Genomic DNA, 56,837 nt, shown 5'->3' with positions numbered 1-56,837 from the left:
CCGTTGGCGGTGGAGACTGTGGCGTTGTATTCGCCGCGCGAGGGACGGAGGCCAAAGCGGGCGGCCGAGGTCTCGTTCAGCGCGACGACGGAGGCGCCGGTGTCGATCATGAAGCCGATGCGCTGGCCGTCGATCCGGCCTTCGGTCTGGAAGTGTCCGCGACCGTCGCGGGAAATGGCGAGGCTGCGGCTCCCGGCTGGCGCTGCGGCGGCAACAGCAACCGTCGTGCGCGGCGCTGACGTGGCGGAGGCGGAGCTCACCCTGTCGGCCATCTGCGCCATGAAAGTGCCGAGGCCGATCATGATGGCCGCGAAGATCATAATGTTACGCATCACACCACTTCCGAGCCGGAACGCTCGATTTCACCACGCAACCCGTTCGCCCGCGAGCGGAGCCGCGGCCAGAACCTCGCCATTTTGGCGAAAAGGATGAGCGGACGGTTAATGCGGCGACTTAAACCTCTCCCCGCCTGCGGGGAGAGGTCGGATCGCCCCGGCGATGCGAAGCATCGTCCGGCGCGATCCGGGTGAGGGGGTACAGGTCCATCGATAGAGATCAGTTCGCGGAGACAGCCCCTCACCCCGGCCCTCTCCCCGCAAGCGCGGGGCGAGGGAGAAGACACATCACGTCCCGCGCGGCTTTGCCCGGCGGGTCGGCAGCGCGCTCGCGGGATCGTCCGGCCAAGGGTGGCGCGGATAGCGGCCGCGCAGATCGGAGCGCACGGCGGCGTAGCTGCCGCGCCAAAAGCCGGGAAGGTCGCGCGTCACCTGCACCGGGCGCTGTGCCGGCGACAGCAATTCCAGCACCAGCGGCACCTTGCCGGCCGCGATCGACGGATGGGTGTTGAGACCGAACAATTCCTGCAGACGCACCGCGATGGTCGGCCCCTGCTCGGCCTCGTAGTCGATCGCGAGCACGCTGCCCGTCGGCGCCTCGAAATGGGTCGGCGCCTCGCGGTCGAGCCGCGCGCGCATTTCCCACGGCAGCAGCGCCATCAGCGCATCGGAGAGATCGCCGGCGGAAATGTCCTTGAGCGCGATCTTGTCGTAGAGCGCCGGCACCAGCCAATCGTCGCGCCGCGCGATCAGGCCGTCGTCGGACAGATCCGGCCAGCTGTCGCCCTCGGCCTTGCGCAGGAACATGACGCGGTCGCGCCATTGTTTGGCGGCTTTCGACCAGGGCAGCCGATCGAGGCCCGCAGCGATCAGCCCGTCGGCGAAGATGCGCGCGGTGTCCTCCGAGGGCGACACGGCGAGCGTGGCCTCGGACAGCGTGATCGCATGCAGCGCACGCTTGCGCCGTGCGCGTAGCGCCATCGCGCCGCGGTCGAAGGAGATCTCGTCGACGCCCTCGATATGCTCGGCGAAGTGACGCTCGATCTCGTCCTGCGAGATCTGCGCCGCGAGCAGAATGCGGCCGCTTGCTGCCGTTCCCGTCATCTCGCCGATCGCGATATAGGGCGCGCGGGCGAGCGAGGAGGTCTGTTCCACGGCCGCGCCGCGGCCGTTGGCGAGCACAAAACTGCCATTGCCGCGATTGCGCGCGACACGGTCCGGGAAGGCATAGGCCAGCATCAGGCCGGTCGAGAGATCGTCCTGCTGCCCCGCCTTCTCCGACGCTGCCACCTGCGAGGCCCAGCGTCGTGCCAGATCGCGTGCGCTCGCGGCACGCGGGGAGCGGTCGCGGCGGAACTGGTCGCGCCGGTGCTCGAGGTCGACACTGTCGCCGCCTAACCCGCGCTCGGTGATGATCGCCGCGATCTCGGCCGCGTCTTCGCCCGCACCTGCGCGATGCGAATCCACGATCATGCGTGCCAGGCGCGGCGGCAGCGCCAGCGCGCGCAGGCTCTTGCCCTCGGCGGTGATACGGCCGTCGGCGTCAAGCGCGTTGAGCTCGGAGAGCAGGCTTTTTGCCTCCTTCCAGGCCGGCTGCGGCGGCGGATCGAGGAACGACAGCGCGGCGGGATCAGTGACGCCCCATTGCGCGAGATCGAGCACCAGCGACGACAGGTCGGCGCTTAAAATTTCCGGCTGAGTGTAGGGCGCGAGCGAGGCCGTCTGCGGCTCGTCCCAGAGCCGGTAGCAGACGCCGGGCTCGGTGCGGCCGGCACGGCCGCGGCGCTGGTCCACCGCCGCGCGCGCGGCGCGCACAGTCTCAAGCCGCGTCAGGCCGATATCGGGCTCATAGCGTGGCACGCGGGCAAGCCCGGAATCGACCACGATGCGCACGCCCTCGATGGTCAGCGAGGTCTCCGCGATCGAGGTCGCCAGCACCACCTTTCGCGTGCCCTTCGGCGCGGGCGCAATAGCGCGATCCTGCACGGCGGCGTCGAGCGCGCCGAACAGCGGCACGATCTCGATGGAGGCATCCTGCACGCGCTCGGCCAGGAAATTCTGGGTGCGGCGGATCTCGGCGGCGCCTGGCAGGAACGCCAGCACCGAGCCGCTATCGGCACGGAGCGCGGAGGCGATGGCATCGGCCATCTGCCGTTCGATCGGCGCATCCGCCTTGCGGCCGAGATAACGCGTCTCGACCGGAAAGGCACGGCCCTCGCTCTCGACGACAGGGGCATCGCCGAGCAGTTTTGCCACGCGCGCACCGTCGAGCGTGGCCGACATCACGAGGATGCGCAGGTCCTCGCGCAGGCCGGTTTGAGCATCGCGCGCCAGCGCGAGGCCCATGTCGGCATCGAGCGAGCGCTCGTGGAATTCGTCAAACAGGATCGCGGCAACGCCTGACAGCTCGGGATCGTCGAGGATCTGGCGGGTGAAGATGCCTTCGGTCACGACCTCGATGCGGGTCGCGCGCGAGATCTTCGAGCCGAAGCGGACGCGGTAGCCGACGGTCTCCCCGGCGCGCTCGCCCAGCGATTTGGCCATGCGGTCGGCGCTGGCGCGCGCGGCGATGCGGCGCGGCTCCAGCACGATGATCTTCTTGCCTTTGGCCCAGGGCGCATCGAGCAACGCCAGCGGCACCCGCGTGGTCTTGCCGGCACCGGGAGGCGCTACCAGCACGGCGGCATTGTGCTGATCCAGCGTGCGCGACAAGTCGTCGAGCACGGCATCGATCGGGAGGGGCGTGTCGAAGCTACGGGGCAAAGGTCTCGATCCGTCATCGTCCGCGCCTTGTGCGCAACTGCGCACTGGGTGGACGATCCAGTCAATTAGATCCCGGCCATTCCAAAGATCTGTGTGTACTGGATACCCCGCCTTCGCGGGGTATGACAATCGTGTGTAACGATCAGCCCTGCGCCGACGGGCGTCCGACGCTCTCATAGGTGAAGCCGGCCGCGCGCATGTCCTCGGGGCTGTAGATGTTGCGGAGGTCGACGACGACGGGCTGTGCCATCACGCTCTTCAGCCGGTCGAGATCGAGGCCGCGGAACTGGACCCATTCGGTGACGACGACCAGCGCATCGGCGCCTTGCGCGCAGGAATAGGCGTCCTCGCAATAGGTGATGTTGGGCAGCTCACCCTTCGCCTGCTCCATGCCGACGGGATCGAACGCCTTCACCTTCGCGCCCATGTCGATCAGGCCGGTGACCAGCGGGATCGACGGCGCATCGCGCATGTCGTCGGTGTCGGGCTTGAAGGTCAGGCCGAGCACGGCGATGGTCTTGCCGCGCAAGGAGCCGCCGAGCGCCTGGCTTACTTTCCGCGCCATCGCGCGCTTGCGGTTCTCGTTGACCGCCAGCACGGACTCGACGATGCGCAAGGATACGTCATAGTCCTGCGCGATCTTGATCAGCGCCTTGGTGTCCTTCGGGAAGCAGGAGCCGCCGAAGCCGGGGCCGGCATGCAGGAACTTGGTGCCGATGCGGTTGTCGAGGCCAATGCCGCGCGCGACCTCCTGCACGTTGGCGCCGACCTTCTCCGAGAGGTCCGCGATCTCGTTGATGAAGGTGATCTTGGTCGCCAGGAACGCGTTCGCGGCGTATTTGATCATCTCCGCGGTGCGGCGCGCGGTGAACATCAGCGGCGCCTGGTTCAGCGACAGCGGGCGATAGATATCGCCCATCACCTTGCGGCCACGCTCGTCGGAGGTGCCGACGACGACGCGATCGGGGAACTTGAAGTCGCGGATCGCCGCGCCCTCGCGCAGGAATTCGGGGTTGGAGGCGACCACGACGTCCGCCTTCGGGTTGGTCTCGCGGATGATGCGTTCGACCTCGTCGCCGGTGCCGACAGGCACGGTCGACTTGGTCACGACCACGGTGAAGCCTTGAAGCGACTGCGCAATCTCCTTCGCGGCGGCGTAGACATAGGACAGATCGGCGTGACCGTCGCCGCGGCGCGACGGCGTGCCGACCGCGATGAACACGGCGTCGGCATCCGCGACCGGCTTCGACAGGTCAGTGGTGAAGTCGAGCCGCTTGGCCTTGACGTTAGTTGCGACCAGCTCGTCGAGGCCGGGCTCGTAGATCGGGATCTCGCCGCGGTGCAGGGCCGCAATCTTCTTCTCGTCCTTGTCGACGCAGGTGACGTCGTGACCGAAATCCGCAAAGCAGGCTCCGGACACCAGTCCCACATAGCCCGTTCCGATCATCGCGATTCGCATGGAAAACCCTGTTTTGGCTTGGTTAACGAAACCCCAATGCGGAGCGGTTTAGCATTTTCCCGGTGGAAGGGAACGGTCAGCGACGCAAAAACCGGCACGCGACTTGAACCGGTAAAGAAGTCTGAAACCGCGGGGCTTCAAACTGCCCCACGCCCATACAGGGCCGGGCGGAATACGGCTCGAAAAGGGACACCATGGCTTCATCAGGCACAATCGTAGCACACGGGCCGTCCAAGGCCCCTGCTGCCGCGCGTGTCGACTGGGTCGACTATGCCAAGGGCATCTGCATCGTCATGGTCGTGATGATGCATTCGGTGCTGGGGGTCGAGCTCGCCGCCGGCGAGACCGGGTTCATGCATGTCGTCGTGGCCTTCGCAAAGCCGTTCCGGATGCCGGATTTCTTCCTGATTTCGGGCCTGTTCCTGCCGCTCGTGATCGACCGCGACTGGCGAACCTATCTCGACCGCAAGGTGATGCATTTCGCCTATTTTTATGTCGTCTGGGTGACAATCCAGTTCGGCTTCAAGGCGCCCGCGTTTGCCGCGGAGACGAGCTGGCGCGAGGTCGGCCTCCTGTACCTCGAATCCTTCATCGAGCCGTTCGGCACGCTCTGGTTCATCTATCTATTGCCGGTCTTCTTCGTCGTCACAAAATTGACACGCAAACTTCCGCCGCTCGCGATCTGGCTCATTGCCGCAGCGCTGGAGACGGCGCGCATCACGACCGGCTGGACCGCGATCGACGAGTTCTGCGCGCGCTTCGTCTATTTCTATTCGGGCTATCTGTTCGCCCCTTACGTGTTCGCGCTGTCGGATCGCGCGCGCAGCCATCCTGCATGGGCGATCGCAGCGCTCGCGGCCTGGGCGCTGGTCAATGCCGGCCTCGTCGCGATTGGTGTCAGCGAATGGAAGATCGTGTCGCTCGTGCTCGGCTTCGCCGGCGCCTGCGCCATCATCACGACCGGCACGCTGCTCGCGCGCGCACACTGGCTGAATTTCTTCCGCTTCTGCGGCGAGCATTCGATCGTGATCTATCTCGCCTTCTTCCTGCCGATGGCGGCGACGCGCACGCTGCTGCTCCGCACCGGCATCATTCCCGATATCGGCACGGTGTCGCTGGTCGTCACCATCGCCGGCGTGATCGGATCGCTTGTGATCTGGCAGGTTGCCTTGCGGCTCAACGCACACTTCCTGTTCGAGCGACCGGATGCATTCTGGATCGCGCCGAAGAAGGCCGGGCCGGTGTTGCAGGCGGCGGAGTAGCTGCACTCTCGGTGTCGTCCCGGCGAAAGCCGGGACCCATAACCCCAGGAAGCGGTTATGGCGGGAGATGGCAACCACGAGTCTTCGCAAAACTACATCCTGTGGCTATGGGTCCCGGACCTTCGCTCCGATTCGCTGCGCTCGTCCGGGACGACGAGAGGTGTGGGAATCCGGCCAAAAATCCCCCTCCCAAGGCTGTCAAAGCCCGCAAAAATTCATACATTGCGGCCATGCCCAAAACATCCCCGAAGACCACCGCCAAAGCTGACACCAAGGCCGCGCCAAAGGCTGCCGCCGACACCAAGCCCGCGGCTGCGACAGCTGCTGCCAAACCGGTTGCGGCGAAGGCCGCCGGCAAGGGCGATCATGTGTTCCTGGTCGACGGTTCCTCCTACATCTTCCGCGCCTATCACGCGCTGCCGCCGCTGAACCGCAAGTCCGACGGCCTGCAAGTCAATGCCGTGCTCGGCTTCTGCAACATGCTATGGAAGCTGCTGCGCGACATGCCCGAGGCCGACCGGCCGACGCATCTGGCGATCATCTTCGACAAGTCGGAGATCACCTTCCGCAACAAGCTCTATCCCGACTACAAGGCACACCGGCCGCCGGCACCCGATGATCTGATCCCGCAGTTCGGGCTGATCCGCGAAGCCGTGCGTGCCTTCGACCTGCCCTGCCTGGAACAGGTGGGCTTCGAAGCCGACGATCTCATTGCGACCTACGCGCGACAGGCGTCCGCGCGCGGCGCCACCACGACCATCGTGTCCTCCGACAAGGATTTGATGCAGCTCGTGAACGACAAGATCATGATGTACGACACCATGAAGGATCGCCGCATCGGCATCCCCGAAGTGATCGAGAAGTTCGGCGTGCCGCCGGAGAAGGTGGTCGAAGTGCAGGCGCTCGCCGGCGATTCCACCGACAACGTGCCCGGCGTCCCCGGCATCGGCATCAAGACCGCGGCGCAGCTGATCACCGAATATGGCGACCTCGAACAGCTCCTGTTCCGTGCCACCGAGATCAAGCAACCGAAGCGGCGCGAGGCACTGCTCGAGAACGCCGAGAAGGCGCGCATCTCGCGGCAGCTCGTGCTGCTCGACGACAAGGTCGATCTGGAGGTACCGCTCGACGACCTCGCGGTCCACGAGCCGGATGCGCGCAAGCTGATCGCGTTCCTGAAGGCGATGGAGTTCACCACGCTGACGCGTCGCGTCGCGGAGTATTCGCAGATCGATCCGTCCAACGTGGACGCCGATCCCGGCTATGCGAGTGGCGCCAGCGTCTTCTCGCCACTGCCGCCCTCGGACGTCGTGCCCGCGCCGGGCAGCGGCACGGCGCCACAGGCCCGGCCGAACGAGCCCAACAAATCAGCGGGCAAGGAGGACAAGGCCGCGAGCCCGAAGGGCGGGCCGATCTCGCTCGCCGCGGCGCGCGAGGAGGCCCTGCGCAAGCTGCCGGTCGACCGGGCCAAATATCAGGCGATCAAGTCGCTGAAGGAGCTCAACGCCTTCATTGCGCGCATCCATGACACCGGTCATGTCGCGATCGAGATCAAGGCAAACTCGATCGATCCGATGCAGGCCGATCTCTGCGGCATCGCGCTGGCGCTGGCGCCGAACGAGGCCTGCTATGTGCCGCTGGCGCACAAGCAATCCGGCGGCGGCGGCGGCCTGTTCGACGCGGGCCTTGCGCCCGATCAGGTCAAGCATGCCGATGCGATCGAAGCGCTGCGGCCGGTGCTGGAATCGGCAGGCATTCTCAAGATCGGCTTCGACGTCAAATTCACCGCGGTGATGCTGGCGCAGCACGGCATCACCCTGCGCAACATCGACGATGCGCTCCTGATCTCCTACGTGCTCGACGCCGGACGCGGCTCGCATGCGCTGGAGCAGCTGTCCGAGCGCTGGTTCGGCCACGCCATGCTCAAGGAGGGCGAGCTGCTCGGCAGCGGCAAGGGCAAGATCACCTTCGACCAGGTGCCGATCGACAAGGCCGCGCCGCTGTCGGCGGAAGGCGCCGACATCGCGCTACGGGTCTGGCGCGTGCTGAAGCCGCGGCTCATCGCCGAGCACATGACCACGGTCTACGAGACGCTGGAGCGGCCGCTGGTCTCCGTGCTCGCGCGCATGGAGCGGCGCGGCATCTCGATCGACCGCCAAGTGCTGTCGCGGCTTTCCGGCGACTTCGCCCAGACCGCAGCGCGGGTCGAAGCCGAGATCCAGGAGATCGCGGGCGAGCCCGTCAATGTCGGCAGTCCCAAGCAGATCGGCGACATCCTGTTCGGCAAGATGGGATTGCCCGGCGGCACCAAGACCAAGACCGGCGCGTGGTCCACCACCGCGCAGGTGCTCGACGACCTCGCCGAGCAGGGCCACGATTTTCCGCGGAAGATTTTGGAGTGGCGGCAGGTTTCAAAATTGAAATCGACCTATACCGACGCGCTGCCGACCTATGTCAATCCGCAGACGCATCGCGTGCACACGACCTATGCGCTGGCGGCGACCACGACGGGCCGGCTCTCGTCGAACGAGCCCAACTTGCAGAACATCCCGGTGCGCACCGAGGACGGCCGCAAGATTCGGCGCGCCTTCATCGCGACATCAGGACACAAGCTGGTGTCCGCCGACTATTCGCAGATCGAGCTGCGCCTACTCGCCGAAATCGCCGACATTCCCGTGCTGAAACAGGCGTTCCGCGACGGGCTCGACATTCACGCCATGACGGCCTCCGAGATGTTCGGTGTGCCGATCAAGGGCATGCCGAGCGAGATCCGCCGCCGCGCCAAGGCTATTAATTTCGGTATCGTCTACGGCATCTCGGCGTTCGGCCTGGCCAACCAGCTCGGCATCGCGCGCGAAGAAGCTTCCGCCTATATCAAGAAATACTTCGAGCGCTTCCCCGGCATCCGCGCCTACATGGACGAGACGCGCGATTTCTGCCGGAGCCACGGCTATGTCACCACGCTGTTCGGCCGCAAGTGCCACTACCCCGACATCAAGGCCTCGAATGCCTCGGTGCGCGCCTTCAATGAGCGCGCCGCGATCAACGCCCGTCTCCAGGGCACCGCCGCCGACATCATCCGCCGCGCCATGACGCGGGTGGAGGATGCGCTCGCCGAGAAGAAGCTCTCGGCGCAGATGCTGCTCCAGGTGCATGACGAATTGATCTTCGAGGTGCCGGAGGCAGAGGTCGAAGCGACGCTCCCCGTCGTGCAGAAGGTGATGCAGGACGCGCCATTCCCCGCCGTGCTGCTCTCGGTGCCGCTGCACGTCGACGCGCGCGCGGCAAACAATTGGGACGAGGCGCATTAGTCTCGCTCGGTGTCGTCCCGGCGAAGGCCGGGACCCATACCCCCAGGGAGAAGTTGTGACACGAGATGGCAGTTGGCAATCTTCGCCCAACTCGATTTCGTGGTTATGGGTCCCGGCCTTCGCCGGGACGACCGTGGGGTGAGCACGAGCGCCTAATTGTCCTCCGAGCAATTGCGTGATGGCTCCGCCGCTCCTCGCATACTAGAACCTTTGCATCTCCCGCACCGGTTCGCCCATGCCCCACACCTCCGCTTTGCTCGGCTTCGCCCTCGTCTGCCTCGGTCTCGTGCTCACGCCCGGGCCGAACATGATCTATCTGATCTCGCGCTCGATCACGCAGGGGCCGGCGGCCGGCATCGTCTCGCTCGGCGGCGTGGCACTGGGCTTCGTGTTCTACATGCTGTGCGCGGCGTTCGGCATCACGGCGCTGCTGCTCGCCATTCCCTTCGCCTATGACGCGCTGCGCTTTGCCGGCGCCGGTTATCTCTTGTGGCTCGCCTGGCAGGCGGTGAAGCCGGGCGGCCGGTCGCCGTTCCAGGTGAAGAAGCTCGCCATCGACAGCCCGCGCAAATTGTTCGCGATGGGCTTCGTCACCAACCTGCTCAATCCCAAGATCGCGATGCTGTATCTGGCGCTGCTGCCGCAGTTCATCGATCCCACCGCCGGCAGCGTGCTGACGCAGTCGGTGGTGCTGGGCGCGATCCAGATCGCGATCAGCGTCAGCGTCAATGCGATGATCGCGCTCGCCGCCGGATCGATCGCGCTGTTCCTTTCGAGCCGGCCGAGCTGGATGCTGGTGCAGCGCTGGCTGATGGGCACGGTGCTCGCCGGGCTCGCGGTCAGGATGGCGGTGGAAGCGAAGAAGGTGTAGCCGACGTCGCAAGCCGCATCGTGTCCCGGACGCGCTGCAGCGCTCTTGCGCTGCTGCGCAGAGCCGGGACCCAGAAGGCTAAGGATAGAATTCGCAGAGGCATGGGCCCCGGCTCTGCAGCGCACCGCTCGCGCGCTGCGCTGCTGGCAGGCTAATCCAGCTTCGCGTCCATCCCCCGCTTCACTCCCGGGCGGGCCATCAGGGCCTCGTACCAGCGCTTGACGTTGGGGAAGTCGGCCAGCTCAACCTTGTGGCGAGGGTGGCGCCAGGCCCAGCCCAAAATGGCAAAATCGGCAACCGAGAGGTCGCCGGCGACGAAGTCGCGCCCCTCAAGCCGGCGGTCGAGCACGCCGTAGAGCCGGCGGGTCTCGGCCATGTAGCGCTTCAGGCCATAGGCACGGTCCTGCTCGTTCTCGAGCGCGATGAAATGATGCACCTGGCCGGGCATCGGGCCGAAGCCGCCCATCTGCCACATCAGCCATTCATAGACCGGGATGCGCTGGCTGAGCGATTTCGGCAGGAATTTGCCGGTCTTTTCACCGAGATAGAGCAGGATCGCGCCTGACTCGAAGATGCCGACGGGCTTGCCGTCGGGCCCCTCGGGGTCGACGATGGCGGGAATCTTGTTGTTGGGCGAGAGCTTGAGGAACTCCGGCGCCATCTGCTCGCCCTTGCTGATGTTCACCGGGATCACCCTGTAGGGCAGCCCCATCTCCTCCAGCGCGACCGAGATTTTCCGGCCGTTCGGCGTATTCCAGGTGTGGAGCTCGATGGTCATTTGGCTGTTCCTTCCCGCATTGCTGGCATCCCACTAGCCCAGGACATCTCGGTCTTTCAACCAGCGGTCGGGCATGGTGGCTGTCCGATCGCCGCGGGCGATGCCCTGTTGACGGTGGTCTTGCGGGGCCTGCCCCCTCTGGCATGTCGCGGCCGTCGCGGATAAATTCCGCCTCCTCCAAAAACGCTGTTCGAGGGACCGCCGTGTCGAAATCCGCTTCCCGCGCCCGCCTGTTCGAGATCATCCGCCGGCGCTCATTCGGCCGTGGCGAGGTGACGCTCGCGTCGGGCCGCAAGAGCGATTTCTACTTCAACCTCAAGCCGACCATGCTCGACCCCGAGGGCGCGACGTTGCTGGCCGAGCTGACCTATGAGGCACTGAAGGACGACCAGCTCGATTTCATCGGCGGGCTCGAGATGGGTGCGGTGCCGCTCGCCGGCGCGCTGGCGCAGATCTCCTGGATCAAGGGCCATCCGATCGCCGCCTTCTTCGTGCGCAAGAAGCCGAAGGAGCACGGCGCCAAGCTCGCGATCGAGGGCCTGCCCAAGGGCGAGACGCTGGCCGGCAAGCGCGTCGTGATCGTCGAGGACGTCACCACGACAGGCGGCTCGGCGATGAAAGCGGTGGAATCGGTGCGCGAGACCGGCGCCGAAGTGGTGCTGGTGCTGACCATGGTCGACCGCGAGGAAGGCGCCACCGACACGTTCGGTGCGGCCGGCCTGCCGTTCCGCTCGCTGTACAAGGCGTCGGAATTCTTGAAGGCTTGACGCGGCGAAACATCTTTCGCCGTCATGCCTCAGTGTGCCCCGGAAGCAACCATCCGTCCAAAGCTGCGCCCGGCCTTAAAGAGGCCACCGCCTCGTCTTGAAACCGCCTCCGCTCAACTGCTCATTTACCATCGCGCCTTATGGTGAATCATGTGCTGAGACCTCTCGGTCTCGGCCCGGTTCAGTAGCGTCGGGTGGAGTAGGCATTGCGTACAGTCATGTCCCATGCGCGCCGGCGGCGTCGCGCGATGCTTGTGGCCGCCATGCTTGCAGCTCCGACGCTCGCGGCTCCCGCCCCGGTTTCGGCCGAGGGCCTGTTCGACTTCCTCTTCGGCGGAATGCAGCAGCAGCGACCGCAGCGTGAGGTGCCGCAGCAGGCGAACACGTACACCGATCCCTTCACCGGCCAGCAGAATGCCGCAACCTCGCAATATGTGCCGCCGACACGCTCGGCCGCGGCCGGCGGCTCGGGACCTGCCTTCTGCGTGCGCAGCTGTGACGGCAAATATTTTCCGCTGATGCGTGGCCTCGCCTCGCCCGCACAGATGTGTCAGGCGTTCTGTCCCGCTAGCGCGACCAAGGTCTATTTCGGCTCCTCGATCGACGGCGCCTATTCCCAGACCGGCGAGCGCTACGCCGACAGCGAGAATGCGTTCGCCTATCGCAAGGCGCTGCGGTCGGATTGCACCTGCAACGGCCGCGAGCCGGCCGGCCTTGCCCCGGTCGATCTCGCGCTCGACTCCTCGCTGAAAGCCGGCGACGTCATCGCGACCAGCGACGGCCTCGTTGCTTATACCGGCATCCGCGTCGGCAACGACCAGGCTGCCGACTTCACCCCGGTCGCCTCCTATCCCGGCCTCACCGCGCAGGTCCGCGCCCGTCTCGGCGAGATGAAGGTGGCGCCGGTGCGCGCGGAGACGGTGTCGGCCGATGCGCCGGCCCCGGCCGAGATCGTGCGCGAGGCGCTGCCTGACGTGACGGTGCCGAAGACGACGGCGCAGAAGCCGGCGAAGCGCGCGGGACTGGAGTAGTCCCAACTCTCTCCAAGCCGCTATTGCGAGGAGCCCTTGCGACGAAGCAATCCAGGGTCCCTCCGCGGAAAGATTCTGGATTGCTTCGCTACGCAATGACGGAGGTCGTCGCGTCACCTCCCGATGATCACCCCGATCACGTTCGGCGCCGTCAGATATTTCTCCTCGATCGCCGCGCGCGCGGCTGCGCGGTTCTCGGCCGTGAGCAAACCGCGCTTCTCAGCCAGGATCATCCAGCAGAATCCCCACCAGTCGGTGAGCATGCCCGCCTCGCCGATGAGGTCATACCCCTGCTCGGCCGCGAAGATGCGCGCATGCGCTTCGTCCAGCGTGTCGAGAAACAGATGATCCTCGACCGAGAACAGATCGTCGCTGATGTCGTCGATGGTGTAGCCCCAGATCGACTGGCACACCGCGTTGAACTCGCGATCGAACTGGTCGTCATCGATTCTCTGCCGCCGCGCCGCCTGATGCAGCCGCGACAGCGAACGCGCGAAATCGGCGATCCGGGTGAGGGCAAACTGATCGAAGGCAATGGTGGACATGTAGTCCTCGCAAGGTCGGGCAAACGCTAGATATTGTGTCGGCAACGCGCCGAATCACAATGATATATCAAAGACTTGCTAAAGTGTTCTTAATTTGTTCCGATGTTGAAAGATCGATTGTTGAGATCGTCGTCCTGGCGAAAGCCAGGACCCATTACCCCGGTCAGCTTTGCTTTTGCGGGCTCGAGCCATGTGGACAGGCAGCTACTACGTCTACATTCTGGCGACACGGCACGATCTATATCGGCATCACCAATAACATCCGCATGCGGCTCGAGCAGCACCGAAGAGGCCGCGGCTCCAAGTTCGTGCAGAAGTACAAGATCCTCCGCCTCGTTTACATCGAAGCGTTCGCGACACCGCAGGAAGCCATCGCGCGTGAGAAGCAGCTGAAGTTCTGGAAACGCGACTGGAAGATCAAACTGATCGAGCAAGAGGACCCGGACTGGAATGACCGGTCGGGCCTCATCTGACAGTCGGGGTAATGGGTCCTGGCTTTCGCCAGGACGACGACATGGCGAGCACCTTCGCCGGGACGACACCAACCTTATTGCATCGCCCCTCAATTCGCCGCCGACACCAACCTGTCCCCGCACGCGTTCGCGTAGAACTTGCCGCCGCATTGGCGCTTGATGGCGGCGCAACGGGTGGCGGGTGAGGCGTTTTGCGGGACGGCAAAGCCGCAACTGAGGCCGTCGGCGCTGCGACCGGTCTTGCCGGCGGCGAATGCCGCGCTGGAGGCGGTGATGCAGACGACGAGGAACGTGGCGGCAGCGATTTCGATCAACAGTCGCATGGCGTCTCCTCCACACTGCTGGCTGAATTGGCCGCCATTCTAGCAGGAAATCCGCGTCTTTCCGTGCTCGTCCGGGTTCCCAAACGGCCCATTCCTTGCATAAATTTACGCCAGCGCAGTGCACGGCCGCGCCAGCGATGGTTCCGGTGCAGGGGCAGGACGCTTAGGGTTACAAGACGCGTAGGTTTAGTGGTGTTGTTTCGACCAGGAAGTGACGGCCTTGCAAGATCAATCGTTCCAGCCAAATTTTCCCGCTCCCGGCCAGCCCATCGACGAGCTCGCGCTGGCTGAGATCAAGGGCGCGATCCTGGCGAAGCTGCGCCTTGCCATCGGCAAGGACGCAGGCATGGCGACGAAGCATGACTGGTACCAGGCCGCCGCGCTCGCGCTGCGCGACCGCATCGTGCATCGCTGGCTCAGCGCGGAGAAGCGGAGCTACGACGCCGGGCGCAAGCGAGTCTATTACCTTTCGCTCGAATTCCTGATCGGTCGTCTGTTCACCGACGCGCTGAACAATATGGGCCTCCTGAATATCTTCGAGGTCGCACTCGGCGATCTCGGCGTCTCGCTGCCCGAGCTGCGCAAATGCGAGCCGGATGCGGCGCTCGGCAATGGCGGTCTCGGGCGGCTCGCCGCCTGCTTCATGGAGAGCATGGCGACGCTGTCGATCCCCGCGATCGGCTACGGCATCCGCTACGATTACGGCCTGTTCCGCCAGATCATCAATCAGGGCTGGCAGCAGGAATATCCCGACGAATGGCTGAGCTTCGGCAATCCCTGGGAATTGCAGCGGCCCGAGGTGATCTACGACATCAATTTCGGCGGCGGCGTCGAGCATGTCGACGACAAGGGCCGCGACCGCGCGATCTGGCACCCGGCTGAGACCGTGCAGGCGATCGCCTACGACACGCCGATCGTCGGCTGGCGCGGCCAGCACGTCAACGCACTCCGCCTGTGGTCGGCGCGCTCGCCCGATCCGCTGAAGCTCGATGCCTTCAACAAGGGCGACTATGTCAGCGCCAGCGCCGAGCAGGCGCGCGCGGAAGCGATCTGCAAATTCCTCTATCCCAACGACGAGAGCCCGGCGGGCCGCGAGCTGCGGCTGCGCCAGGAATATTTCTTCGTCTCGGCCTCGCTCCAGGATCTGGTCAAGCGGCACCTGTCGTCGGACGGCCAGCTGCGCAGCCTGTCGAACAAGGTCGCGGTGCAGCTCAACGACACCCATCCGAGCCTTGCCGTCACCGAGCTGATGCGCATCCTCGTCGACCTGCACAATTTCCGCTGGGACGAGGCCTGGAAGATCACGGTCGCCACCCTCTCCTACACCAACCATACGCTGCTGCCGGAAGCGCTGGAGACCTGGCCGGTCGAGCTGTTCGAGCGGCTGCTGCCGCGGCATCTCGAGATCATCTACCGCATCAACGTCCAGCATCTGGCGCTCGCCGAAGCGCGCGCACCCGGCGACATCGACTTCCGCGCCTCGGTCTCGCTGATCGACGAGAAGAGCGGCCGCCGCGTCCGCATGGGCCAGCTCGCCTTCGTCGGCTCGCATCGCATCAACGGCGTCTCGGCGATGCATTCGGACCTGATGCGCGAGACCGTGTTCCACGATCTCAATCATCTCTATCCCGGCCGCATCACCAACAAGACCAACGGCATCACCTTCCGCCGCTGGCTGATGCTGGCGAACCCGAAGCTGACCGACCTGTTGCGCGAGACCTGCGGCGACGCCGTGCTCGACGATCCGACCCAGCTCTCCCTGATCGAGGCCCGCGCCAGCGACGTCGAATTCCAGAAGAAATTCCGTGCCGTCAAGCACGCCAACAAGGCGGCGCTGGCGCGCCTGATCGGCGAGCGGCTCGGCATCAAGGTCGACCCCGGCGCACTGTTCGACGTGCAGATCAAGCGCATCCACGAGTACAAGCGCCAGCTGCTCAACGTCATCGAGACGGTCGCGCTGTACCAGACGATCAAGGACGATCCCAACGGCAATTGGGTGCCGCGCGTCAAGATCTTCGCCGGCAAGGCGGCGGCGAGCTATCGCTACGCAAAGCTGATCATCAAGCTGATCAACGACGTCGCGGAAGTCGTCAACAACGATCCCGCGATCGGCGGCAAGCTGAAGGTCGCGTTCCTGCCCGACTACAATGTCAGCCTCGCCGAAGTCATCATTCCCGCGGCCGATCTCTCCGAGCAGATCTCCACCGCCGGCATGGAAGCGTCCGGCACCGGCAACATGAAGCTGGCGCTGAACGGCGCCATCACCATCGGCACGCTCGACGGCGCCAATATCGAGATTCGCGACCATGTCGGGGCCGAGAACATCGCGATCTTCGGCATGGAAGCCGGCGACGTGATGATCCGCCGCAAGCAGGGGCTGGATGCCTCCGACGTGGTCCGCAAGTCGCCGAAGCTGCAGCGCGCCATCAATGCGATCGCCGCCGGCGAGTTCTCGCCCGGCGATCCCGGCCGCTTCGAATCCATCGCGCATGCGCTGCGCTATCTCGACCATTACATGGTCAGCGCCGATTTCGACTCCTACTACGAGGCGCAGCGCGCGGTCGACGCACGCTGGCAGGTGGCGCCGGCCTGGACGCGCGCCTCCATCCTCAACGTCGCGCGCATGGCGTGGTTCTCCTCCGACCGCACCATCCGCGAATATGCCGAGGAGATCTGGAACGTTCCGGTCAACCCGACCACGCCGCTGCTGCCGAACCTGCGCGACGTCGCGGGCTGATTTTCCGCGGCGTGAAATCGGCGTTACCTGCGAGGTTATTGCATCTCGGCAAGCGGATGATGATATGATCGTCATCATCCCCCGGAACGGTGCCTGTAAGGCAGACGCCGTCACCTCAGACACCGTCATTGCGAGCGCAGCGAAGCAATCCAGACTGTCTCCGCGGAAAGACTCTGGATTGCTTCGCTGCGCTCGCAATGACGGCTGGGGAGGCATCGAGGACCAACAATGCACGCCAAGCTCCCTCACCCATTCGACGACGCCACGCGCATCACCGCGGGTGACAGCAGCTGGCAGGGGCACACCAGCGACGATTACTGGGCCTTTGTCGGCCCATTCGGCGGCGCCACGGCCGCAACCATTTTGCGTGCGCTGATCGAGCATCCGCAACGCGCCGGCGATCCGCTGGCGCTGACCGTCAATTACTGCGCGCCGATCGCCAAGGGCCCGTTCGATCTCGACGTGCGGCTGGTGAAGGCCAACCGCTCCAGCCAGCACTGGAGCGTCGAACTGTCGCAAGGCGGCGGCGAGGTCGCAACGCTCGCCACCGCCGTGTTCGCCGAGCGGCGGCCGTCCTGGGAGCACCGGGTGGCGAAGGCCCCGGACGCCAAGCCGTTCGAACAGACGCTGCCGTTCCCGAAAATCCAGGCATCCTGGGCCAACCAGTATGAATTCCGCTTCGTCGAGGGCGAGATGCGCATCGGCCCGCCGCAGGCCGAGCTCGCCGGCACCTACTCGAAGATCTGGATCAGCGACCGCACGCCGCGTCAGCTCGACATGCTGTCGCTGATGTCGATGTCGGACGCCTTCTTCGGCCGCATCTTCCACGCGCGGCGCGAGCTGGTGCCGTTCGGCACGGTATCGCTGACGACCTATTTCCACACCGACAGCGAAGAGCTGGCAGCCGAAGACATCACGCGCGTGCTGGCGACCGCCGATTCGAAGATCATGCACAAGAGCTACGCCGACCAGAACGCCGAGCTGTGGTCGCCGAACGGCCGGCTGCTCGCGACCACGACGCAGATCGCGTATTTCAAGGCCTGAGCTGCTTCCACGTCATTGCGAGGAGCGTAGCGACGAAGCAATCCAGAATCCCTCCGCAGAGGCAGTCTGGATTGCTTCGCTGCGCTCGCAATGACGAGTGGAGAGATCATGCCACAAACAAAAAGGGCGGCCTCACGGCCGCCCTTTCGTGTTTCAAGCTCCGCGACCTTACTCCGCCGCCATCTTCACATCCGGCGCCGCCGCACGCACCTCGGCGTCGACCTGGGCCTCGAACTTGGCGAAGTTCTTCTGGAACATGCCGACCAGCGCGCGGGCGGTCTTGTCGAACTCGTCCTTGTCCTTCCAGGTGTTGACCGGGTTGAGGATCTCGGCCGGCACGCCCGGCAGCGCGGTCGGGACCGCGAAGCCGAAATATTTGTCGGTGCGGAATTCGACATTGCGGAGCGAACCATCGAGCGCCGCGGTGAGCAGCGCGCGCGTCACCTTGATCGGCATACGCGAGCCGACGCCGTACTTGCCGCCGGTCCACCCGGTGTTGACCAGCCAGCAATCGACATTGTGCTGGGCGATGAGGTCGCGCAGCATGTTGCCGTAGACGCTGGGGTCGAGCGGCAGGAAGGGCGAGCCGAAGCAGGTCGAGAATTCCGGCTGCGGCTCGTTGCCGAGGCCGCGCTCGGTGCCGGCGACCTTGGCGGTGTAGCCGGACAGGAAGTGATACATCGCCTGCGCCGGCGACAGCTTTGCGATCGGCGGCAGCACGCCGAAGGCGTCGGCGGCGAGCATCACCACGTTCTTCGGCTGCGGCGCGCGACCGGTGCGCGAGGCGTTCGGGATGAAGTCGAGCGGATAGGCCGAACGCGTGTTCTCGGTCTTGGAGCCGTCGTCGAAATCGACGACACGGGTGTCCTCGTCGAGCACGCAGTTCTCGAGCACCGCGCCGAAGCGGGTCGAAGCCGCATAGATCTCCGGCTCGGCTTCCTGCGACAGCTTGATGCACTTGGCGTAGCAACCGCCTTCGAAATTGAAGACGCCGTTCGGGCCCCAGCCGTGCTCGTCGTCGCCGATCAGCGTGCGGTTCGGATCGGCCGACAGCGTGGTCTTGCCGGTGCCTGACAGTCCGAAGAAGACCGCGGTGTCGCCGCCTGCGCCGACATTGGCCGAGCAGTGCATCGGCATCACGCCGCGCTCGGGCAGGTAATAGTTCAGGGTGGTGAAGACCGACTTCTTCATCTCGCCGGCATAGTAGGAGCCGCCGATCAGCACGATCTTGCGGGCGAAGTCGATCGCGACGACGTTCTCGGACTTGCAGCCGTGGCGCTTCGGATCGGCGCGGAAGCTCGGCATGTCGATGATGGTGAGCTCCGGCGTGAAGCTCGACAGCTCGACCGCCTCGGGGCGGATCAGGAGCGTGCGGATGAACAGCGAGTGCCAGGCGAGCTCGGTGAAGACACGCGTCTTGATCCGGTAGGCCGGATCGGCGCCGCCATAGAGGTCCTGCGCGAACAGGGTCTTGCCTTCGGCGTGCTTGAGGAAGTCCTGGTACAGCGCCTCGAACTGCTCAGCGGTGATCGACTGGTTGCCGGCCCACCACATCTTCTTGTCGGTGGTGGCGTCGCGCACCGTAAACTTGTCCTTGGGGCTGCGGCCGGTGAACTCGCCGGTGTCGGCGCAGAGCGCGCCGTCAGCAGACAGCACGGCCTCGCCCGCGGAGAGCGAGTATTGATAGAGTTGCGGCGCACCCAGATTCCAGTGAACCTGCTTGAGCTTCTTTAAGCCGAATTTGTCGGCGCCGAAGGCACCGTTGCGCACGCCCGTCTCTTGCACGAAAAAATCCTCCTAGAACCCGCGACACTCAGCGCGACCAAGCTTTGGCACCATCGCGGTCACCGTGAATAGTAGGCCATCCGGCCTCGGCTGGACGACCTAATACTGATGAACGCTGGCGTTGCCAAGCTGATCCCGCAGGATTTGGTTTATTCAAGGACCGCGCCAAACGTCGCGCATGTCTGCTCTGAGCAGGCGCATCAAAAAAATCACGAATGATCGCGCAACCAAATGCTTGTTTTGGCGTTGCCTGGGGTTATTGCGACGCACAATCCCTTGCGGCGTTTTATCTTACCTCACCCTCGCCGATCAGCGCGAAGGGTCCCCACATCGCAGGATAGGCATTACGCGGCGACGAGGCGTCATCAACGTACGTCAACATGGCGCGGCGCAAAGCTTCGGCACGACCGATTTTTGGTTCGTTTTTGAGCAGGGCGAAAGTCGACGTGGTCAAGCGGGTGGCAGCTTCCGAATCGACTGCCCAATGCGAGACCAGCAGCGCACGAGCGCCGGCGTAGAAGAACGAGCGTGCCAATCCGGACAGTGCCTCCGCACCCGGCTTATCGCCGGCAATGGTGTTGCAGGCCGACAGCACAACCCAATCCGCATTGAGCTTGAGCTGCGCGACTTCGCTCGCGGTCAACAGACCGTCGTCGATCTCGGAGGGCTGATCGGGAATGGAGAGCGCAAGCGATGGCTCGCCCAATCCCTTGACGTCGCCCGCAACGAGGCCGTGGGTGGCGAAGTAGATGATGCTGTATTGAGCAAGCGGTGCACGCTTGAGCGTCGTTTCGCTGGCGTCGCGACCGAGATGGATGTCGACCTCGCCGGCGCCCACATCCTTCGCCACCGCATTCAGCTCGTCGGCGGTGTCAGGCAGTTGCGGCAGCGCTTTCGCAAGCTGCGCGCGATCGACGCCAGCACCGCGCCAGAAATCGGTATAGGCCATTGTCGCGATGCTGCGCGCGGCAACCTTGCCGCCCGCGGCGCGCCGGTCGGCCGGCCCTTCGGCTGCAGGGTTGAACACGGGATCGCCGAAGCCGGTCATTGGCTTGACGCCTTGATCCCGCCGCGCAAAGGCGCGCAGCGATTTCAGGCTGATCACCGACGGCAGCACCGAGACGGCCTGACGCCGCAACAGCCAAGCGGCGTTGCGATAGCCCTCGAGCTTGTCCGGGATCGCAGCTTGCGGCGTCTCCGTGACGAGCAGATGAAACGGCAATGCAGTCAGCGCCGCCGACGGCACCACCAGAAGGCTGCGCTTGTCTTTCGTCAGCGCCTCGACCGGCCCGAGCAGCGCGGCATAGAGCTCATGGGCGAGCGCGAGGTCGAACAGGCCCGATTTGCCGGAGGCATCGCGCGCCTTGCCGACGTCGAGCCCCTTGCGGAACGCGGACACCTTCTGCGTCAGCGCGTCCGCACCGAGCGGAACCTGCTTCCAGTCCACGCCCTCGCGCGTGATCGCGATGACGTAGCTCTGCTTGTCGACGACGGAATAGATCGTCATCGCTTCATCGGCCGACAGCAGCGGCTGGATGTCCTTCACTGCGAGCGGCAGCGGGTTGGAGAGCGAGGCATAGTCGGGAAACTCTACGGCGAGCGTCTTCTGCAGGCCTGCGCGCTCGCTCGCGATCGCCGCGATCCGCGCGCGGCTGCGCTGCTCGGCCGCGGCATCGCGCTGCCCGGCCTGCTTGGATACCGCCGTGATGATCGCCTTGTCGAGCGCCTCGGCCTCGGCGCTGAGATCCTGATCCTTGCGCACGAGCTCGGCGAGCCGGTCGCTGCCGGCAGCAAGCCTCACCGCAAGCTTGTTCACGGCCGATGCCGCAGAGGATTGCGTGCCGCGCTGGATCGCGGCGAGCGCTTCGTCCAGCGCCTTGTCGTTGGGCAGGAGATGCTGCTGGCGCGCGGAGAACAGGATCGGCAGCACGATACGCAATTGCGCGCGACCGCTGGCAAGCGTCTTTTCCGCCAGCGGCAGCGCATCGGCAGTACGACCGGAGACGTAGAGGAAATAAGCGAGATTGCCGGTCGAAGTCAGAGTGTCCGGATGCTCCGGCCCAAGCGCACGCTCGCGGATCGCCAGCGCCCGGCGATACAGCGGCTCGGCATCGACATAGCGCTGCTGGTGCTCGTAGAGCCCGGCGAGATTGTTCAGCGAGCGCGCGACATCGGGATGATCGGGCCCCAGCACTTTTTCGCGGATCGCGAGCGAGCGCTTGATCGGCGCCTCGGCGTCCGCATCGCGGTTGAGGTCACGGTCGACCTGGCCGATGTTGTTCAGGACGGTGGCGACCGCGGGATGCTCGGGACCTGCGGCCTTCTGATAGATCGCGAGCGCACGCTGGAACAGCGGCTCGGCGTCGGCAAAATGCTCCTGCTTCACATAGAGCGTGGCGAGATTGTTGAGGGCCCGGCCGACATCGGGATGCTCGCGCGACAGGCTCCTTTCGCTGACGGCCAAAGCGCGCTTGAACAGCGGCTCGGCTTCAGTGAAGCGGCCCTGCCGCTGATACAGCGCGGCGAGATTGCTCAGCTCGGGCGCGATCAGGGCGGTGTCGAGGCCGAGCGCCTTCTCCATCAGCGCGATGGCGCGCTTGTAGACCGGCTCGGCCAGATCGTCGCGGCCCTGGCCGGCATAGACCTGGCCAAGATTGTTGAGTGCGGCGGAGAGTTCGCGGCCGTTGTCGCTCTCCAGGCGCGCGACCATCGCCTGCGCGAGCGGCAGAGCCTCCGGATACTTGCCGGCACTGATGAGCGCGTTGATCCGCGCGCTCTCCGCTGCAAGACCTTTCTGGGCAAGGCTGGGCGTGGCAAGCGATGTGGCGATCGCGAGCGCCATCCCCGCAACCAGCGTCAAACGACGGCGTGTCATGAACCCTCTCGCGGCCGACCTCGAACCATTACGGTGTTGGGTCGCCGCGGTGGGGCACAGCGTTCAAAGGCTTGCGCTTCAGTCCACCTTCGTGCGCGCTTCGCCAGCGAGGCGGACCAGCATCTTGCGCAGCGCCGTGCCGTCGGTCACGCGTTCCGGGAAATCCAGCCGTAGCGCGGTCTGCCCGTCCTGCATGTCGAGGCCTTCGGGGTCGCAGCCGGTGCAGCGCCAGTCGCCGGCCGGCGCGCCGAGCAGCCTGGTCGCATAGAGGTTCATGGCGTCGCGATGATCGGCATTCATGTGCTCGACGGCGCCCTCCTCGGCCGCCAGCAGGTCCTCGGCACCGCTGAGGTCGGTGAGGAATTGCTCGGGCTTGAGATCGACGATCCGGCCGAACCCGGCGACCAAATGGGTGCCGGTGGGACGGATCCGGAAGAAGGAGAAATCCTTAAAGGAGACAAAGGCTTCCGCCGACGGATGGGCACCCAAATACCGCCGCTGGAGCAGATCTTTCTCGTCCCCGGCCTGTTCTGCCCGCCCAGACAGCATGATCCGGGCCCCTTCCAGGGGATCGCCGGGAGCGCGTTCGTCCAGCATCAGGGAGACCCTGGGATCGGCGAGGATGTTCCGGGTGTGCACGGCCAGCCCCGAGATCAGCAGGATGGGCGAGCCATCCGGGTGGCTCGCCAGATTGACCAGGGAACAATAGGGATCGCCGGAGTCCGCCATCAACGTTGCGAGAGCGCCCTGCCGGGACCGTCTCAGCAGCGATTTGGCGAGCTTTCCGGGGTCGAAATCGGGGGTCGGTTGCATGGGCTTTCTCGGCTCAGGTGGTTGCAAGGGAGGTCTTTTTTCGGCTAAACGGGGGTCCGGTTATGGGTCGAGATGCGGCGAATCTGCCGTGTTTCGTGGAACTTGGTCACACTTCAGCCCAGCTTGCATTGCTCGGTGACAAAAGTTCGAACGCCAAGTTCGGGACCCATGTATGCGGCGCATCACTGGATTGCTCGCCGTTCAAGCCACGACCCAAACGGAAAGCAGAAAGCAGAGGCTCATGCCCACAATCGCTTTGGTCGACGACGACCGCAACATTCTCACATCCGTCTCGATCGCGCTGGAAGCCGAAGGCTACCGCATCATGACCTACACCGACGGCGCTTCCGCGCTTGACGGTTTCCGCACCACCCAGCCCGATCTCGCCATCCTCGACATCAAGATGCCGCGCATGGACGGCATGGAGACGCTGCGTCGCCTGCGGCAGAAATCCGACCTGCCGGTGATCTTCCTGACCTCCAAGGACGAAGAGATCGACGAGCTGTTCGGCCTCAAGATGGGCGCCGACGACTTCATCCGCAAACCGTTCTCGCAGCGTCTTTTGGTCGAGCGCGTCAAGGCCGTGCTGCGCCGCTCGGCGCCGAAGGACCCGACCGTCGCGCCGAAGGAGAACGACGCCAAGGCGCTCGACCGCGGCCTGCTGCGCATGGATCCGGAACGCCACACCTGCACCTGGAAGAACGAGCCGGTGACGCTGACCGTCACCGAATTCCTGATCCTGCAGGCGCTCGCGACCCGGCCCGGCGTGGTGAAGAGCCGCAACGCGCTGATGGACGCCGCCTATGACGATCAGGTCTATGTCGACGACCGCACCATCGACAGCCACATCAAGCGGCTGCGCAAGAAGTTCAAGGTGGTCGACAACGAGTTCGAGATGATCGAGACGCTTTACGGCGTCGGCTACCGTTTCAAGGAAGCCTGAGGGCGGCGGGCGCCTTCACGAAGGACTGAGAGCATCGCCGGTTCTGATTCCATCGCGACCGGGATGGCTCTAGGATGCGGGGACCATTGCCACGAGCTGTCCTAACGCGGGCATAAGCATTGCTGGACCGAACGCAGCCTGACACGAACCAGAGCGCCGGGGATATCGCATCCGACGGCGCTCCGGAGCGCGTCGTCGAAGACAAGCCGCAGGGATGGCGGCCGCTGAACTGGCTCAAGCGCGCCGGGCAGTTCTTCTTCGCGCTGTCCTTCTCGAGCCTGACCCGCCGCATCGTCTCGCTCAACCTCGCCGGCCTCGTCGCGCTGGTCGCCAGCATCCTCTATCTGTCGCAATTCCGCGCCGGCCTGATCGACGCGCGTGCGCAGAGCCTGCTGGTGCAGGCCGAGATCATCGCCGGCGCCATCGCGGCCTCTGCGACCGTGCAGACCAACGCCATCACCATCGACCCCGACCGGCTGCTCGACCTCAAGCCGGGCGAGACCTATGGCGGCTCGGACGACTATTCGCCGCTGGATTTCCCGATCAATCCGGAGCGCGTGGCGCCGGTGCTGCGCACGCTGATCTCGCCGACCAAGACGCGCGCCCGCATCTACGATCCGAACGGCAGCCTGCTGCTCGACAGCCGCAACCTCGAAAACGTGCTGCGCTTCCCGCTGCCGCCGCTGTCGGCCGAGAAGCCCGGCGTGGTCGAGCGCGGCATGGTCGCGGTGCGCACCTGGCTGAACCGCGGCGACCTGCCGCTCTATCGCGAGCTCGGCCCCGAGAACGGCAATGGCTATGCCGAAGTCGGCGATGCGCTGCAGGGCCAGAAGCGTTCGATGGTGCGGGTCAATGCGCGCGGCGAGGTGATCGTCTCGGTGGCCGTGCCCGTACTGCGCTCGCGCGCCATCCACGGCGCGCTGATGCTGTCCACCCAGGGCGACGACATCGACCAGATGGTCACCGCCGAGCGCCTCGCCATCCTGAAGGTCGGCGGCGTCGCGGCCGCGGTCATGATCATGCTGTCGCTGCTGCTCGCCAGCACGATCGCCGGTCCCGTGCGCCGGCTCGCCGACAGCGCCGAGCGCGTCCGCCGCCGCATCAAGACCCGCGTCGAGATCCCCGACTTCACCCGCCGCCGCGACGAGATCGGGCATCTCTCCGGCGCGTTGCGCGACATGACCAACGCGCTCTACAGCCGCATCGAGGCGATCGAGATGTTCGCCGCCGACGTCGCGCATGAACTGAAGAACCCGCTGACCTCGCTGCGCTCCGCGGTCGAGACGCTGCCGCTGGCGCGCAACGAGAACAGCCGCGCGCGCCTGCTCGAGGTGATCGAGCACGACGTCAAGCGGCTCGACCGCCTGATCTCCGACATCTCCGACGCCAGCCGTCTCGATGCCGAGTTGCAGCGGCAGGATGCGATTCCGGTCGACATCAGGCGCCTGCTCGGCACGCTGGTCTCCGTCGCCAACGAAACCAAGCTCGGTCACGACGTCGCGGTCGAGGCCCGTTTCGAGGGGCGCGGGCCGACCGACACGTTCGCGGTGACCGGCCACGATTCTCGGCTCGGACAGGTGGTCTCCAACCTGCTCTCCAACGCGCAGTCCTTCTCCGAAGCCGGCAACAAGGTGCGCCTCACCTGCCGCCGCGTCCGCGGAGAGATCGAGATCGTGGTCGACGATGACGGCCCCGGCATTCGCGATGACGCGCTGGAGCGCATCTTCGAGCGCTTCTACACCGATCGTCCGCATCAGGGCTTTGGCCAGAACTCCGGCCTCGGGCTCTCGATCTCCAAGCAGATCGTCGACGCCCATGGTGGACGCATCTGGGCGGAGAATCGCGCAGGCCCGGCGGACGACGAGGGCATTCCGACAATTGCCGGCGCGCGCTTCGTGGTGAGACTGCCGGCGCTATGAGCGACGGCGGGCCCAGCGTGCACGCCTCCGCCGTCAAGGTCGGACAGATCGCAGTTCTGATCCGCGGTCCCTCGGGCTCCGGCAAGTCGCGCCTTGCCTTCGATTTGATCATGGCGGGGCGGTCAGGCCTGCTCGAAAGGGCCGTTCTGGTCGGTGATGACCGTGTCCATCTGGCGACAGTCGGCAACGAAATTGAGGTCCGCCCCGCGCCTCCGCTGGCCGGCCTGATCGAGATCCGAGGCCTCGGAATCCGCCGCTGCGACTTCGTGGAGCATGCGACCGTCGGCCTCGTGGTCGATCTGGATGCTGAGGACGCGGAGCGGCTGCCTGCGGCCGAATCCCTGAAAACAAGCATTTTCGGTGTGGAAATACCGCGAATCCCCGTCAGCCGCGACTATTCGCCCCTCCCTTTGGTTGTCGCGGCCTTGACCACTACCAAGAGTTAACCTTCTGCTAAGCCCTCAGGCGATTGTTTGAAGGGAAATGGTAACCATATGAACCCCACTATCGCGACCGAGTAGACCGGCGCAGCTCCCCTCATCCATCCGTCTAGATTCAGGGAGATACGCAACATCCCCTCTTGCGCGGGGGCTCTGGATGGTCAAAGTGGCGCGTTCGTGCGGTGCACCAAAAGCGCCCGCGAGGAGTTTTCCGATGATTGGTCTAGTACTTGTGACCCACGGGCGCCTTGCCGACGAATTCAAGGCAGCGCTTGAACATGTCATGGGCCCACAAAAGCAAATCGAAGCGATCACGATCGGCGCCGAAGATGATTCCGATCTCTGCCGAAGCGATATCATCGAGGCGGTTAACCGCGTCGATTCCGGCGATGGCGTTGCGATCCTCACCGACATGTTCGGCGGCACGCCGTCGAACCTCGCAATATCCTGCATGAGCCGGCCCAAGGTCGAAGTGCTCGCAGGCATCAACCTGCCCATGCTGGTGAAGCTCGCCAAGGTGCGCGAGGAGCGTCCGCTGCCGGACGCGATCGCGATGGCCCAGGAAGCTGGCCGCAAGTACGTCACCATCGCCAGTCGCGTGCTCGCCGGCAAATGAGCGACGACGCGCCACAAGCGGCGACAGGCGTGCCCGCGGGCGCGATCTCCAAGGAGCTCCTGATCATCAACAAGCGCGGCCTGCACGCGCGCGCCTCGGCGAAATTCGTCCAGGCGGTCGAGCGCTTCAACGCGCAAGTGTGGGTGACGCGCGGCGGCGAGACTGTCGGCGGCACCTCGATCATGGGCCTGATGATGCTCGCCGCGGGGCCGGGCACGACGATCACCGTCGCCGCGACGGGTGATGACGCGGAAGCCGCGCTTGCGGCGATCACGGAGCTGGTTGAGAGCAAGTTCAACGAGGAAGGGGTCTGAGCCACACGCTCAGTGCCGTAGGGTGGGCAAAGCGAAGCGTGCCCACGACTTTTCTGGCGATTATCGAGAGATGGTGGACACGGCGCGTCGCGCCTTTGCCCACCCTACGGCACCTTCGCTATTTCGCCGGCGGCGCGATGTAGATATTCCAGCTCATCGACGGGCCGGCCTTGCCGTGGGTGAAACGGCGCGTCGTCATCACGATGCGCTCGGCGTTGGGCGCAGTCTCCGACACCCATTTCTCGAAGGCCGGCAGGCGGCCGTCGGTCGGGTCGAACACGCCGATGAAGCCGTACTTCTTCACGTCGTCGCGCGAGGTCAGGCCGGAATCCCAGGCCTCTAACGGCAGCAATGCGGACGGATGATCCGGGCTGTAGAACACCAGCGGCTGGATCTGCTCCATCGTGCCGGCGACGACGGCCCAGCGCGAGCCGAAGCGGGTGTGCCAGGCCTGGGTCAATTCGCGCGCGAGCTCCGAGCGCGCGCCATAGATCTGTGCGTTGCCTGCATTGGCGGCCATCTCGCGCGCGGCGATCCAGGGCGAGGCCGCGAGCGTCGCGACGCTGAGCACGAGCCAGATCGCGGCGATGTTGAACAGCACAGCGCTCTGCACCCGCAGCGCCGGAATCGCGACCAGCGCTAACGGCACCAGGAAGAACAGCGAGATGCCCCAGTCGGTCTTCATGTAGATGCTGAAGGCCAGCGCGCCGAGCGGCGGGCCGACCGCGACGATGATCTGGACGATCCAGATATTCAGCGCCTGCGCAACATTGACGCCCGGATTGGCGCCGCGCGCCCAGGCGCGCGTGACGATGCGCGACGGCGCACGCACGAGCAGCTCGAGCCACGGCGGCACCCACGCCATGGCGAGCGCGGCCAGCGCCACCGGCAGCGCCAGCAACGCGAAATTATGCAAGGCGTAACCGGCCACGAGCTGATGCACGAGACGCGCGTCATCGAGGCTGTAGGTGTCGCCGGCATAGGTCAGCGGCACGAAATGCGCCTCCGCGAGCCAGACGATGTGCGGGATCATCGCCACGACCATCGTCGCGATCGCCACCCACGGCGCCGGCGAGGAGAGGAACTTCATCCGCTCCGGATGGATCAGCGCGGCAAGGCCGATGGCGCCGATCATGGTCAGCACCCAATATTTGGTCATCAGCGCCAGCGCGCCGGCAAGGCCGAGCCAGATGCCGGACTGCCAGCTCCGCTTCTCGAAGGCGTTGAGATAAGCGAGCACCAGCAGGGGCAGCGTGACGAGCTGGAGCAGGTCGGGGTTGTACTTGAAGCCCTTGAAATTGAAGATCGGATAGAGCGCGACCATCACCACGACCAGGAACGCGCGGCGCGCATCCACCACGCGCAAGGCAACCAGCCAGCAGATCACCATGCCGATGCCGACCGTCGTCATCGCCAGCGCATAGGTCGCCCAGTCGGTCGCGGGGAACATCTTGAACCAGAGGCCGGCGACCCAGCCCGACAGCGGCGGGTGCTTGCCATAGCCCCAGAGGAATTTCTGGCCCCAGCCCCAGGCTTCTGCGACGTCCATGTGAACGTCCTGCGCCGCCTTCAGATTGACCAGGATGAAGGTCCAGAGCACGCCATGCAGGATGGCGAGCTGGATCACCAGCCAGAGACGGGCCTCAGGCCGGATCGCGCAGGCGACCAGCCAGGCGCGGAAGCGGTCATAGCTCACCCGGACTTTTGCGCGCGGTCGGGAGGAAGAGATCGAGGTCGTGGACATGGGCGCTTGCGTAGCGCGTTTTGCGCCTGAGTGAAATCAGCTTGGCGTGAATGAATGACCGCCTGGCGCACGGAAACGATGCGGGATCACCGGGCCAGCAGTTCCGGGCGATACTCAAAATGCATCGTGTCGTAGTGATACCATTTCCCACCCCAGATGAAGCCGTGGCGCTCGAAGATATCGACGATCTCCTGTGGCATCCTGTTCTTGTAGGGGATGGATTTTCCGCGGCCCGCCCACAGCCAATAGTCGGAATATTTCAGGTTCAGATCGATCGCGACGGCATAGCCGTGCATGCTCATCTTGCCGGTATCGGCGACGGGCCGGCACGACAGCACGCCGGCGATCGGAAAGGCCGCGGCCCTCAGCGCCGGATCGAGCTTGTCGATCTCCGCGGACACCTCCTTGAGCCGGTCGGCCACGCCATTGATCCGCGTCACCTGGACCGCCTTCCCCCATGATCGCGGCAGCCAGGTGATGGTCACGAGATTGCGCTGTATCGCTCCATTGCGGCAGTCGCCATACATCTTCTTGAAGAACGCTTCGTTCCGGAATCGTCCGGGATCGGCGTTCACCGCGGGCGGCGCGGAGGCGCCGACGGGATAGGGCAAGCGGAGCTGGTCGATGACCGAAGCATTGCGCAGGCGCTGATCAAACGATTTGTCGTCGATGCCATCGTCCACCGACATCGCGGTGCCATCGCGCCAAAATATCTGCTTGCCGTCGTGACTGGAGAGAAAGTCCGGGTAGGCACGCACCAGCCGATCAAGAAGCTCCGTCCTGGATTGGGCGCACGCCGGGACGGACGCAGCCACGAGAACGACGATAACTTGTGCCGCCCGCAACGCAATCGTCATCGACGCTTGCCGGCCTGATCGAGCAGCGCAACGTTCGCCTCCTCGATCGAATTGAGCTTTGGATTCCATGTGCTCGGCGAATACCACGGGAAACGTTCGAAACGGGCCTTGAGATCGGCCGCCTCGAAATACCGCCCCCGCCGCGCGAAGATCTCGTTCCGCGCTATACGGAGATCGTCGTTGGAAAGCCCGCGCAGGTCTGCGACCGTCAGCAGCCGCCGATCCGAATCGGGAAAGATGAAGCCGCTTTGCGCCGGCCCGCCGGCTTCATAGCGATCGATCAAGGCGATATTCGCCTTCTCGACGGCGTTCAACTGGGGGTCCCAGGTGTGGGGCGCGTACCAGGCGAACTTGCTGAACCTCGCGGTCAGATCGGGCGAGTTGAAGTAGCGCCCTCGCCGCGCAAAGATCTCGTTGCGCGCAAGGCGCAGATCGTCCTTGCTCAGCGTCCTCAGATCACCATCGGCAAGCAGCCGGCTATCCGAATCCGGAAACAGGAAATCCGATTGGGTTCTCGTAACCGGGGCTGTGGACGGCGGCAGGTTCGCAGGAGGCGTCGTGACCGGTGCCGGCACGTTGAGTGCCGCGACCTGCCCTGCTGGCGCGCCTGAAAAATAGAACGATCCATCGATCGGCGAGCTGGAGACCCAGGGCTGCTGGTTGCTGCCGGTCGCGCGCTTGACGGCGAGTCCCACCTGATTGAACGTCTGGAGCACGTCCAGACCGGGGCGCTGCATCGTCTCGACCAGTGCCCGTGTGTAAGGGCTATGTCCGTCGGACCCGTCGAGCGCGACGTTGCCGGGCTGCGTGGCATAGGAGAGCAGCGTTCCCTCCGGCGCCCGGATCTGCGCCAGGCCGCCGTCGGAGGCGCGCAAGCCCCGTCCGCCAAACGGGTTGTTCCTGCACGCATCGAGAATGACGATGTTCAGCTTGGTTCCTGCGCCGTCCATCTGCCGAAGGACCAAAGCGGCGTCGACCATCTGGAAATCGACGTCGGTCTCGCGCGTCGGATTCGCGGTGATCGGCACGAGATAGTTGGTCCCGCGGACCTGGATGCCGTGGCCGGCGTAATAGAACAGGGCCACGTCGGCACCGATCAACTGGTTGCCGAAGCGCTGGACCGCCGCGTCGAAGCTCGCCTTGTCCAGCTCGACCTGGGCGCCGCCGCCGACCAGCGTGAAGCCAAGCTTCTGCAACGTGTCGGCCACCAGCAGCGCGTCGTTCCGGGGATTTTCCAGCCGCGACACGCTCTGGTAGGCGGAATTGCCGATGACGAGGGCGACGCGCTTTTCAGCCGCGGCCGGGAAGGCGAAACACGCTGCAAACAACAAGGCGAAAAGACGCTTCCAACACATTGCCTATTTCCGTGACAGAAAGCCGGAAAGCTAGCAGAGCCGCCCCCTGAAATCGATGGCGGGGAGGCCGAGATTGCGGCGGCATCACGAATCGACGTCGCCCCCCCCGGACCGGCTGAGCGGGCTGGCTGCCCCCGTCCCGGACGCACCCCCGTGCGGTCGCGGGAAGGCCAAGTGAATGGTTGCCGCACGGGGATGTGAGTGGTATCCCGCGCCCATGACGACCGTCCCCATTTCCAACATCCGCAATTTCTCCATCGTCGCCCATATCGACCATGGCAAATCGACGCTGGCCGACCGCCTGATCCAGATGACCGGCGGCCTCTCCGACCGCGAGATGGCGGGCAAGGAGCAGGTGCTCGATTCCATGGACATCGAGCGCGAGCGCGGCATCACGATCAAGGCGCAGACGGTGCGCCTCGCCTACCGCGCCAAGGACGGCAAGGATTACATCTTCAACCTGATGGACACGCCCGGCCATGTCGACTTCGCCTACGAGGTCTCGCGGTCGCTGGCGTCGTGCGAAGGTTCCCTCCTCGTGGTCGATGCCAGCCAGGGCGTCGAAGCGCAGACGCTCGCCAACGTCTACCAGGCGCTCGACAACAACCACGAGATCGTCCCGGTCCTGAACAAGGTCGACCTGCCCGCGGCCGAGCCCGAGAAGGTCAAGCAGCAGATCGAGGACGTCATCGGCATCGACGCGTCCGACGCGGTGATGATCTCGGCCAAGACCGGCCTCGGCATCCCCGACGTGCTGGAAGCCATCGTCACCCGCCTGCCGCCGCCGAAGGGCGATCGCGAGGCGACGCTGAAGGCACTGCTGGTCGACAGCTGGTACGACGTCTATCTCGGCGTCGTCGTGCTGGTGCGCATCGTCGACGGCACGATGAAGAAGGGCCAGCGCGTGCGCATGATGGGCACGGGCGCGGCCTACGACGTCGAGCGCGTCGGCTTCTTCACGCCGAAGATGCAGCAGGTCGACGAGCTCGGCCCCGGCGAGATCGGCTTCATCACCGCCGCGATCAAGGAAGTCGCCGACACCCGCGTCGGCGACACCATCACCGACGACAGGAAGCCGGTGGCGGACATGCTGCCCGGCTTCAAGCCGGCGATCCCCGTGGTGTTCTGCGGCCTGTTCCCGGTCGACGCCGACGACTTCGAGACGCTGCGCGCCGCGATGGGCAAGCTGCGCCTCAACGACGCCAGCTTCTCCTTCGAGATGGAGACATCCGCCGCGCTCGGCTTCGGCTTCCGTTGCGGCTTCCTCGGGCTGCTGCACCTCGAGATCATCCAGGAGCGACTGTCGCGCGAGTTCGATCTCAACCTGATCGCGACCGCGCCGAGCGTCATCTACAAGATGAAGCTCACCGACGGCACCGAGCTCGAGATCCACAATCCCGTCGACATGCCCGACGTGGTGAAGATCGAGGAGATCCAGGAGCCCTGGATCGAGGCGACGATCCTGACGCCGGACGAATATCTCGGCAGCGTGCTGAAGCTGTGCCAGGACCGCCGCGGCTCGCAGAAGGAGCTGACCTACGTCGGCGCCCGCGCGATGGTGAAATACGACCTGCCGCTCAACGAGGTCGTGTTCGACTTCTACGACCGGCTGAAGTCGGTCTCCAAGGGCTACGCCTCGTTCGACTACCATCTCACCGACTACAAGCCGGCCGATCTCGTCAAGATGCAGATCCTGGTCAATGCCGAGCCGGTCGATGCGCTCTCGATGCTGGTGCATCGCACCCGCGCCGAAGGCCGCGGCCGCGCCATGGTCGAGAAGATGAAGGAGCTGATTCCGCCGCACATGTTCCAGATCCCGATCCAGGCGGCGATCGGCGGCAAGGTGATCGCCCGCGAGACGGTGCGCGCGCTGCGCAAGGACGTCACCGCAAAATGCTACGGCGGCGACATCACGCGTAAACGAAAACTTCTGGAGAAGCAGAAGGAAGGCAAGAAGAAGATGCGGCAGTTCGGCAAGGTCGACATCCCGCAGGAAGCTTTTATTGCCGCGCTGAAGGTGGATAGCTGAGGCGGACGCTGAAGCTGTTTCACGAATCCATTCGCCGATGCCATGCCCGGGTTTGCCCCCGGGCATTTGCATTTTGGACGCTGCCGAGACGTCGTGCATAGGCGGAGTAAGCAAAAAGATCGAAAACAACCCCATGCACAGTAGCCGGGAGTTTGTTTGGATTGAGTTTTTCGATTTTCGGAATTCAATTTGCTCCGTCGGGCAAAACAGGGGCATAATGCAATCATCGCGGTGTGTGGCACATCGTCATTCCGGGGCTCGGCGCGAGGCAGGAATGACGATGCGGCGAACGCCTTGATCATCGCGACGGAAGAGACCGCGCTCACGGCAGAGCGGCAAATCGCGCATCGCGGGTCACCTTGCCCTTCACCGGCAGATGGGCCACCATCCCCGTGCGCAGTATCAACAAAACCAAAAGCGCGAGGAAACGCATGAGCAAGCCATCAGGCTTCGACTATGGCTGGGTCATTGTCGCCGCGGGTGCGCTGATGACGTGTGTCGGATTCGGCACAATGCTGTCGCTCGCGGTGTTTCTGCAGCCGATCTCGGAGGCGATGGGGTGGTCGCGCGCCGGCGTGTCGGCCGCCGCGACGCTGGATTTCCTCTGCATGGGGTTTGCCGCGTTCCTGTGGGGCACGCTGTCGGACCGGTTTGGCACTCGTATCGTGGTCCTCGCGGGAAGCGTTCTGCTGGGGATCGGTCTCATCGCCGCGAGCCAGGCGACAAGCCTATGGCAATTCCAGCTCTCCTTCGGCGTGCTGATCGGCATTGCCGCCGGCAGCTTCTACGCGCCGATGATGGCGCTGGCGAGCGCATGGATCGAGAAGAACCGCAGCCTTGCGGTGGCGCTGGTCTCCGCCGGCATGGGCGTGTCGCCGGTGACGATCGCGCCAACCGCGAGCTGGCTGATCACGGCCTATGACTGGCGCACTGCGATGCTGGTGATCGGCTGTGCTGCGTGGGCGCTGCTGATCCCGGCCTGCTTCCTGGTGCGTCCGGCGCCGGCAACGACGGGCGCCACCGCTGCAGATGCCGCGCCGGAAGTCGAGCTGACCGCGGCGCAGGCGCTGCGCACGCCACAATTCATCGCGCTCGCAGCGGCGCATTTCGCCTGCTGCGCCGCGCATTCCGGCCCGATCTTCCACATGGTGTCCTATGCGATGGTGTGCGGCATCGCCCCACTCACCGCGGTGACGGTCTACAGCGTCGCCGGCGTCTCTGGCCTCGGCGGACGCCTGCTCCTGGGCGCGCTCGCCGACCGCATCGGTGCAAAGCCCGTGCTGGTCGGCGGCCTGTTCGTGCAGGCAATGTGCATCGCGACCTATCTTGCGGTCGCCCAGCTCGGCGAATTCTACGCGCTCTCGGTCGTGTTCGGCCTCGCCTATGGCGGCGTGATGCCGCTCTATGCGGTGCTGGTGCGCGAATTCTTTGGCGCGCGCATCATGGGTACGGTGTTCGGCGCGGTGTCGGCCTTTGCCAGCCTCGGCATGGCGCTCGGACCCTGGGCCGGCGGCCTCGTGTTCGACAATTTCCAGCAATACACATGGCTGCACGTCGGCTCCTTCGCGATCGGGCTTGCCGCCGTCGCAGTGGCGCTCAGCTTCCCGACCAAACGCAGGCAGCAACTCGACCTTGGCCGCGCTGCGGCGTGACGAGGCAACGCTTGAACAGGCTGCAAAGGCTTTCGGCGGGGTCGACATTCCCCCAGAGCTTTTTTGCCGCTATCAGACCCGCCTTCGCTCTTCGAGCTACGGCGGACGAACTCCGTATCCGGCCAAGGCAGTTCTGACCGTATCTGATAAGGCTCCAAGGGTGATGGACCTCAAGCTCGAACCAATAGTCGACAAATTACCCGCTGGCTTCGCTGACCTGGAGGCGGATGCAACAGCGGATGGCCATCGGCAAATGACGCGCCTGGCCGCTGAGTTGACAGAGACCCCCGCCATTTTTCATGCAGCATACGCCTGCTATCTCGGCGGCAGACTCGCGGGTATCGGTGCGATGACCAACGAACCTGCACCGACAGGGCAACCGACGTGGAGAATGCGACGGTTCTACGTGCATCGCGAATTCAGACGGCGCAATGTTGCCTACACCATTGCCATGGCGCTGTTGCAGGACGCGACCGGAAGCGTTTCCACCATGACTGTCCATGCAGGCAATCAGGCTGCAGCGCAGTTTTGGGAGGCGATTGGATTTAGCCGCGTTGTCGGTCTGGCCTGGTCCCACCAAAGAACGATGCTCGACACGACTGCCCGCATATGAGGTCGACGGCAGGTCCGGGTTGGCAGTCCCGGCAGCGCCGATTTTCTACTGCCAGAATCTGTCACTGCCCCGCGCTAGGCCTTCTTTCAGTGCACCAATCACTGAAAGGAAGACCATGAATACCCAAAGCAGCGGCGAGGCAGTGCAGATCGCCAACACCTATGTCGAGGCCATCGCCCGCAAAGACGTCGATACGGTCATCTCCATCTCGGCGGACGACATCGTTTGCACATCACCGCGCGGGCGGATCGTCGGGACCTCGACGTTTCGCGAGTTCCACGGCGGCTTTGCCCGCATGCTCCAGAAGGTGACGCTCCTTGCGACTTACGGCGACGATCAGCAGGCTGTTGTCGTCTACAACGCGGACACCCATCCGGTTGCCAACGCCATCGTCGCGGAGCTCCTCAAGGTGAGGGACGGCAAGATCGTGTCGACCGAGGTGATCTACGATGCCGCGCCGTTTGCCGCCTACGCGGCGACGGTCCAACCGCGCTAGGAATCCGGTCCAACTCATCAGGCGGCGCGGCTGCCCGAAGCCGTGCCGCCATTCTGCGGTAGATTGCTGCCAATCTTTGGCAGGATACCTGCTAGACTTGCAGCATGTCCAAGAGCCAGCGGCTGTTCGACCTCATGCAGATCCTGCGGCGGCACCGTCATCCGGTGTCGGGCAGCAATCTGGCTGCCGAGGCGGGCGTCTCGCTGCGCACGATCTATCGCGACATCGCCGAGCTGCAGGCGCTGGGCGCGCAGATCGAGGGCGAAGCCGGTCTTGGTTATGTGCTGCAGCCCGGCTTTCTCCTGCCTCCGCTGATGTTCTCCGAGCAGGAAATCCAGGCCCTGGCGCTCGGCGCGCAGTGGGTGTCTCGCCAGACCGATGAAGAGTTCGCGCTGGCAGCGCGTAATGCGCTCGCGAAAATCGGCGCCGTGCTGCCGTCAGAGCTGCGGCACAAGATCGACGACAATGCATTTCATGTCGCGCACAGGCCGAAGCAACCCGAAGCCGTCGATCTCCGCCTTGTGCGCCAGGCCATGCGCGACCAGCACAAGCTTTCCATCGTGTATCGCGATCCGAACGGCGCGAAGACCACCCGGACGATCTGGCCGATTGGCGTCGCCTTTTTCGAATCCCGGCGCATCCTGGCCGGCTGGTGTGAAATGAGGAAGGATTTTCGCTCCTTCCGGGCGGATCGGATCGAAAAGCTCCGGCTCAAGACCGAACGTTATCCCGGCCGCCGGCGCGACCTCGTCAAGCAATGGCGGACCCAGGTCGACGCAGCCAGGCGTAGGATGGGTTGAGCTCTTGCGAAACCCATCGCCCTGCCGGGCGGACGGAGTATCTCTTACTTCTCGTTAGCTCGACCCGATTGTGGGGATGAGCTTGATGGGTTTCGCTTCGCTCTACCATCCTACGAGCTTCGAGCTACGGCGGACAAGCCGCGCGGCCCATCCGCCCCCGTCCCATCAGGTTGCGCCCGAGGAACCATCCAGGATGGACATCGTTCTACGCCAGTGGAGGTCCCTGATGATTCACGAGCGGGAACAACACGACGTTTGAGCGGGTCGATACAAGGAAGGCTGGCAACGAGACCCCGCCCGGTACGACGGGCCTCGCAAGCCACATCCGCCACTGGACCGCGCACCAGGCCAGCTTTGTCAGGTAGATGAGCGGCCCATATCCTGCCGGTCGGTGAGAACCTCCGGATAGGAGCAACAACATGACGCCACATCTCCTTGAGGAATTCACTGGATTGATCGACTGGCGTTGCTTCGTGATCGTGGGCAACACGATGCCGCCCCGAGATCCCGATGAAGACGAGGATGCGGACGAAGACGACGACGGCGACGACGAGCACCGAGATGATGAAGCGCCGGTCGTGCGCGAGCCGGACGAAGAGTAAGCAGGATGCTTCTCGAAGGGGCTTTCCGCGGGGAGCAACCGCTCGGCGTTGACTGAGCAGGAGGACGAGCATGACCCTCATATGGCTTGGTGCGCTCCTGGTTTTCGTCGGCGTGCTCCAGATGGCATTCCAGCCGATCTGGCGAGGCCGGCTGAGCGGCACCAAGCGGCTTCGCTCCGGACTTGACACGCTGGAACCTACAGCGCCGGGCAGCGGCTTCGGCATCAAATCGAACTGGCCCGGCCTCGTGCTGGTCGCGGTTGGCGGCGCTTCCCTGCTGGCCGCAGCTGTCATCTGAGAGCTCGGATGGGTTGAGCTTCCGCGACACCCATCGCCCCGACGCGGGCACGCAATATCCGGTAATCCTTGTTAGCTCGATCCAATTGCGAGAATGAAGCTTGATGGGTTTCGCGTCCGCCTTCGCTCTTCGAGCTACGGCGGATAAGCCGCGCGACCCATCGAGCTACGAGCCAAGGGTTCTATTTCGGCGCGCTGGTCTGGCCACCCGAACCCGTGGTCTGCTCACTTCCCGGTCGACCCGGAGGATGCGCAGCAGCACCTGGCTTGTCTTGGTCGGCCACGTATCCGGACTCTCCGGAGTTGCGGGTCTTGATCCCTTTGTCCGCATCACGCTGCATCTGCTCGTTGGGCTCGCCAGTCTTGAGCCCCTGGTCTACATCACGGCGCATCTCCTCCTTGGTTTGCTCACTGGGTGCGGCCTTTTGCTGTTGGGCCGTTGCCTGGAAGGTCATTGCGCTTCCGGCAACGACAATCAACGCGAGAATTGCTGTTCGCATGCTTCTCCTCCACGGCTTGCTCCGGCCCCTAAACACGCGAACTTCCCAAGGTTTTTCTTGTTCCAATCGCCATTGCCGAAAGGCGCATCTCGCGATCAGTCGCAGGTTGGCAAAGCGACTTGTCCGCCGTAGCTCGAACGGCGAAGGCAGAAGCGTGCCCACCAAATTGTGTGCCGTCGGGAAGAGTGGTGGGCACGGCGCTCTGCGCCTTTGCCCACCCTACGAAAGCTGCAATCCCGGCCTTGGATGGCAAACGTCCAACGAGATCATCATCACCCGATGGCGAAATCGGCCGCCGCCTCGGCGTGGATGGCGGTCGTGTCGAATGTTTCGACCGTTGTGTCGCCCTGTCCGACCAGCATCGTGATCTCGGTGCAGCCGAGGATGATGCATTCGGCGCCGGCGGCGACGAGCGCCGCCATCACGTCCTGATAGCGGCGACGCGAGGGGGCGGTGACATTTCCGAGGCACAGCTCGTCGTAGATGATCCGGTTCACGTCCGCTCGTGCGCCTTCGGAAGGAACCAGGACGTCGAGATCATGGGCGCGAAGCCGGTCGATGTAAAACTCCTCCTCCATCGTGAACCTGGTGCCGAGCAGCCCAACCCGCCGGTATCCCTTCGCCCGGATGCGCTGCGCGGTCGCGTCGCCGATGTGGATGAAGGGAATGGTCAGGCTCGACGTGATGTCGGGCGCCAATTTGTGCATCGTGTTCGTGCACAGCACGATGGCGCGCGCGCCGGCGTCCTCGAGACGCCGCGCGACCTCCGCGAGGCTGCTTGCGGCCTCCCGCCAGCGGCCGGCATACTGCATCTCCTTGATCTCCTGGAAATCGTAGGAATAAAGCAGCAGCGGAGCCGAATGCAGCTTGCCCAGACGGTCGCGGACGCGCTCGTTGATGAGCTTGTAGTAGAGCGCGGTGCTCTCCCAGCTCATGCCTCCGATCAGGCCAATGGTTCGCATCCCTGCGTCTCCGGAACAATTGCGCGATGGGATCGTAGACGAAGACGCGGAAGCCCGCCAAGGCTCCGCGCCCTGCACACCCTCACGACGTCTTCTTCGCCGCGACGTAGCGTGCGAAATTGTCGAGGATGGCCTGCCAGCCGCCTTGCTGCTGCTCGACAGAGTGCGTCGGTTCGCTGTCGAAGACGACGCGGACGACGACGCCCTTCGGACCGGGGACGAACTCGACTTCGGCCTTGCGATCGCCGAACGCATATTCGATCAGCTTGTGCTCGACGATCGTCGTGTAGGTGCCGGCGAAGTCAAAGCCCATGCTGCCGTCCTTGGCCTCCATGCGTGAGGAGAAAGCGCCGCCCTCGCGCAGGTCGACCGTGGCCCTGGTCGTGTGCCAGTCGTCGGACGCGGCGTTCCACTTCACGATATCGGCGGGTGTCGTATAGGCACGCCAGACCTGATCGATGGGGGCGGCGACGCTGGTTTCGACGGTGATCCTCATGGGCATTGCTCCAGTTGCGACTTTGACGGCTCGAATTGACGAAATCACGTCACGTGTCTCGGGTCCATATCTCCAGCACGTCCGGGGACGTGTCCACCCAAGGACGATCGAGACCGGTCCTTGCCGACATGGTCCGGCCGTCAATGCGCCAAAAAAGTTGGAAAAGTGTCGCAAGGTGGCAAAGCGACTTGTCTGCCGTAGCTCAAAGAGCGAAGGCGGAAGCGTGCCACAAACTTGTGTGCCGTCGGGAAGAGTGGCGGGCACGGCGCTCCGCGCCTTTGCCCACCCTACGAAAGCTATTCAGATCGGCCTTGTCTTGCCGCGGATGGCCATCGAACGCTTGAAGATCTGCTGGGCATCGGCATAGCGGCCCTGATCCTTGTAGAGACCGGCGAGGTTATCGAGGACACCGGCGAGATCCGGATGGTTGGGACCGAGAGTCTTCTCGAACGTGGCCACCGACCGCTTGAACAGCCGCTCGGCCTCGGCGTTACGCCCCTGACGCGCATAGAGCGCAGCCAGATTGTTCTGCGCCTGCGCGATATCGGGATGATCGGGACCGTACGCCTTTTCGGTCACCACCATCGACCGCTTCAGCAGCCGCTCTGCATCCGCATAGCGATGCCGCTGAATGTAGGCATCGGCCAGATTGTTCATCAGCACCGTGGCTTCGGGATCGTCGGGGCCGAGCGCTTTCTGCAGCACGGCCAGTCCCCGCTTGAACAGCGGTACAGCCTGGTCGTATCGGCCCTGATTGCTGTAGGCGGCGCCGAGGTTGCTCAACGCCAGCACGAGCGACGGATCGTTGGTTTTCTCGCCAATGGCGATCGACCGCTTGAGAAGCGGCTCCGCTTCCGCGTAGCGCTCTTCGGCGCGAAAGAGATCGCCCAGATTGTTCAGCACCATTGCGACTTCCGCATGATTCGGACGCAGCGTCTTCTCCCGGATGGCCAGCGCGCGCTTGTACAGCGGCTCGGCAACGGCGTATTGGCCGAGATTGTAATGGATCGTGCCGAGGTCGTTCAGCGGCATCGCGACGTGCGCGTCATCGGGGCCAAACTCCTTCTCGCGAAGGGCCAGCGACTTCTGGGCCAGCGGCAGCGCTTCCGTGTACTTCCCCGCCCGATAAAGCTCCTTCATCTGCCGCGTGAGCGTGCCCGCCTCATCCTCCTGGCCGTAGGATGGCGCGCCGAACGACAGGCTCAAGGCAAGCGCGGCGACTGCAACGCAGATCGATGCTTTCAGGGTCCTCATCGCGCCTTCCCTCGTCGCTTCTATCGGGACTTACGAGCCGTTGGTGCTCCCGGAAGCCGGACAGGTTCAATGCAGCCGCGGCGCGACGGCCAATCACCGGCCGGTCGCCAGGTTCCGGCCAGGAGGTTCGGATCGCGGGCATTAGCGTGATCGCAGCAGTCGTTTGACCGAACGAGAGCGGGACGGGTTGAGGATTGAACGTCCTCGCGCGCGAAATCAATCAAGCAGGTCACGGGATGGCTTGGGCTCCGAAGCGATAGCCGCACCATCTTGATCCTCCCCGCCAAATAGACCACCATCGCACCCCCAAGACCGCTCACAGCAGAAGGGGCGAGGAAACGCAGCAATGAATGCAGCTCCCGGCGTCGGCCTGGTCGAACGTGCCCGCGCGCTCGCGCCGCTGATCGCGGGCGAAGCCGCCGAGATCGAACGGACGCGGCGGCTGACGCCTGCCGTGGTCTCCGCCCTCATCGAGAACGGGTTTTATCGCGCGCTGCTGCCGCAGAGCCTCGGCGGCAGCGAGGCCGCGCCGGAAGCATTCATGCAGATGCTGGAGGAGATTGCGAAGGCGGATGCCTCCACCGCCTGGTGCCTCGGCCAATGCAGCGTCTGCGCGATGATCGCGGCCTGGCTCGATCACGACACCGCGCATGAGATCTTCAACACCGCGCCCGGCATCCTCGCCTGGGGCGCGATTGCGCATGAGGCGCGCGCGGTCGAGGGCGGCTATCGCGTCACGGCGCGCTGGGATTTTGCCTCGGGCTCGCGCCAGGCGAGCTGGCTGGGGGCGCATGTGCGTATCATCGGAAGCGACGGTGTGTCGCGCAAGAATGCCGACGGCTCGCCGGAGGTGCGGACCATTTTGTTTCCCGTCGCAAGCGCGACGCTGCACGACGTGTGGCAGGCAATCGGGCTCGCCGGCACCGGCACGGACTCCTATGAGGTAGCGGACCTCTTCATCCCTGAGCGCTTCACCGCGTTCCGCGACGTGTCGTCCGCGCTGCGCGAGCCGGGCCCGCTCTACAGGATCGGCACCGGCTCGACCTTCAGTCTCGGCTTTGCCGCGGTCTCGCTCGGCGTCGCGCGCGCCACGCTGGATGCCGCCATTGTGCTCGCGCGCGCAAAGCATCAGTCGCTGGCGGCCAGCGCCATGCGCGACAATCAGGCAGTCCAGGGACTGATCGGCCGCACCGAGGGCGATCTGCGCGCCGCGCGCGCCTATCTCTATGCCACGGCCAATGCGATGTGGCGCGACCTGGTCGCGACCGGCGAATTCAGCGCGGCGCAGCGCAGCGCAGTCCGGCTGGCGGCGACCTGGACCATCCATCAATCGGCAAAGGTGGTCGATACCGCCTATCACATGGCCGGTGCGACTGCGGTGTTCCGCAGCCAGCCGTTCGAGCGACGGTTTCGCGACATGCACGCGATCGCGCAGCAGATCCAGGCGCGGGATACGCATTACGAGGATGTGGGCAAGGCGATTTTGGCGGGGGGTTGAAGAGCAAGCAGCTCACTGAACCTCTCCCCGCCCTTTGCGGGGAGAGGTCGGATCGCGCAGCGATCCGGGTGAGGGGCAAGGCGAGATTTCGACCAGAGCAAAGGTCGATCCGACATGCATAATCGCGCGCACACAGTTTGAACGGAGTTCGCGGAGACGCCCCTCGCCCCACCCTCTCCCCGTAAGAACGGGGCGAGGGAGTGAGAGAGCGGCGCGTCCCTTACGTCAGTATCCGCTCACGCCACCAGCGCGGCGTCCTCGTCGGCGGCGTCGATGCCGCGCTGCGCCTGCAAGAGGCTGATGATCTCGAGATTGGGCCGGGCCTTGCTGAACAGAAAACCCTGGCCCTCGTCGCAGCCCTCAGTGCGGAGGCAGCTCAGCTCGGCTTCGGTCTCGACGCCTTCCGCGGTGATGGTGACGCCGAGGCCTTTGCCGAGGCTGACGATGGAGCGGATGATCGCCTGCGCCTCGCGATTGGCCCCGAGATCGCGCACGAAGGACTGGTCGATCTTGATCTTGTCGAAGGGGAAGCTGCGCAAATAGCTGAGGCTGGAATAGCCGGTGCCGAAATCGTCCATGGAGATGCGCACCCCGAGCGCCCGCAGCGCATGCAGCGTCGCCAGCACCTGCGCGCTCTTCTCGAGCAGCAGCGTCTCGGTGATCTCGAGCTCGAGCCGGCGCGGCGGCAGGCCGGAATGCTTCAGCGCGTCCGTCACCATGGAGAGCAGGTTGCCGCTGCGGAACTGCAGCGGCGACAGGTTGACGGCAACGCGGACGTCGTCCGGCCAGGTCGCGGCATCCAGGCACGCCCGGCGCAGCATCAGCCCGCCGAGCGGATTGATGAGGCCAGTGTCTTCCGCGACCGGAATGAACTCGGCCGGCGAGACCATGCCGCGCTCGGCATGGGGCCAGCGCACCAGCGCCTCGAAGCCGGTGATGCGGCCGCTCTGGAGGTCGATCAGCGGCTGGTAGTAGGGGCGCAGCACGTCGTTCTGGATCGCATCGCGCAGCTCGACCTCGATCTTGCGGCGGCTCTGCGCTTTGGCATCGAGCGCGGCCTCGAAGAAGGCGAAGGTGCCGCGCGCATCCTGCTTGGCCCGGGACAGCGCCATGTCGGCGCTCTTGAGCAGTTTTTCGGAATCATCGCCGTCGCCCGGCGCCATTGCGATGCCGATGGAGGCGCCGATCACCACGGAATGGCCGTCGAGCAGATAGGGATCAGAGATGGCCTCGAGCAGGCGTTTTGCCAGTCCCACAGCGTCTTCCGGCCGGGCCAGCCCGCTCTGCACGATCGCGAACTCGTCGGAGTTGAGGCGCGCCAGCGCGTCCTCCTCGCGCAAGGTGGAGCGCAGACGCTTGGCGACGCCGCGGAGCAGCTTGTCGCCGATCGCGTGTCCCAGCGTGTCGTTGACTGACTTGAAATTGTCGAGCCCCAGCATCAGCAGCGCGACCTTCTCGGCGCTGCGGCGCGTGTGCAGCAGCATCTCGTCGACCTGCTGGCGCAGGAGGTTGCGGTTGGGAAGGCCGGTGAGCCCGTCGTGCTGGGCCATGAAAGCGAGCCGCGCCTCGGCGCGCTTGCGCTCGGTGATGTCCATCAGCGCGAGCAGCACCGCGGGCCGCTCGGCATAGGTCAATTCGCGCGAATAGATTGCAAGGTCGATCAGCGCGCCGTCGGCCTTGACGTGCTTCCAGGTGCGGCCGGCCTGCTCCTCGCCGGTCACATCAATGGTCCAGGGCGGCTCGCTGTCGAAGGCCTGCAAGGAACGGATCGTCAGCTTCTCGAAGTCGCTACGGCTATAGCCATAATGCGCGATCGCGGCGTCGTTGACGCCGAGGATGCGCTCGTCGTCGAGCGCGCAGACGATCATGGGAACGGGATTGCCGTCGAACAGCAGACGGAACGAGGCTTCGCGCTGCTTCAGCTCGGTGATGTCGACGCGCAGGCCGACGACGCCGCCGTCGTCGGTCAGCCGCTCGTCGATCAGGATGACGCGGCCGTCCGCCAGCTTCTGCTCGTGACGTGCGCCGGGCTGATAGAGCTTTTGCAGCCGCTCGGCGATCCACTCGTCCTCGTGGCCTTCGGCCTCGGGATAGTCGCCGCGCGCGACGCCGACGCGCAGCGTGTCCTCGAGGCGCGCACCTTCGGCGAAGAGGTCGGCGGTCTTGCTGTAGATCTCGGCGTATTTCTTGTTCCAGAGGACGTAGCGGCCCTCGGCATCGAGAAACACGATGCCCTGCGGCAGGATGTCGATGGCCTGGCGCAGCCGCTCATGGGCCTTGCGCGCCTCCGCGATCGCGGCCTCCGCTTCCGCGCGGCTCTGCACGAGCTCGGCCTGTGCAACGGGCGAATGCGGCGCGCGCGCGAATCGCGGCTTGCGCAGCTGCCCGCCGGCCGCCGCAAGCACGTTACGCTTTCGCCTTTTTTGTTTTCGAGACCCCAAACTCAACGTCACATGTCCCAGTCGCGCCCTGTGGCCGCAAGTTTTGGGGCAAGTGTCTGAAAAAAAAGTAATCTTGGCCTCGGGATCGCCGCCGCTCGCCGGCACTCGTGCCTGTTTGCGAGGCGCAAAATGCGCCGACCGACGCGCCAAACCCATTCCGCCGTCGCGATCAGATGGCGCGCTGGCGCAAAATTACGCGCGCGCTTGAATCATTTCCGAAATCATGGCCGATTGCATGCGGACCGCGGCGTTCCCTCACTCCGCGCACGAATTTTGGTCAATGCAGGATACGGTTATCGCGCCGTTAAAATGCGGCCGGGCGACGCAAAAAAATTGCGATGCTCGACGATTCCCTAGTTGGAGATACGGATCGTCGTATTGCGTGCGCCCTCGCGCTGGATCAGCGCGAACAGGGTCGCCGCATGCGCCGGATGCAGGCGGATGCAGCCATGCGAGGCCGGTCCGCCCAGGCGCGAGAGGTCGGTGGTGCCGTGGATGGCGAAGCCGTGATGGAAGAAGATCGCGTGCGGCATCGGCGAATTGTAGTATTTGCGCGAGAAATAGCGCCGCATCATCGCCTGCGGATGGAAGGTGCCGCTCGGCGTGCCGTAGCCGCGGCGGCCGGTCGACACCGGCCAGGAGTAGCGCGGCGCGCCGTCGACGCGCACCGACATGCGCTGGGCTGATTTGTCGATGTCGACCCTGAGATCGGCCTGCGCCGGGGTCGCAATGAGCGGGGTCAGTACAAAAGCGGCCATTGCAAAAGCGGCCATGGCGGCCCGCCTCGCGAGCCGCGCCAAAACAAATGTCATGATAAAAGGCCCTTTGCCTCGAGGGCATGATGTCGCCAGCGGCTGGCGGCTGTAAAGACGCCGTGAGATCGCGCCCTCGCGACAAGCCTAATTCTTAACCCTGCCGCGGCGTTGGGTTATAATGACCGGGCATGAGTCCCCGCCGCATTACCCCTCTCCTGCTTGTCATGACGCTCCTGGCCGCCGGCGGCGCGCTGGCCCAGGACAAGGGCAGCGTCAACCCGAAGCCGCTGCCGCCGCTGGCCAATCCGAACGATCCGCATCTCGGCGCCAAGGAACTGTTCGCGCGAAAACTGCTGCCCTCGAAGGGGCCGGCGCATGTCATCGGCTCCTACACCAAGGGCTGCATCGGCGGCGCCGCGCAGATGCCGCTCAACGGCGACAATTGGCAGGTGATGCGGCTGTCGCGTAACCGCAATTTCGGCCATCCCGACATGATCGCGCTGATCAAGCGCCTTGCGGCCAGGGCCCACAAGGACGCGGGATGGCCGGGCATCCTGGTCGGCGACATCGCGCAGCCGCGCGGCGGGCCGGCGCTGTCGGGTCATGCCAGCCACCAGATCGGCCTCGACGCCGACATCTGGCTGACGCCGATGCCGGACCGCCGCCTCTCGCGTGAGGAGCGCGAGGAGATGTCGGCGGTGATGATGGTGCGCCAGGACCGGCTCGACATCGACCCGAAGGTGTTCACGCCTGCCCATGTGCTGGTGCTGCGCGACGCGGCGCAGGAGCCGGCGGTGCAGCGCATCTTCGTCAATGCCGCGATCAAGAAGGCGCTGTGCCGCGAGGCCAAGGGCGACCGCTCATGGCTGTCGAAGATCCGCCCCTGGTGGGGCCACGACTATCACTTCCACATCCGCATGCGCTGCCCGGCGGGCGCCGGCGAGTGCGAGGGCCAGCCGTCGCAGTCCGAGGACGAAGGCTGCAAGGACGCCGATCTCGGCTACTGGTTCTCGGACGCCGTGCTGCATCCCAAGCCGCCGCCGGAGCCGCCGAAGCCCAAACCGCCGATGACGCTGGCGCAGATGCCGGCGGCTTGCAAGGCCGTGCTGCATGCGGGCGATGCGAAGCCGTAGGGTGCGCTGCAGCCTACCAACCGCTGGCATCCCGGGGCGCGAAGCGAGCCCGGGACCCATAACCACAGGGAGTGGTTGTGGCGCGAGATGGCAACTCCGAATCCCGTAACCACACCCGCCTGTGGCTATGGATCCCGGATCTGCGCTCCGCTCCGCTGCGCTTGTCCGTGATGACGAGGGGAGATTGACGCTGCCGCCTCACCTTCAGCCGTCGTCCCGGCGAAGGCCGGGACCCATACTCCGAGGCGGAAGTTATCGAGCAAACCGGTAACTCCGGGTCTTCGCTAAACTTCTCCCTGTGGTTATGGGTCCCGGCCTTCGCCGGGACGACGCATGGAGAGATGGTGCCTACTCGCTTGTCCAGGACGACGAGTGGTTTGCACCACGCGAATGCGCTAACATGCCTCGCCGCCCAGCCGTAAGCCCGCGGCATCCCGGGATGCGCATCCCGTCTTTCAACAAGCCTGACCGCACGCCGCGCCTCCGCGCGTGGCCAACGATGGGATTCCACATGCGCGTCCTCACTATCCTTGCTGCGCTCCTGCTTAGCGCGACCTCCGCCCTCGCCGCCGAGGAGCCGAGCGGCTGCGACAAGTTCAAATGGCCGATCGAGCGCGAGCGCGCCGCGCTCACTGCGCCGGATCGGGCAAAACTCGCCTCGGGCGCCGAGCAGGCGGCCCTGCCCGCGTCAGCCATCACGCTGGGGCTGGTCGCCCCGAGTGACGCGAAACTGCCCTCGCCGCCGGAGCGGGCGCCGAAGGACGGCACCTTTGCCGGCTTCACCAGCATCAAGGCGCCGAAAGCGGGGCTCTATACGATCAGCCTGTCTTCGGGCGCCTGGGTCGACGTGGTCCAGGACGGCCATTTCCTCAAGCCCGTGGCTTTCAGCGGCGCGACCGATTGCGACGGCATCCGCAAGACCATGAAGTACGAGCTGTCGGCGCAGCCGCTTGTCCTCCAGGTCAGCGGCGCCAAGGACAATGCGCTCTCGATCGCGATCCTGCCGGCGCAGTAGATCCTTTGACCTGCGGCCTCAGCCTGCTATGTTTGCACTGCGATATCCCCGCCGGCCGTAAGCCGTCGCAAGGGACCGTGGAACAGCGCTTCCGCCCGTCGCATACCTGACCCAACCAACGCCAGATTTGCGCGTGTTGCCTGCGCGCGAGCTCGCACGGAGCGCTATCCATGTTTCGTATCACCGGACTTTTCACCGCCTTCGTCATCCTCGCGAGCGCGACCCTCTCGCCCGCCGCGGCGGAGGACAAGACCATCACCGTGTTCGCCGCGGCGTCGATGAAGAACGCGCTGGACGAGATCGATGCCGCCTACACCGCCAAGACCGGCGTCAAGTTCAGCGTCAGCTATGCCGCAAGCTCGGTGCTGGCCAAGCAGATCGAGCAGGGCGCCCCCGCCGACGTGTTCGTCTCCGCCGACAACGACTGGATGGACTACGCGGTCTCCAAGAAGACGATCAACGAGCCGACACGCGTCAACCTGCTCGGCAACAGCATCGTGCTGATCGCGCCGAAGGATTCCAAGATCGACAACGTCACCATCGCGCAAGGCTTTGACCTCGCAAAACTCGCCGGCGACGGCAAGATCGCGACCGGCGACGTCAAGTCCGTGCCGGTCGGCAAATACGCCAAGGCGGCGCTGGAGAAGCTGGGCGCCTGGCCGGCCGCCGAGCCGAAATTCGCGATGGCCGAGAGCGTGCGCGCCGCGCTGACGCTGGTCGCCCGCGGCGAGGCCGCGCTCGGCATCGTCTATTCCACCGACGCCAAGGTCGAGCCCGGCGTCAAGATCGTCGGCACCTTCCCGGCGGATTCGCACCCCGCGATCATCTATCCGGTCGCCGCGACAACGACTGCGAAGGGCGAGACCAACGACTATCTCGCCTTCCTGCGCTCGACCGCCGCCAAGTCCATTCTGGAAAAATACGGATTCAAGTTCCTGATCAGCCCGACAACCTGATTTTGCGACCTGACATTACGCCTTGATGTTCGAGATCTCTCCCGCCGAATGGACGGCGATCCTGCTCTCGCTCAGGGTCGCCGTCATCGCTACGCTGGTCGCGACGCCGTTCGGCATCGCGCTGGCATGGCTGCTCGCGCGACGTGACTTCTGGGGCAAGTCGGTGCTCGATGCCGTCGTGCACCTGCCCTTGGTGCTGCCGCCGGTCGTCACCGGCTATCTGCTGCTGCTCACCTTCGGCCGCCGCGGCCTCGTTGGCGGATTTTTGGCCGACTATCTCGGCATCGTCTTCGCGTTCCGCTGGACCGGTGCGGCGCTCGCCTGCGGCGTGATGGCGTTTCCGCTGCTGGTGCGGCCGATGCGGCTGTCGATCGAGGCGATCGACCGCCGGCTCGAGCAGGCGGCGGAAACGCTCGGCGCCGCACCCTGGAAGGTGTTCTTCACGGTGACGCTGCCGCTGGCTCTGCCCGGCGTGCTCGCCGGCATGGTGCTGGGCTTTGCGAAAGCGATCGGCGAGTTCGGCGCCACCATCACCTTCGTCTCCAACATTCCCGGCGAGACCCAGACGATCTCCTCCGCGATCTATTCGCTGATCCAGACGCCCGACGGCGATGCAGCCGCGGGCCGGCTCGTGATCGTCTCGATCGTGATCGCGATCGGCGCGCTGATCGCGGCCGAATGGTTCGCCCGCCGCGCCACGCTGCGCCTGCACGGGAATTGACCATGCTGCGGGTCGACATCGAAAAACAGCTCGGCGAGTTCTCGCTTCACGCGTCCTTCACCGGCGAGGGCCGCGTCATCGGCCTGTTCGGCGCCTCGGGCGCCGGCAAGAGCTCGCTGGTCAACATGATCGCCGGGCTGTTGCGGCCCGACCGCGGCACCATCGTGATCGACGGCGAGACCGTGGACGATACCGCGGCCGGCATTCACGTGCCGACCTGGCGCCGCCGCATCGGCTATGTGTTCCAGGACGCGCGGCTGTTTCCGCATCTGAGCGTCGCGCAGAACCTCGACTACGGCAGGCGGATGAACGGACTTGCGCCCGATCCTGCGCAACACAAGCGCATCATCGACCTGCTCGACATCGGCGCGCTGCAGGACCGCCGTCCCGGAAAGCTCTCCGGCGGCGAGCGTCAGCGCGTCGCGCTCGGCCGCGCGCTGCTGTCGAAACCGCGCCTCCTGCTGCTCGACGAGCCGCTCGGCGCGCTCGACGAGGGCCGCAAGCTCGAGATCCTGCCCTATCTGGTGCGGCTGCGCGACGAGGCCAACGTGCCGATGGTCTATGTCAGCCACGACGTCGCCGAACTGCGCCAGCTCGCGACCCAGATCGTGATGCTGAAGCAGGGCCGCGTGACGTCGTTCGGCGGGGTCAAGGTGCTGACGTGAGGCACTTCAGCTCTTAATGAAGGGCGACGATCCCTCCCCACGTCATTGCGAGCGCAGCGAAGCAATCCAGAATCTTTCCGCGGTGACAGTCTGGATTGCTTCGCTGCGCTCGCAATGACGGCGGAGAGGCCGGCGCCCGGATAGCAGCGCTTCCGCCGCTTCGGCTTTACCAGCCGCGGTCGACGTTGCGGACCTCGCCGGTCCGCGCATCGACATCGACCTCCATCCAGCGCCCGGTGCGATCGCGGCCTTCGATCTGCCATTCATCGCCGAGGAAGTTCGTGTGCGAGACCGTGGCGACACCAAGATCGCTGGCAACGTCGAGCGCGACCTGCATCGAGATCTGGTCGCCGGTGTCATAGGCCATCGCCGGCGCAGCCGATCCGAGACCGATCGCGACGATGGCAGGCAAGATGAAGCTTCGCATGGAACTGCTCCTGTCAAAGACGTTGGCTGTCACGCGAAGAACGAGCGGCGCCGCAGGGCGTTCCGGATCCAGAGGTTACGAAGCCGCGCAAATCTTCGGCGGTTGCGGCGATTTGGTGGCGGTTGTCTGGCGAACGGTGCCGACATCTACAGAGTGACGCGCGGTTAACTCTCGTGCCCCGGACGCGACGCAGCACGAAGTGATGCGTTGCAGAGCCGGGGCCCACAGCCATGGGTCCCGGCTCTGCGGAGCAGCGTTTCACGCTGCACCGCGTCCGGGACACGAGACCGTCTACACCCCCGCCACCGACGTCCACAAATCCGCAAGCTTCTTCCGCAGCGCCTGCCGGCGCGTCAGCGGCGGCGGCGTCTCGTCTTCTTCCGGCAGGCGGAGGCCAACGACATTGACGCGGCCGCCGGAGATGCTGCGTGCGACGAGGACGATCTCGTCCAGCGCGAGCTCGGCGCCCTCCTTCGGCGCGCGGTCGAGGTGGACGTCGAAATAGTCGGCGAGCGTGAGCTTGCCCTCGTCCTCGCTCACCTTGACGCCGTAGATTCCGGCAAGCTCAGCCAGCGTGTGCTCGCCTGACACCATGAAGTCGCCGAGCAGATGCGGATCGGGCGCCGAGCTCGGCTGCATGTCGACGAAGAAGCGGTCGAGCGACTCGGCCTTTTCCGGCGGCGCCAGCAGGTAGATGTAGTCGCCGGGTGCGATCGGATCGGCTTCAATGGGCGTCAGGATGTTCTGGTTGCGGATCACCAGCGTCGGCTTCGACCAGGACGGGATCAGGCCGCGGCGGAAATACAGGCTCTTGGGGCGCACCGGATAGCCGACCAGCTGCTGCTCGAGCTGGCCGGGCAGATCCAGCTCGACGCGGCGCGGGCCGCGCTCGGCGCGCGGCAGCGCGACGTGCAGCTTGCGCGCGGCGGGCGCCAGCGTCCAGCCTTGCAGCAGCAGCGAGATGATGACGACGACGAAGGCGACGTCGAAATAGAGATAGGCCTTGGACAGGCCGACCAGCATCGGGATCGACGCCAGGAAGATCGCGACCGCACCTCGCAGGCCGGTCCAGGCGATGAAGATCTTTTCGCGCCAGTTGAAACGGAACGGCGCCAGGCACACGAACACCGCGAGCGGCCGCGCCACCAGCATCAGGATCAGCGCGACGGCGACCGCCGGCAGCACGCTGGCCCCTAACCGGCTCGGCGAGACCAGGAGGCCGAGCAGCACGAACATCACGATCTGCGCCAGCCAGGTCGCCGCATCCAGGAAGGTCACCACCGAATTATGCGCGCGCGTCGGCCGGTTGCCAATGATGATGCCGGCGAGATAGACCGCGAGGAAGCCCGAGGCGTGCATGATCTGCGAACCGCCGAAGATCACCAGCGCTGCGGTGGTGACGAACGGCGCGTGCAGGCCCTGCGGCAACGCGACCTTGTTGAGCGCGATGACGACGAGGCGCCCGCCGAAGAAGCCGACGACGGCGCCCAGTACCGCCTCCTGCAAGAACTCCATCAGCACGTGACCCGCCGTGCCCGTTCCCAGCGAGATGTACTCGACCAGCATCAGGGTGAGGAAGATCGCGAAGGGATCGTTGGTGCCGGACTCCGCCTCCAGCGTCGCGCCGACGCGCGGACGCAGGCGCAGGCCCTGGGTGTGCACCAGCAGGAACACCGCGGCGGCGTCGGTCGAGGCCACGACGGCGCCGACCAGCAGCGCTTCCGTCCAGTTGAGATCGAGCGCGTATTTGGCGAACGGCGCAGTGACCAGCGCGGTCAGAAGCACACCGACGGTGGCGAGCACGAGGGACGGGGCGAGCACGGTGCGGATGCTGGCAAAGCGCGTCTTCAGGCCGCCGTCGAACAGGATCAGGGCCAGCGCCACCGAGCCGACCAGATAGGTCGTGCCGACGTCGTTGAACTGGATCTGCCCGGGACCGGAATCTCCCGCGAGCATGCCGATGGCAAGGAACACGAGCAGCAAGGGCGCGCCGAACCGCAGCGCAAGCAGGCTCGACAGGATACCGGCCATGACGAGGACGGCGCCGAGCAATATGGTGAGGCTGAAGGAGTCGAGGGAGGCCATCCACCTTCCGGGTAAAAATCGCAGGATTTTCATCCTTATCGTCGGCATTCCCCCGCGCCAACCCATTTTCGCTGCTCGCGGCAATCTGCCCGTATTTTGCGGCCTTAACGCGCTTCACTTCACGGTGTATCGATGGCCGGGCCGCACCCTTTGTGGGATTCTGCGGCGCCCTCGAATCAATTCCTCCCCCGCTTCCCGACGAGACCGATGGACATGGACCTCAAAGACTTCATGGAGTTCGTGCAGACGACCGCACGCAGCGTCGGGGCGGAGATTTCCTCACCCTGGTTCTACCTGCAATTTGGTCTCATTCTCGCGGCAGCCGGCATCGCCTATGCCGCGGAAGCCGGCATTCGCAATCGCGTCGACATGACATCGCTGGCGATGGGCTGGCCGCTGCCGCTCCGGCACTTCTCGCGGGTGATGATGTCGAGCGCCTCGACGGCGGTGTTCACCCTGCTCGTGATCATCTCGCGCGTGGTGATGTACCACGCGACCTGGCCGAGCCGCTCCTATCTCCTGATGGTCGCCGCCAAGATGGGGCTGGCCTGGCTGGTGATCCGGCTGGTGACCTCGGTGCTGCGCAACGCCTTCATCGTCAAGCTGGTGTCGATCACGGCCTGGTTCGTCGCGGCGCTGTCGATCATCGGCCAGCTCGACACGACCATCGAGCTGCTCGACTCCTTCGCGATCGTGCTCGGCGGCCTCAGGCTGACGCCGCTGCTGGTGATCAAGGCCGGCGCGCTGCTGCTGATCGCGCTGTGGGCCACCAACATCGCCAGCAATTTCGCCGAGAGCCGGATCAACTCGACCACCGACCTGACGCCGTCGGTGCAGGTGCTGCTGGTCAAGATCATCCGCATCGGGCTTCTTGCCGTCGCAATCGTCATTGCGCTCGGCGCCGTCGGCATCGATCTCTCCGCGCTCGCGGTGTTCTCCGGCGCGGTCGGCGTCGGCATCGGTATCGGCCTGCAGAAGATCGTGGCCAATTTCATCTCGGGGATCATCCTGCTCGCCGACAAATCGGTGAAGCCCGGCGACCTCGTCACCATCGGCGACAACACCGGGCGGATCAGCGCGATGAAGACGCGCTATATTTCCGTTGCCGCCGGCGACGGACGCGAATTCCTGGTGCCGAACGAGGATCTGGTGACGCAGAAGGTCGTCAACTGGACCTATACCGACAAGAACACGCTGGTGAAGATCGCCTTCGGCACCAATTACGACGCCGACCCGCGCCTGGTCACCAAGCTCGCCGCCGAGACCGCCGCCGCCCATCCGCGCGCCACCAAGGGCAAGGCGCCGAACAGCATTTTGACCGAGTTCGCGGAAGCCGGGATGAAGTTCTCGCTGACCTTCTGGATCGCGGACCCCGACGGCATGGACAACGTCAAGAGCGACGTGATGCTGGCGCTGTGGGACGCCTTCAAGCGCGAGGGTATCCGGGTTCCCTACCCCGTCCGCGAAATCCGCGTCCGCGGCGGCGCCCTGCCGGTGGAAACCACCGTAGAAGTCCCGAATTAGGCCCGCTTTCGGGCGCAAGGGCCGGTAAGATTCTTGTTTTGAAGCGTTTTCTTCACGCGAACCGGTAGCCACTTCGCTCGAAAACGCTCTGCCTTGGCTTGCACGAAAGCGGGCAATCATTAAATTAGGGCCTGAAATCAAGCCTTTCCATCGACATCGAGATCAGCCCGGAAGACCGCCCAAGCATGAGCTACGTCGAAGCCACCGAGACCTCCCTGCGTAAGACCGGACAGATCAAGCTGCATGGGCCCGCCGCCTTTGCCGGCATGCGCAAGGCCGGCGCGCTGGTGGCCAAGTGCCTCGACGCGCTCACCGACATCGTCGGGCCGGGCGTGCCGACCTCGAAGATCGACGAATTCGTCCGCGACTTCGCCTTCAGCCATGGCGCCTATCCGGCGACGCTGATGTATCGCGGCTATCGCTACTCGACCTGCACCTCGCTCAACCACGTGGTCTGCCACGGCATGCCCGGCGACCGTCCGCTGAAGGAAGGCGACATCGTCAACATCGACGTCACCTTCATCGTCGACGGCTGGTATGGCGATTCCAGCCGGATGTATGCGGTCGGCCCGATCGCGCGCAAGGCCGAGCGGCTGATCGAGGTGACGTATGAAGCGATGATGCGCGGCATCGCCGCCGTGAAGCCCGGCGCCACGACCGGCGACATCGGCCACGCCATCCAGAGCTTCGTCGAGCCGCAGGGCATGAGCGTGGTGCGCGATTTCTGCGGCCATGGCCTGGGGCGCATGTTCCACGACGAGCCGAACATCATCCATATCGGCCGGCCCGGCGAAGGCGTGCAGCTCAAGCCCGGCATGTTCTTCACCATCGAGCCGATGATCAATCTCGGCAAGCCGCATGTAAAAATCCTCTCCGACGGCTGGACCGCGGTCACCCGCGACCGCTCGCTGTCGGCGCAGTTCGAGCACTCCGTCGGCGTCACCGCGACGGGCGTCGAGATCTTCACGCTGTCGGAGCGGCACGGCGAGAAGCAGATCGGGTGAGCCACTAAGGGAGCCGACCCGCGCGAACCGGATTTGCCGCCGCAATTGACGGTTGCAAAAACAGAGTTCCACGGCAATGCTGGCGGTCGATGCCCGCCAAGCCAGACCACGACAAGAGCAAGCCGGAGGATGCGCCGCACTATCACGGCCATCGCGAGCGGCTGCGCGAGCGGTTCTACAGCGCCGGCGCGGATGCGCTCAGCGACTACGAGCTCCTGGAGATGGCGCTGTTTCCGGCGCTGCCGCGGCGCGACACCAAGCCGCTGGCGAAGACGCTGATCAAGACGTTCGGCTCGTTCGCCGAGGTCGTGCATGCTCCGGTGGCGCGCCTGCGCGAGGTCGACGGCATCGGCGAAGCCGCCATCAACCAGCTCAAGCTGATCGCCGCCGCGGCGCACCGCGTCGCCAAGGGCGAGGTCAACAGCCGCAATGCGCTGTCGTCCTGGAACGAGGTGATCGACTATTGCCGCACCAGCATGGCGTTTTCAGACAAGGAGCAATTCCGCCTGCTCTTCCTCGACAAGCGCAACCAGCTGATCGCCGACGAGGTGCAGCAGACCGGCACCGTCGACCACACCCCGGTCTATCCACGCGAGGTGATCAAGCGCGCGCTGGAATTGTCGGCGACCGCGCTGATCCTGGTGCACAATCATCCCTCAGGCGATCCCTCGCCTTCGCAGGCCGACATCCAGATGACGAAAGCGATCATCGACATCGCAAAGCCGCTGGGAATTGCCGTGCACGATCACATCATCGTCGGCAGGAGCGGGCATGCGAGTTTGCGCGGGATGCGGTTGATCTAGGGCACCAAATCAGGCGACAAGAACGGCATGTCATGCCGGAGGCAGCGAAGAGCTAGAGCGCAAGCGCGTTAAAGCGCGATGAGATTTGGATGAAATCGTCATCGCGCTTTAGTTTGTTGTCTACGCATGATCCTTCCGGAAAACCGCTTCGCACTTTTCCGGATCATGCTTTAGTAACAATAACGGGAATCGACCCGGACGTAGTAGCCATCGGGCCGCTGCATGTAGCAGCCGCGCTGATAGGCGTAGTAGCCGGAGCGGCGGCGCTCGCCTTCGGATGCGATCGCGGCGCCCGTACCGGCACCGACGACGGCACCGATGGCCGCGCCACGGCCTCCGCCGAGCGCGCCGCCGACGATTGCACCACCGACGCCGCCGATGATCGCGCCGCCGATGGCATCCTGGGCCACCGCCTCATGCACCGGCACCGCCATCGTGACCGTCAGACATGCGGCGATTCCGAAAATTCCAATGCGAAGACCTCGAAACATGCGCGTCCTCCCTGTGGTGAGGCGAGTTTTAACGTCCGGCGGGGATTCGGGCCAGATCAAATCGCCCCTTCCGTCGATCCCAAAGCGCGGAGGAATGTCGCCCTGGTCCCACCGCACGCGGTATGCCGCGCGCTCCGACCTCATTTGTCGACCGCGAAGGCGAGCACGATCCTGTCGGGTGTCTGCTTGAAATCCTTGGTGACGGCGTCGCGGACGAGCCCTGCGAGCTCGTTCAACGGCTTGTTTTCATAGGGACGG

Annotated in this window: 50 protein-coding genes and 1 pseudogene (2 of these 51 only partly in view); 29 read left to right on the top strand and 22 right to left on the bottom strand. The window is 64.9% G+C overall.

Annotation, left to right across the window (positions count from 1 at the left end):
* From N2603_RS03695 to N2603_RS03685, 3 genes are all read right to left on the bottom strand, one after another.
* On the bottom strand, positions 1 to 332 hold the 5' portion of the coding sequence (locus N2603_RS03695) for a TIGR02281 family clan AA aspartic protease (protein WP_260387735.1). The gene continues 181 nt to the left of window position 1, outside the view; 332 of the gene's 513 nt are visible here — the first part of the coding sequence; its start codon is at positions 330 to 332; its stop codon lies off the left edge, out of view.
* A 291-nt stretch (positions 333 to 623) separates the two neighbouring features.
* On the bottom strand, positions 624 to 3,098 hold the full coding sequence (gene hrpB / locus N2603_RS03690) for an ATP-dependent helicase HrpB (RefSeq protein WP_260387734.1): 2,475 nt from the start codon (positions 3,096 to 3,098) through the stop codon (positions 624 to 626).
* 142 nt (positions 3,099 to 3,240) lie between these two features.
* Complete coding sequence (locus N2603_RS03685; RefSeq protein WP_260387733.1) at positions 3,241 to 4,557, bottom strand: UDP-glucose dehydrogenase family protein; 1,317 nt, start codon at positions 4,555 to 4,557, stop codon at positions 3,241 to 3,243.
* Positions 4,558 to 4,751: 194 nt separating this feature from the next.
* On the opposite strand from N2603_RS03685, the gene N2603_RS03680 reads away from it, so the two are divergent.
* The 3 genes from N2603_RS03680 to N2603_RS03670 all read left to right on the top strand — a co-directional run bounded on the left by N2603_RS03680 (position 4,752) and on the right by N2603_RS03670 (position 10,001).
* Positions 4,752 to 5,819: an acyltransferase family protein gene (locus N2603_RS03680; RefSeq protein WP_260387732.1), complete on the top strand. Its 1,068-nt coding sequence runs from the start codon at positions 4,752 to 4,754 to the stop codon at positions 5,817 to 5,819.
* A 230-nt stretch (positions 5,820 to 6,049) separates the two neighbouring features.
* A complete protein-coding gene (polA, locus tag N2603_RS03675) occupies positions 6,050 to 9,130 on the top strand; it encodes a DNA polymerase I (RefSeq protein ID WP_260387731.1) in 3,081 nt (1,026 codons plus the stop codon).
* 235 nt (positions 9,131 to 9,365) lie between these two features.
* Entirely contained in the window at positions 9,366 to 10,001 is a 636-nt protein-coding gene (locus tag N2603_RS03670; RefSeq protein WP_018647908.1) for a LysE family translocator, read from the top strand.
* A gap of 151 nt (positions 10,002 to 10,152) precedes the next feature.
* Here N2603_RS03670 and N2603_RS03665 read toward each other — a convergent pair whose 3' ends face one another.
* Positions 10,153 to 10,779, bottom strand: a complete 627-nt coding sequence (locus tag N2603_RS03665; RefSeq protein ID WP_018647907.1) for a glutathione S-transferase family protein — start codon at positions 10,777 to 10,779, stop codon at positions 10,153 to 10,155.
* Between the two features lie 203 nt (positions 10,780 to 10,982).
* On the opposite strand from N2603_RS03665, the gene pyrE reads away from it, so the two are divergent.
* Both pyrE and N2603_RS03655 read left to right on the top strand, forming a co-directional pair.
* The gene (gene pyrE, locus N2603_RS03660; protein ID WP_018647906.1) at positions 10,983 to 11,546 is read left to right on the top strand and encodes an orotate phosphoribosyltransferase; all 564 of its coding nucleotides are present in this window, start codon (positions 10,983 to 10,985) and stop codon (positions 11,544 to 11,546) included.
* Positions 11,547 to 11,794: 248 nt separating this feature from the next.
* Entirely contained in the window at positions 11,795 to 12,577 is a 783-nt protein-coding gene (locus N2603_RS03655) for a DUF2865 domain-containing protein (RefSeq protein WP_260387730.1), read from the top strand.
* A gap of 113 nt (positions 12,578 to 12,690) precedes the next feature.
* On the opposite strand, the gene N2603_RS03650 is transcribed toward N2603_RS03655, so the two are convergent.
* On the bottom strand, positions 12,691 to 13,122 hold the full coding sequence (locus N2603_RS03650) for a hypothetical protein (protein WP_260387729.1): 432 nt from the start codon (positions 13,120 to 13,122) through the stop codon (positions 12,691 to 12,693).
* 190 nt (positions 13,123 to 13,312) lie between these two features.
* Here N2603_RS03650 and N2603_RS03645 point away from each other — a divergent pair.
* Positions 13,313 to 13,595, top strand: a pseudogene (locus N2603_RS03645) (GIY-YIG nuclease family protein).
* An 89-nt stretch (positions 13,596 to 13,684) separates the two neighbouring features.
* Here N2603_RS03645 and N2603_RS03640 read toward each other — a convergent pair.
* Complete coding sequence (locus N2603_RS03640; protein WP_260387728.1) at positions 13,685 to 13,918, bottom strand: hypothetical protein; 234 nt, start codon at positions 13,916 to 13,918, stop codon at positions 13,685 to 13,687.
* Between the two features lie 220 nt (positions 13,919 to 14,138).
* Between N2603_RS03640 and N2603_RS03635 the strand changes: the two genes are divergently transcribed.
* Positions 14,139 to 16,655: a glycogen/starch/alpha-glucan phosphorylase gene (locus N2603_RS03635; RefSeq protein ID WP_260387727.1), complete on the top strand. Its 2,517-nt coding sequence runs from the start codon at positions 14,139 to 14,141 to the stop codon at positions 16,653 to 16,655.
* Between the two features lie 228 nt (positions 16,656 to 16,883).
* Positions 16,884 to 17,699: an acyl-CoA thioesterase gene (locus N2603_RS03630; protein WP_260387726.1), complete on the top strand. Its 816-nt coding sequence runs from the start codon at positions 16,884 to 16,886 to the stop codon at positions 17,697 to 17,699.
* Between the two features lie 168 nt (positions 17,700 to 17,867).
* Here the strand turns inward: N2603_RS03630 and N2603_RS03625 are convergent, their stop codons facing one another.
* From N2603_RS03625 to N2603_RS03615, 3 genes are all read right to left on the bottom strand, one after another.
* Positions 17,868 to 19,484, bottom strand: coding sequence for a phosphoenolpyruvate carboxykinase (locus tag N2603_RS03625; RefSeq protein WP_260387725.1), 1,617 nt, complete (start codon positions 19,482 to 19,484; stop codon positions 17,868 to 17,870).
* A 286-nt stretch (positions 19,485 to 19,770) separates the two neighbouring features.
* Entirely contained in the window at positions 19,771 to 22,359 is a 2,589-nt protein-coding gene (locus tag N2603_RS03620) for a CHAT domain-containing tetratricopeptide repeat protein (protein ID WP_260387724.1), read from the bottom strand.
* 78 nt (positions 22,360 to 22,437) lie between these two features.
* Entirely contained in the window at positions 22,438 to 23,172 is a 735-nt protein-coding gene (locus tag N2603_RS03615; RefSeq protein WP_260387723.1) for a HugZ family pyridoxamine 5'-phosphate oxidase, read from the bottom strand.
* A 241-nt stretch (positions 23,173 to 23,413) separates the two neighbouring features.
* Between N2603_RS03615 and N2603_RS03610 the strand changes: the two genes are divergently transcribed.
* The 5 genes from N2603_RS03610 (at position 23,414) to N2603_RS03590 (ending at position 27,404) form a co-directional block, all read left to right on the top strand.
* Entirely contained in the window at positions 23,414 to 24,115 is a 702-nt protein-coding gene (locus N2603_RS03610; protein ID WP_008542552.1) for a response regulator transcription factor, read from the top strand.
* A 119-nt stretch (positions 24,116 to 24,234) separates the two neighbouring features.
* A complete protein-coding gene (locus tag N2603_RS03605; RefSeq protein ID WP_311741111.1) occupies positions 24,235 to 26,034 on the top strand; it encodes a sensor histidine kinase in 1,800 nt (599 codons plus the stop codon).
* The gene (locus N2603_RS03600) at positions 26,031 to 26,480 is read left to right on the top strand and encodes an HPr kinase/phosphorylase (RefSeq protein WP_260387722.1); all 450 of its coding nucleotides are present in this window, start codon (positions 26,031 to 26,033) and stop codon (positions 26,478 to 26,480) included. The genes N2603_RS03605 and N2603_RS03600 overlap by 4 nt, the downstream gene beginning before the upstream one ends.
* A gap of 208 nt (positions 26,481 to 26,688) precedes the next feature.
* Positions 26,689 to 27,090, top strand: a complete 402-nt coding sequence (locus tag N2603_RS03595) for a PTS sugar transporter subunit IIA (protein WP_007597752.1) — start codon at positions 26,689 to 26,691, stop codon at positions 27,088 to 27,090.
* Entirely contained in the window at positions 27,087 to 27,404 is a 318-nt protein-coding gene (locus N2603_RS03590; protein WP_018646749.1) for an HPr family phosphocarrier protein, read from the top strand. The genes N2603_RS03595 and N2603_RS03590 overlap by 4 nt, the downstream gene beginning before the upstream one ends.
* Positions 27,405 to 27,522: 118 nt before the next feature.
* Here the strand turns inward: N2603_RS03590 and N2603_RS03585 are convergent, their stop codons facing one another.
* From N2603_RS03585 to N2603_RS03575, 3 genes are all read right to left on the bottom strand, one after another.
* The gene (locus N2603_RS03585; protein WP_260387721.1) at positions 27,523 to 29,148 is read right to left on the bottom strand and encodes a glycosyltransferase family 39 protein; all 1,626 of its coding nucleotides are present in this window, start codon (positions 29,146 to 29,148) and stop codon (positions 27,523 to 27,525) included.
* Between the two features lie 86 nt (positions 29,149 to 29,234).
* A complete protein-coding gene (locus N2603_RS03580; protein WP_260387720.1) occupies positions 29,235 to 29,906 on the bottom strand; it encodes a M15 family metallopeptidase in 672 nt (223 codons plus the stop codon).
* Between the two features lie 95 nt (positions 29,907 to 30,001).
* Positions 30,002 to 31,360, bottom strand: a complete 1,359-nt coding sequence (locus N2603_RS03575) for a caspase family protein (RefSeq protein ID WP_260387719.1) — start codon at positions 31,358 to 31,360, stop codon at positions 30,002 to 30,004.
* 217 nt (positions 31,361 to 31,577) lie between these two features.
* Here N2603_RS03575 and lepA point away from each other — a divergent pair, with 217 nt between their 5' ends.
* The 7 genes from lepA (at position 31,578) to N2603_RS03540 (ending at position 37,850) form a co-directional block, all read left to right on the top strand.
* On the top strand, positions 31,578 to 33,389 hold the full coding sequence (lepA, locus tag N2603_RS03570; protein WP_260387718.1) for a translation elongation factor 4: 1,812 nt from the start codon (positions 31,578 to 31,580) through the stop codon (positions 33,387 to 33,389).
* Between the two features lie 431 nt (positions 33,390 to 33,820).
* On the top strand, positions 33,821 to 35,041 hold the full coding sequence (locus N2603_RS03565) for an MFS transporter (RefSeq protein WP_260387717.1): 1,221 nt from the start codon (positions 33,821 to 33,823) through the stop codon (positions 35,039 to 35,041).
* Complete coding sequence (locus tag N2603_RS03560) at positions 35,022 to 35,654, top strand: GNAT family N-acetyltransferase (RefSeq protein WP_260387716.1); 633 nt, start codon at positions 35,022 to 35,024, stop codon at positions 35,652 to 35,654. The genes N2603_RS03565 and N2603_RS03560 overlap by 20 nt, the downstream gene beginning before the upstream one ends.
* A 115-nt stretch (positions 35,655 to 35,769) precedes the next feature.
* On the top strand, positions 35,770 to 36,150 hold the full coding sequence (locus N2603_RS03555; RefSeq protein ID WP_260387715.1) for a nuclear transport factor 2 family protein: 381 nt from the start codon (positions 35,770 to 35,772) through the stop codon (positions 36,148 to 36,150).
* 104 nt (positions 36,151 to 36,254) lie between these two features.
* Positions 36,255 to 36,950, top strand: a complete 696-nt coding sequence (locus N2603_RS03550; protein WP_260387714.1) for a helix-turn-helix transcriptional regulator — start codon at positions 36,255 to 36,257, stop codon at positions 36,948 to 36,950.
* Positions 36,951 to 37,369: 419 nt separating this feature from the next.
* The gene (locus N2603_RS03545; RefSeq protein WP_260387713.1) at positions 37,370 to 37,552 is read left to right on the top strand and encodes a hypothetical protein; all 183 of its coding nucleotides are present in this window, start codon (positions 37,370 to 37,372) and stop codon (positions 37,550 to 37,552) included.
* A gap of 70 nt (positions 37,553 to 37,622) precedes the next feature.
* Positions 37,623 to 37,850: a hypothetical protein gene (locus N2603_RS03540; protein WP_211409510.1), complete on the top strand. Its 228-nt coding sequence runs from the start codon at positions 37,623 to 37,625 to the stop codon at positions 37,848 to 37,850.
* A 181-nt stretch (positions 37,851 to 38,031) separates the two neighbouring features.
* On the opposite strand, the gene N2603_RS03535 is transcribed toward N2603_RS03540, so the two are convergent.
* The 4 genes from N2603_RS03535 to N2603_RS03520 all read right to left on the bottom strand — a co-directional run bounded on the left by N2603_RS03535 (position 38,032) and on the right by N2603_RS03520 (position 41,061).
* Positions 38,032 to 38,349 (bottom strand): hypothetical protein, encoded by a 318-nt coding sequence (locus N2603_RS03535; RefSeq protein WP_145832161.1) that lies wholly within the window; start codon positions 38,347 to 38,349, stop codon positions 38,032 to 38,034.
* A 272-nt stretch (positions 38,350 to 38,621) separates the two neighbouring features.
* Positions 38,622 to 39,311 carry an aspartate/glutamate racemase family protein gene (locus tag N2603_RS03530; protein WP_260387712.1) on the bottom strand — a complete coding sequence of 230 codons (690 nt, stop codon included), beginning with the start codon at positions 39,309 to 39,311 and terminating at the stop codon, positions 38,622 to 38,624.
* Positions 39,312 to 39,393: 82 nt separating this feature from the next.
* A complete protein-coding gene (locus N2603_RS03525) occupies positions 39,394 to 39,807 on the bottom strand; it encodes an SRPBCC family protein (RefSeq protein WP_026312571.1) in 414 nt (137 codons plus the stop codon).
* Positions 39,808 to 40,107: 300 nt separating this feature from the next.
* Complete coding sequence (locus tag N2603_RS03520; RefSeq protein ID WP_260387711.1) at positions 40,108 to 41,061, bottom strand: tetratricopeptide repeat-containing protein; 954 nt, start codon at positions 41,059 to 41,061, stop codon at positions 40,108 to 40,110.
* Positions 41,062 to 41,407: 346 nt separating this feature from the next.
* Here N2603_RS03520 and N2603_RS03515 point away from each other — a divergent pair, with 346 nt between their 5' ends.
* Entirely contained in the window at positions 41,408 to 42,559 is a 1,152-nt protein-coding gene (locus tag N2603_RS03515) for an acyl-CoA dehydrogenase family protein (RefSeq protein ID WP_260387710.1), read from the top strand.
* 236 nt (positions 42,560 to 42,795) lie between these two features.
* On the opposite strand, the gene N2603_RS03510 is transcribed toward N2603_RS03515, so the two are convergent.
* Together N2603_RS03510 and N2603_RS03505 are read right to left on the bottom strand one after the other, a co-directional pair.
* Positions 42,796 to 44,964 (bottom strand): EAL domain-containing protein, encoded by a 2,169-nt coding sequence (locus tag N2603_RS03510; protein WP_260387709.1) that lies wholly within the window; start codon positions 44,962 to 44,964, stop codon positions 42,796 to 42,798.
* Positions 44,965 to 45,353: 389 nt separating this feature from the next.
* On the bottom strand, positions 45,354 to 45,773 hold the full coding sequence (locus N2603_RS03505; RefSeq protein WP_260387708.1) for a L,D-transpeptidase: 420 nt from the start codon (positions 45,771 to 45,773) through the stop codon (positions 45,354 to 45,356).
* A gap of 170 nt (positions 45,774 to 45,943) precedes the next feature.
* Between N2603_RS03505 and mepA the strand changes: the two genes are divergently transcribed.
* The 5 genes from mepA (at position 45,944) to modC (ending at position 50,245) form a co-directional block, all read left to right on the top strand.
* Entirely contained in the window at positions 45,944 to 46,888 is a 945-nt protein-coding gene (gene mepA / locus N2603_RS03500; RefSeq protein WP_260387707.1) for a penicillin-insensitive murein endopeptidase, read from the top strand.
* 511 nt (positions 46,889 to 47,399) lie between these two features.
* On the top strand, positions 47,400 to 47,903 hold the full coding sequence (locus N2603_RS03495; RefSeq protein ID WP_260387706.1) for a hypothetical protein: 504 nt from the start codon (positions 47,400 to 47,402) through the stop codon (positions 47,901 to 47,903).
* Positions 47,904 to 48,073: 170 nt separating this feature from the next.
* Positions 48,074 to 48,859, top strand: a complete 786-nt coding sequence (gene modA, locus N2603_RS03490) for a molybdate ABC transporter substrate-binding protein (protein WP_260387705.1) — start codon at positions 48,074 to 48,076, stop codon at positions 48,857 to 48,859.
* 25 nt (positions 48,860 to 48,884) lie between these two features.
* Positions 48,885 to 49,580, top strand: a complete 696-nt coding sequence (gene modB / locus N2603_RS03485; RefSeq protein WP_018646729.1) for a molybdate ABC transporter permease subunit — start codon at positions 48,885 to 48,887, stop codon at positions 49,578 to 49,580.
* 2 nt (positions 49,581 to 49,582) lie between these two features.
* Positions 49,583 to 50,245, top strand: coding sequence for a molybdenum ABC transporter ATP-binding protein (modC, locus tag N2603_RS03480; RefSeq protein WP_260387704.1), 663 nt, complete (start codon positions 49,583 to 49,585; stop codon positions 50,243 to 50,245).
* 166 nt (positions 50,246 to 50,411) lie between these two features.
* Here the strand turns inward: modC and N2603_RS03475 are convergent, their stop codons facing one another.
* Together N2603_RS03475 and N2603_RS03470 are read right to left on the bottom strand one after the other, a co-directional pair.
* Positions 50,412 to 50,672 (bottom strand): PepSY domain-containing protein, encoded by a 261-nt coding sequence (locus tag N2603_RS03475; protein ID WP_260387703.1) that lies wholly within the window; start codon positions 50,670 to 50,672, stop codon positions 50,412 to 50,414.
* Between the two features lie 291 nt (positions 50,673 to 50,963).
* Positions 50,964 to 52,757, bottom strand: coding sequence for a potassium/proton antiporter (locus tag N2603_RS03470; protein ID WP_260387702.1), 1,794 nt, complete (start codon positions 52,755 to 52,757; stop codon positions 50,964 to 50,966).
* Between the two features lie 207 nt (positions 52,758 to 52,964).
* On the opposite strand from N2603_RS03470, the gene N2603_RS03465 reads away from it, so the two are divergent.
* From N2603_RS03465 to radC, 3 genes are all read left to right on the top strand, one after another.
* Entirely contained in the window at positions 52,965 to 54,281 is a 1,317-nt protein-coding gene (locus N2603_RS03465; RefSeq protein WP_018646725.1) for a mechanosensitive ion channel family protein, read from the top strand.
* Positions 54,282 to 54,466: 185 nt separating this feature from the next.
* Positions 54,467 to 55,285 carry a type I methionyl aminopeptidase gene (gene map, locus N2603_RS03460; protein WP_260387701.1) on the top strand — a complete coding sequence of 273 codons (819 nt, stop codon included), beginning with the start codon at positions 54,467 to 54,469 and terminating at the stop codon, positions 55,283 to 55,285.
* 89 nt (positions 55,286 to 55,374) lie between these two features.
* Positions 55,375 to 56,088, top strand: coding sequence for a RadC family protein (radC, locus tag N2603_RS03455; protein WP_260387700.1), 714 nt, complete (start codon positions 55,375 to 55,377; stop codon positions 56,086 to 56,088).
* A gap of 170 nt (positions 56,089 to 56,258) precedes the next feature.
* On the opposite strand, the gene N2603_RS03450 is transcribed toward radC, so the two are convergent.
* Together N2603_RS03450 and N2603_RS03445 are read right to left on the bottom strand one after the other, a co-directional pair.
* A complete protein-coding gene (locus N2603_RS03450; RefSeq protein ID WP_260387699.1) occupies positions 56,259 to 56,579 on the bottom strand; it encodes a hypothetical protein in 321 nt (106 codons plus the stop codon).
* Positions 56,580 to 56,719: 140 nt separating this feature from the next.
* On the bottom strand, positions 56,720 to 56,837 hold the final stretch of the coding sequence (locus N2603_RS03445) for a hypothetical protein (RefSeq protein WP_260387698.1). 191 nt of this gene lie beyond the right edge of the window; only the last 118 of its 309 coding nucleotides appear in the window; its start codon lies beyond the right edge, outside the window; the stop codon is at positions 56,720 to 56,722.

This window comes from Bradyrhizobium huanghuaihaiense, from assembly GCF_025200885.1.
GTDB lineage: Bacteria > Pseudomonadota > Alphaproteobacteria > Rhizobiales > Xanthobacteraceae > Bradyrhizobium > Bradyrhizobium huanghuaihaiense.
This window is presented reverse-complemented; position numbering and strand designations above follow the sequence as displayed.

What these genes read in the sequence shown, in the direction of transcription:
- N2603_RS03685 (WP_260387733.1), bottom strand. Translation starts at nt 4,557, where the DNA reads ATGCGAATCGCGATGATCGGAACGGGCTATGTGGGACTGGTGTCCGGA.
- N2603_RS03680 (WP_260387732.1), top strand. Translation starts at nt 4,752, where the DNA reads ATGGCTTCATCAGGCACAATCGTAGCACACGGGCCGTCCAAGGCCCCT.
- polA (WP_260387731.1), top strand. Translation starts at nt 6,050, where the DNA reads ATGCCCAAAACATCCCCGAAGACCACCGCCAAAGCTGACACCAAGGCC.
- N2603_RS03670 (WP_018647908.1), top strand. Translation starts at nt 9,366, where the DNA reads ATGCCCCACACCTCCGCTTTGCTCGGCTTCGCCCTCGTCTGCCTCGGT.
- N2603_RS03665 (WP_018647907.1), bottom strand. Translation starts at nt 10,779, where the DNA reads ATGACCATCGAGCTCCACACCTGGAATACGCCGAACGGCCGGAAAATC.
- N2603_RS03655 (WP_260387730.1), top strand. Translation starts at nt 11,795, where the DNA reads ATGCTTGTGGCCGCCATGCTTGCAGCTCCGACGCTCGCGGCTCCCGCC.
- N2603_RS03650 (WP_260387729.1), bottom strand. Translation starts at nt 13,122, where the DNA reads ATGTCCACCATTGCCTTCGATCAGTTTGCCCTCACCCGGATCGCCGAT.
- N2603_RS03640 (WP_260387728.1), bottom strand. Translation starts at nt 13,918, where the DNA reads ATGCGACTGTTGATCGAAATCGCTGCCGCCACGTTCCTCGTCGTCTGC.
- N2603_RS03630 (WP_260387726.1), top strand. Translation starts at nt 16,884, where the DNA reads ATGCACGCCAAGCTCCCTCACCCATTCGACGACGCCACGCGCATCACC.
- N2603_RS03620 (WP_260387724.1), bottom strand. Translation starts at nt 22,359, where the DNA reads ATGACACGCCGTCGTTTGACGCTGGTTGCGGGGATGGCGCTCGCGATC.
- N2603_RS03615 (WP_260387723.1), bottom strand. Translation starts at nt 23,172, where the DNA reads ATGCAACCGACCCCCGATTTCGACCCCGGAAAGCTCGCCAAATCGCTG.
- N2603_RS03610 (WP_008542552.1), top strand. Translation starts at nt 23,414, where the DNA reads ATGCCCACAATCGCTTTGGTCGACGACGACCGCAACATTCTCACATCC.
- N2603_RS03600 (WP_260387722.1), top strand. Translation starts at nt 26,031, where the DNA reads ATGAGCGACGGCGGGCCCAGCGTGCACGCCTCCGCCGTCAAGGTCGGA.
- N2603_RS03595 (WP_007597752.1), top strand. Translation starts at nt 26,689, where the DNA reads ATGATTGGTCTAGTACTTGTGACCCACGGGCGCCTTGCCGACGAATTC.
- N2603_RS03590 (WP_018646749.1), top strand. Translation starts at nt 27,087, where the DNA reads ATGAGCGACGACGCGCCACAAGCGGCGACAGGCGTGCCCGCGGGCGCG.
- N2603_RS03585 (WP_260387721.1), bottom strand. Translation starts at nt 29,148, where the DNA reads ATGTCCACGACCTCGATCTCTTCCTCCCGACCGCGCGCAAAAGTCCGG.
- N2603_RS03575 (WP_260387719.1), bottom strand. Translation starts at nt 31,360, where the DNA reads ATGTGTTGGAAGCGTCTTTTCGCCTTGTTGTTTGCAGCGTGTTTCGCC.
- lepA (WP_260387718.1), top strand. Translation starts at nt 31,578, where the DNA reads ATGACGACCGTCCCCATTTCCAACATCCGCAATTTCTCCATCGTCGCC.
- N2603_RS03565 (WP_260387717.1), top strand. Translation starts at nt 33,821, where the DNA reads ATGAGCAAGCCATCAGGCTTCGACTATGGCTGGGTCATTGTCGCCGCG.
- N2603_RS03555 (WP_260387715.1), top strand. Translation starts at nt 35,770, where the DNA reads ATGAATACCCAAAGCAGCGGCGAGGCAGTGCAGATCGCCAACACCTAT.
- N2603_RS03550 (WP_260387714.1), top strand. Translation starts at nt 36,255, where the DNA reads ATGTCCAAGAGCCAGCGGCTGTTCGACCTCATGCAGATCCTGCGGCGG.
- N2603_RS03545 (WP_260387713.1), top strand. Translation starts at nt 37,370, where the DNA reads ATGACGCCACATCTCCTTGAGGAATTCACTGGATTGATCGACTGGCGT.
- N2603_RS03540 (WP_211409510.1), top strand. Translation starts at nt 37,623, where the DNA reads ATGACCCTCATATGGCTTGGTGCGCTCCTGGTTTTCGTCGGCGTGCTC.
- N2603_RS03535 (WP_145832161.1), bottom strand. Translation starts at nt 38,349, where the DNA reads ATGCGAACAGCAATTCTCGCGTTGATTGTCGTTGCCGGAAGCGCAATG.
- N2603_RS03530 (WP_260387712.1), bottom strand. Translation starts at nt 39,311, where the DNA reads ATGCGAACCATTGGCCTGATCGGAGGCATGAGCTGGGAGAGCACCGCG.
- N2603_RS03525 (WP_026312571.1), bottom strand. Translation starts at nt 39,807, where the DNA reads ATGAGGATCACCGTCGAAACCAGCGTCGCCGCCCCCATCGATCAGGTC.
- N2603_RS03520 (WP_260387711.1), bottom strand. Translation starts at nt 41,061, where the DNA reads ATGAGGACCCTGAAAGCATCGATCTGCGTTGCAGTCGCCGCGCTTGCC.
- N2603_RS03515 (WP_260387710.1), top strand. Translation starts at nt 41,408, where the DNA reads ATGAATGCAGCTCCCGGCGTCGGCCTGGTCGAACGTGCCCGCGCGCTC.
- N2603_RS03505 (WP_260387708.1), bottom strand. Translation starts at nt 45,773, where the DNA reads ATGGCCGCTTTTGCAATGGCCGCTTTTGTACTGACCCCGCTCATTGCG.
- mepA (WP_260387707.1), top strand. Translation starts at nt 45,944, where the DNA reads ATGAGTCCCCGCCGCATTACCCCTCTCCTGCTTGTCATGACGCTCCTG.
- N2603_RS03495 (WP_260387706.1), top strand. Translation starts at nt 47,400, where the DNA reads ATGCGCGTCCTCACTATCCTTGCTGCGCTCCTGCTTAGCGCGACCTCC.
- modA (WP_260387705.1), top strand. Translation starts at nt 48,074, where the DNA reads ATGTTTCGTATCACCGGACTTTTCACCGCCTTCGTCATCCTCGCGAGC.
- modB (WP_018646729.1), top strand. Translation starts at nt 48,885, where the DNA reads ATGTTCGAGATCTCTCCCGCCGAATGGACGGCGATCCTGCTCTCGCTC.
- modC (WP_260387704.1), top strand. Translation starts at nt 49,583, where the DNA reads ATGCTGCGGGTCGACATCGAAAAACAGCTCGGCGAGTTCTCGCTTCAC.
- N2603_RS03475 (WP_260387703.1), bottom strand. Translation starts at nt 50,672, where the DNA reads ATGCGAAGCTTCATCTTGCCTGCCATCGTCGCGATCGGTCTCGGATCG.
- N2603_RS03470 (WP_260387702.1), bottom strand. Translation starts at nt 52,757, where the DNA reads ATGGCCTCCCTCGACTCCTTCAGCCTCACCATATTGCTCGGCGCCGTC.
- N2603_RS03465 (WP_018646725.1), top strand. Translation starts at nt 52,965, where the DNA reads ATGGACATGGACCTCAAAGACTTCATGGAGTTCGTGCAGACGACCGCA.
- map (WP_260387701.1), top strand. Translation starts at nt 54,467, where the DNA reads ATGAGCTACGTCGAAGCCACCGAGACCTCCCTGCGTAAGACCGGACAG.
- radC (WP_260387700.1), top strand. Translation starts at nt 55,375, where the DNA reads ATGCCCGCCAAGCCAGACCACGACAAGAGCAAGCCGGAGGATGCGCCG.
- N2603_RS03450 (WP_260387699.1), bottom strand. Translation starts at nt 56,579, where the DNA reads ATGTTTCGAGGTCTTCGCATTGGAATTTTCGGAATCGCCGCATGTCTG.